We start from the raw sequence: 57,042 nt of genomic DNA on the forward strand, positions 1-57,042 counted from the left end.
CACTTGCCGTATCGCTCATGCATATCGCGCCACGGACAACCGACCCGCAGCACGTGAAGCATCCCGTTCAAAAAGCACCGATTATCATGCAACGGGCGCGACTTGCGCCCGCGTTCCCTCGGTAAAAGTGGCTCGATGATCCGCCACTCTGCATCGCTCAAATCGCCACGTGCCAAAACTGCCTCCTAAAAGGTAGTCTTGAATCAGACCAAAGCTGATTTGTGAACCCACTTTGTCAACATCGCCTAACTTCCGACAACCTTCCTGAGTTAGACTTTGCTATCCTATTGAAGCTTAAAGAATTTCAGCGCGTCTGCGCCGGACATTTGCGCTATTCGGTAGCAAATGCCACCAACGTCAAAGCAACTTGAGGGCGGTTTCGCACCCTCATCCTCGCGGTTGCCCGCCAAAGTGAGTTGTCCCGAGAGCGGCCATCTATACCAGATACGGCGTCAGCACCTCTTCGATCCATTTCATGAATGTGCGGACTCGGCGTGACAGATTGCTCCGATGTGCGACAACGAGAGACACGGCGATCGCCCGGCGACGAAAATCGGGAAGAACTTCCACCAGCGCGCCACTCTCCAAGTATTGGCCAATCCCCAAGACTGGTGCCTGAATCAGGCCGAGGCCGGCGAGGGCAGCGGCGTCGTAGGTCTGCGCGCTGTTGACATGTAGCGCACCCGGCAACTGAAGCGTCGCATAACCGTCGCCGTCAGGATATTCCCATCCATAGGATCTTGCTCCCAGCACCGTCGAAAAATGAATTGTCCGATGTTCTTGCCGTTGAAGATCTTCGAGCGATCGGGGGACGCCATGGCGCGCCAGATAGGCGGGACTGGCAGCATTGGCCATCCGCAACAGGCCCAGTGGGCGGGCAATCAGCGTCTCGTCCCCGATGGGACCAAGGCGTAATACACAGTCAAACCCCTCTTGAACCAGATCGACTTGGCGATCCGTACTCGATAGCTCCAGCTCCAACTCGGAGTGAGCCGCCATGAAATCCGGCAAGGCGGGCACGATCGTTGTGCGCGCCACCTCGGTCGGAAGGTCGACCCGCAAACGCCCGCGAAGTGCCACGCGGTCGTCCGCAAACATCGTGTGTAGGTCATCGACCTCAGCAAGCAGATCGCGGGCGCGGGCATGAAATGCACGTCCGTCCTCCGTCAACTGCACACTGCGCGTCGTCCGGTGCAGGAGCCTGACACCGACATCTTCTTCCAACTTCCGGACCGCCGTCGAAGCCCTGCCTTTTTGGATGCCGAGGCTATCGGCTGCGCGGGTGAAGCTCCCCATTTCCGCGACCGTTACGAATATGAGGATGGGTTCGAGATTATGCATTTTTGTGCCTCGGTATTGTTTCCCCCTGAGAGAACAGTGAGTTCCTTTCCTCGATATTTATCATACATAAACGGCACAGTAAGCTTCGGATATTGAGATCCACCATTGGAGAATGACAAGTGTCCGAAGCCATGAACCGGCACCAGGTGCCTGAAACCATGATCTTGAATCGCGCCCTGTGGCCCGGCCAAATAATGACTGCATTTGTCGTTATCGCCCTGGTGGCAGATGGGACCATTCAGCTTCTCGCGCCGGCACAGATTGCGAGCATGTTGCAGGAAACCGGGTTTGCGATGGATCTGACCCGTGTCCTCGGTCCGATCATACTCGCCTGCGCCATCCTTTACGCCATTCCGGCCACCGCCGTCCTCGGCGCGATCCTGGTGACGGGCTTTCTGGGAGGCGCGATCTGCGCCCATGTCCGCATCGGTGAGCTGGGATCGCCGCCGGAACTTATTTCTCTGCTTCTGGGCGCGATGACATGGGGCGGCCTCTATCTGCGCGATCCCCGTATCCGAGCCATTCTGCCGCTCACAAATTGAACCAACAGGGCAGTGCTCTGTTCCTAAAATCAGGAGAAAACGCATGTTTTTAGTCATGGGAATTACCGGAAAAGTCGGTGGTGCAACGGCTGAACATCTGTTGGCACAAGGCCAGAAAGTACGTGCGCTCGTCCGTAATCGCAAGAAGGCGTCAAGCTGGGCGAACAAGGGTGTGGAGTTGGTAGACGGCGATTGGAATGATGCGGCAGCCATCGACCGCGCGCTCAACGGCGTCGAAGGAGCGTTTGTCATGTTGCCGTCTGTCTGGGCCCCATCGCCTGATTATAAAGAAGCCAAGGCCGTGATCGCGAACTATGTCGAGGCGCTCACCAAGGCAGCGCCGCCGCGGGTGGTCGCGCTTTCGTCGATGGGTGCGAACAGGACCAGCGGGCTCGGGATGATCGCGGCCTTGTCGCTTCTGGAGCAAGGGTTTCGCGACCTGATATCGCCAGCCGCATTTGTGCGCGCAGGAGGTTTCTTCGAGAACTTCCTCTACGGCTTGCAGGTCGCCCAGGGCGGAACGCTACCGGTCTACTACAATCCGACAAACCGGAAATCGACCATGGTCGCGACGAACGACATCGGTGCGGAGGTCGCAACCCTTTTGACCGAGCCAGCCTGGTCAGGACAGCGCGTCATCGAGCTCGGTTCGATGGTCAGTGCGGATGAAGTCGCGGCGCAATTGGGTGAAGTCCTAGAACTCGACGTGAAAGCCTTTGCAGTTCCGCGTGCAGGTTGGGCGGAAGCGTTCGAGCAGTTCGGCATCCCGAAGGGTCGCACCGGGCCTGCCGAAGAGATGTTTGAGGCCGTGAACGCGGGATGGATGGACCTCGGAGCTGAGGGCACGGAGCACGTAGCGGGTACGACGTCCGCACGAGAAGTCTTCCAGGCTGCACAGAACGCCGCCAAGGCGTAAGTCCGGGATGGATCAGGCATGACGGAGATTACCCGCTTTTGCGTCGGACGTGTCGCGGGAAGCACTCAACAGTTCAAGGCAACACGAGGCGGCTCTACTACCGCCTAATCTTCTGAATCTCGGGATAGCGGACTTTTTGGCTTAGGAAAAGTCCGCTATCCGCGTCTTTTCATCTCATAGCGGCTCGCCTGTTCTCGGCCGAGAGCCGACTTGGTGGCATCTGCTACCGAACAGCGGTCATTTGGGCGCCCATCGCTTTCAAGACGGCATGCAATAAAGTAACCGCCAATATACTGAGAACTTCATGACTTCCGCCTCCCCAGGACAATGACCCACGCGCGCGGCGGCTCGACTACCTATTGACCTCCAATCGGCATTCGTGACTTCCTCTGGCGCGAGACACATCAGAGGCCTGCCATGTACCGCTTCTCCATTATCTTCGCCGCATGTGTATTTGCCACGTCGGTCGTCGCCGCGGACTTTAAACTCTACGAGAACGGCCGCTTCGGCTACGTGATCGACCTTCCATCGGACTTCAAAACGGTTCAGACGCCCGACAACGGCGACGGGATTGGTCTTAACAGCGCTGATGGGACGGCGAAGCTATCGGTCTGGGGTAACTATCTGACGGAAGGCGGCTTCAGCCAGGAGAGTGACCTTCGAAAGAAGTTCGAATCCGAGGAAGGCTGGAAGTTCACCTACGAGAAGCGCGGTGCATCTTGGGCGAGCCTTTCGGGAGCCAAGGGCGACCGGATCATCTACATGCGGCAGATTGCGCTCTGCGATAACGCAATGGGGAACTTCACACTCGAGTACCCCGCCGCGCAGCAAAAGCGGTTCGGGCCACTGGTGGACAGAATGGTGAAGACGCTTAAGGCACCGAAACACTGCGACTGACAGCCGCCGGCTAAGTTAACGCCGAGCGTGCGGCATTGCGCGCCAAAATGTCGGCCAGTTCGTTGCCTTCAGCCCCGGAATGTCCTTGGCACCATGCCACGACCACATGCGGATGCCGCACCAGAAGGTCGTCGAGCTGCTGCCAGATTTCCCTGTCAGGGATCGGGCGGCGTCGCGAATGCGCGTTCGGCGTGATCCGCTTCCAGCCGTTAGCGCGCCAGATGGCCCTCCACCGGCGGCAGCCTTCGACGACGTGAACGGCGTCGGTCCAGAGCGTGACCGACTGTGCCGAGGCCTCGGTGGTGATCCAGACCATTGCGTTCAGAACGGCGAGGACTTCGAACGTATTGTTCGATGTTCCGGCTCCCTTGCCGCAAGCGGCATATAACTGGCGGTCGCCTTCATAAACGACGAACGCCCATCCTCCGGAACTGTGGGCGGCGTCGAAGGAACCATCGGTGTAGGTGTGAAGGGCCGCCTCGGCGGCGTTGCGCTCCTCCTTGAGATCTGATGGAGAGGCAATGAGCGCCTTCAATGTGGCGGAGGCGAATACCATGTCGGCTCCTTGGATAGCCCTTGAATCCATGCCAGATGAATAAGGCGCCATCCAGAGGCCGAAGGATTCGCGGGCGTTTCCGCGCGGGTTTTCAACCGGTTTGTGGCCGGGTAGAACGACATCGTCTCCTCTCCTGCTACATTCGGGCTGATGCACTCGATGAAGGAGACTAGCCCGCCTCGCGCCGGATGCCGGTGCCCGCGCCGGTGCTGATGTCGTACTCGGCCCTGTCGAGACGGACGACGCGCCCCTCGAGCTCTATCTTCACGAAGTAGTCGACATGCTGGTTCGTCGTTAGGATTGAAGCAAAAAGGCACGCTTGAGCATTTGGATCGCTCCGTCGCATAGACGCTCGCCAGGACCGGCGAAACGAGCAAAGGGTTTCGGTTTCGCCTTGTCTTCGTACCTCTCCGTCCCAGTGAAGATCCTTATCGCCGCCAGCGCGGTGAGATGTTGACGACCAACGCAGCGGGCACCACGCTTCGGAGAACAGCACAAGCAGGGGGACGCATGAAGCTCTATCATTACACATCCGTGCACCATCTTTGAGGGGTCGCGAAACACGGTCCGACGGTAGGCGACGTTTCGACCGATATGGACTCTGTGGAGGGCTTCGTAGGCGTCTGGCTCACGACGTCGCCGACTCCAGAGGATCACGGGCTGAGCGGCAGCAGGGTCGATAAGAATGGCTTTCGACTGACCTTGGACGTTCCAGCGGATGGACCTGTACATAGATGGAAGGACTGGGCGCGCGAGAACTCGCTGGAGCTGACTATACATCTGCTAAACACGGCCGACGCGCGGACAAAGACCTCGAAGTAATACGTGCGGCGTGCCATGTGCCCATGAGATGAAGATCTCCACTCCTTAAGGAGTTTCAAAGGGCACTCACTTATAAGTCAGTTGTTTGCGTGCAAGTGGTGGGAATGGATGGCCTGGGCAATACCTGAGAAAACTCTGGTGGGGTTGATGACAACCGCGAGGCTGGACTTCGCGACGATGTATGAGGAGGACGGAGAGCTACCCCCGCTCTTCTTTCGAAACTTGTCAATGCTGTACACGTGGGCCATCAGCCGTGGTCTACTTGTCAAACGGTTGGCGGAGGTGGATTGCTGTGGCGCCTATCGCATAAGCGGACAGTATCGGGGGATCAATACTCCGGCATCTTGGGGCTATGATCAAATTTGGGTTCGGGTCGCCTGCAATCAGTACCGAACAGCACTCCAGACGCAGGCGTTATCTACTTTCAACCTTTCGGGTCGAGACCTCTCTGGAATACATGCGGACCACGTGATAAACCGGGCAAGGCTTAAAGAACATCTGGGTGGCTGGGTGTGCTTATTCCCGGTGCCGGCAAGAGCGAATACCCACTTTGGGAGCGTGGTGGAACGAAAAATGCCACCAGTTCCCGCACATGTGGACCGGATAGACTTGAGCCCACTGGTGGCATTCAAGCTCTTTTGTGGTGTATTCCCTCGATCACCAATCCAACTTGAAGCTGCGATGAAAGATATTCGCGGTCAATGGCACACGCCTTTTCCTCACGTCCACCGCTTTATCGACGCAATGCAGGCTGAAGCGATGCCGTACATGACGTATCGAAAAACCACCGTTCGCAAAAAGCCGAGAGGGTACGTCATGCCCCCGATCTCGCCAACATCTTAGAATAGGAATGGAGTGATGCACCACCTTTGACGCAAAAGGGCGTCTGCCGGTCGAGATACGCTTCAGACCTAAAATCAACCTGTTCTTATGAGCCTATCCATTCCTCGGGTGATTGTGCGTGGATGAACGCGGTACCTATTTGCGATTTCTCGAAGATTGCTCCCCGCAGCCAGCGCATCACGAATTTCTCTACACTGTTCCTCAGTAAGCGCCCGGCGCCTTCCCGGTTGCTTTCCGCGCGCTCTTGCGGACTCGATCCCAGCGATGGTTCGTTCGCGTAGCAAAGATTTCTCAAATTCGGCAATCGATGCAACAATGTGAAACAACAGCTTTCCGGTGGGAGAGGATGTGTCAATGCTTTCAGTAAGAGACTGAAACTCGACACCGCGACGTCGCAGCCGCTCGATGACTGTCACAAGATGGCCGAGGGACCGTCCCAAACGGTCCAATTTCCAGACTATTAGAATGTCCCCCCTCCGCAAAGCCCTAAGCATCTTGTCCAATCCATTGCGCTGCCATTCCGCACCAGAGACACCGCAATCCTCGAAAATTCGACTGCATCCCGCGGCGAGCAGGGCATCCTTTTGCAAATCGAGGTGCTGGTCGACCGTCGACACCCTTGCGTATCCGATCCTCGCCATCGTGCTGTCGAATCCTTCCATGCCAGCCCGCATCCCAAAACGCCTTGACAGAAACGAACGGTTTCGCGGTGCGGCCATTCCGAAATGACGTGAGTTCATTAGACCAACGCTGACAAAGGCTTCTGCATGGATCAAAGCGGTTTCACGCGTCGTGACAAAACCGTTCGTTTCTGTCCTCGGATTGCGGGTTTCTCACCCAACCGGCGTCGAGGCGATGAAGCAACTGGCATCATTCAAGCTGATTTCCCGGCTGATGACGGATGCATGGATCTACAATCCGGCAGGTCACCGGGACGCGACAAGAATCTATGCTCGAATCCTCGAAATGTTGCGGCCGAACATGATGCTGGCAGTTGTCGATACGCGTGCCGACGATCCTTCAGAGTTCATTTTGGACATCATCCACAGGTACAAGGTGCCGACGAAGTTTTTGACGATGCAGCATCTTCAGGAGACCCGGAAACTATCCGACTTTCCTGATCAGCGGCATCTTCGCAGGATCATGATCCCGGCCTACATCAGGGCAACGGCGCACCGCCGTCCTCAGGCTGACCGCATCGCCGCTACTGTCCTCGACATGAACATGGTGTATGACCGCCTGATCCTGCCGCAAAGGAATCCCGAGAGCCGGAGCGAGTGGTGTATCGTGCTGATGGAAGTAAAGTTTGTGCTGCCGACGGTTTCAAAGCCGGTCGCGGCTAACGTCGATCTTGGTATCCTGCAACTGCTCGCCGAAGGAGCGACCATCAGGGAAATCGCCGAGGCTTCGTATCGCTCCGAGCGGACCATCCATCATAGAATCGAGCGTCTGAAAACACGGTTTGGGGCAGAGAACCTTGCGCATCTCGTCGCCATCTCCATATCCGCAGGAACCGTCGACGAACTGCCCTCGGAAGGATAGCCCCAAGACAAGATCGTGAAATCTACAGATCGGTGCTCATGTCCACGTACGAGAGCACGCCGATCTTATGATCGCCCCGGCATCCCGTTTCGGAATGCTTCGCACAAGTGGCGATCTCGGTAGCGCAGCCACCTATCGAAGAATGACGCTTCGAAATAGGCAGAGCACAATGTGGTGAAGGTTTCTTCCTGGGCAGCCTTTTCAACGCGGGCGCCGCGAGCCTGTTCCTGTGCCAGCAGGTCGGCGTGGGTCGACCATGAATTCCAGATCATCGGCGATATGGAACTGAAGACGATGATCGCCGCGATCACCAGCGTAGCGAGAGAAGGGATGCCAACGAGAGCGCCGAGCAGGAGCACGATTCTACGTTTACGGACGTGGGCGTCGAAAATGGCCATCGTTGTCACATCGTCTTCAATTCGCGGCCGTCGAACTTCTGGCCGACGCGGGTCCGTTCTAGTTCCTTCTGGAGCGCGATCGAATCCTTGCGGACACGTTCAATGCTGGTCATGTTGTTGAGGACCAGCAAGGCAACGGGCGGGATAAGAGCCAACCATAGGGCATGACTCAGGCCGATCGTAAAACGAGCCGGTAAGGCGAACATGGCCAGTCCGAGAATGTAGGCGCCTGGTACGGCTTTCGCCATTGTCATCGCATGTGCGACTTTGCCCGCATTCGCAAACGCGAAGTTATTAACGCCGCGGCCAACGCTTTCGCTGGCGATGAGATGAAAGATAGACTGCTTCCACGACCATATCCGTCGAAAATAGAACGTACAGGTGTTGCCGACTTCGATTTCGGGATCGATCTTCTCGTTAGTGGTAACCCGCTCAAATTTCAGAAGCTCACCGCTCGTGTTTTCGACGACCACATAGGCGTAGTGCCAGATGTCGTCGATGACATCCAGGCCGTTGCGGCCCATGAAAGTTCTTCCGTTGATTTCCCGGATCGTGCCGGTGACCTTGATGACGTTCGGGTTGTTCCCGATGGACATGTGCATCTCCCTGTTGTTTCGGGAGACGCTGCCTTATTTCGATTAAAGGATTCGTCATTGAGCTAGGGCACGAGTGCCCGATTTTGGTCAGCGAAGAATGGCATCCAGCCAAGCTCGTTATGGGCCGTCACCAATGCGGCTTCCAATGGTGAGGTTAACTGCGCCTTGCCGCTGTCAAAAACCCTTTGACCTCATAGCGGAGTCGTCTAGGCCCTCGTCATGTCCAGAAAGGCCCCAAGCCTGAAGCTCATCGACCACGCAGCAATCACCACATGCGTCGGGGTGATCGCAAGCATGTCGAGGATAACCCCGTTGAAATGGTCGTCGCCGAAACCATAGCCGTAAATGAAAAGTACTGTGTTCGGCCTGCAGACAGAGGCGGCAAAGTCTCGGAACAGCTCGGCATATAGATAACAGGTCGTTTCGAAATCCTTGGCAGGATTCGGGTAAATCAACACTGTATCGACTGGTACGTTCGGTATGTTGGAATGGGTCCTCAGAGCAGTGGTAGGCCAATGCGGCGGATCGATTTGCGGTCGACGTCATACAGCCAGTCGAGCGACCCGTGCAGCTTCGTAAGCCTGACGACGCCTTCCATAAACCGGCGCGCCCCACGGAATGCAATGGTAGTCGACATCGACACCCGAAGCCCGAAAGACCGAAGTGAGCGCAGCGACGAACCTATCGATTTCTCCAATGCCGCGAAGATCGCACCCTGCCCAAGCAATCGGTCATAGTTCCTGATGGAAACATGAAGCCGCTCCCACGGGGCAGATCGTCAAAAATCAAACAAGCAGAGAATATATGCAGTTCATTTTCTTTATACGCATTAGTTGTTCTTGCAGAATCACTAATTCTATTCTCAATTGTCTCGCACTGACGATGCGAGGATCTTATGCCGCTGGACAATTTGACAATCAATCGCGTTTGCCTGCACGAGGTGTATCAGAGAGCTGATGGCGGAGCAGTTGTGCCTCCGACTTATGGAGCCGGTCTGCTCGTGTTGGATGATCGAGCCTTGCAGGCCTTTCGGAGCAGAGTGAGCGCAGCGTTTCAGAGCTCGTCGCAGTGCATGGAGATGTCAGTCCGGGTGCATGGGCAAGGAAGTGTGCTGGCGAACGGCGTTGACGCCCTTGCTACAAATAACGATCGCTTTGCGCAGCATTCGAGGTTGTTCGCAGATGCCCTCGCCAGCGCACAGACGTCTAGGCAGATGCCAGGCGGTCTGGTCGTCGTTTTCGACGGAACAGTTGGGAATCCGGCAGCGCCATTTTTCGCCGTTATGAAGGCGGAGTTGCATGAGGGATTCGTCAAGACTAACGACCTTCAAGCGCAATTCGTCTCGGATCTATTCCTCAGTCCCAAGACAAAGCTTTATAAGATTGGCATATTCGTCAGCGATGGCGCTCATCCTCGTCCAGCACTACCCGAAGGATGGAGCGCGATCGTTTACGACAGCGCGATGACTGCGTCCCAACGCGACAACGCTGCTACCTATTTCTATAGCGGCTTCTTGGGCCTAGACATACCCGTGAATGCGGCCCAGCAAGTGCGCAAGTTTTTCGAGGAAACCAAGGCTTTCATCCGCGCGGCAGAATTGGCCGAGGAGCGAAGGGTAGATCTTTATAATGGTCTCTACGTTTACTTGAAGCTCGATCAGGGTAATACAATTCAAACGTCCCGTTTCGCAGAAACATATATGGACGAGGACCTCGCGGAAGATTATCTCACACACATGCGACGAGTCAGGTTCCCCGTCGCCGCCGTGGCAAAGGATCTCTCAGAAGTAGCGGGAAGCCTCCGACTTCGAAAATTCAAATTCGCGCGTTCGATCACCCTGAGTGGGCCGCCGGATGCGGTTCGTGACCTGGTAACCGTGCAGGCCATCGAAGGCGAGCAAGGAGCGACTTGGACACAGGTAACGATACGCGGACGGATAGAGGCCCAAGAGTGACGCGGGAGCAAGAAATCCTCGATCGCTGGGAAGCCGAAAAGAAGATCTATCTCGCATGGGGGCGGCTAGTATCCCAGGAGATCCAGTCCCGCCTTACGGATATCGTTGCTCCTCAACCGCCGGAATATTTTCTTCGTATCCCGGCTGTGCCCAGAACCAAGGAAAGCCAGAAGCTGATCGAAAAGGCGTTCTATCGTAATAAAGATTATACCAATCCATATGACGATATAACCGACAAGGTTGGAACCCGATTCGTTGTCTTGCTCGGAAGCGAAATACGGAAGGTCGAGCAGGTCCTTACCTCTGTTGAGCATTGGCAGCATTCAAAAGATCGAGATTTTGAAGAAGAACAAAAAGGGAACCCTTTAAAATTCGATTATGCGGCTGTACATTATGTCGTGCGGCCTGCCGTTGATCTTGAATATGAGGACCTACTGATTCCAGCAGGCACGCCCTGCGAAGTGCAGATCAAGACCATTCTGCAACATGCTTATAGCGAGTTAACGCACGACACCATCTACAAACCCCAAATCGCGGCGACGCCGATCATGCAGCGAGACGCTGCTAAAGCAATGGCTTTACTCGAGGCAACGAACGATTACTTTGAGAAGGTTGCGAAAGATGTGGAAGTCGCGCTATCGAGCGTCCGTCACATGACAACTGATCTGTCATCCGTATATCGCGACGCCTTGGGTATCGATCCTAAGCCATCCGTGCTTGAGGGGCTCCTTCTAGCTGCCTACGAGAAGACGGTTGGGGCAGATTATCGCTCGGAACTGGACTCCCTGTTGGCTGAGAAACCATTCATAGCGGAGCGGATCAAGGACCATATCAAACGCCACAATCCAATATTCAGTCAACCAGCGGTTCTTCTAGTTTATCTTTCTGTGTGGAAATCTCCCAGAAAGGCAAAGACGGCTTGGCCACTGACCCAGGCTGAGATGGAACCGCTTTTGAACGATTTAGGTGAAAGCATCCATTAGCGCGTTCACGATGGCGGCATTAGCTCACTTCCGAACGATACGCCACGCTACCGGCACGACCTTGCCGATCAGCCCAAGGCGAACATTCGCAATGAATCGCCGTTACGGCGAACCTGATACATCATATGATACTACCTCGGACTCGACTTCGTACAATACACTCGCCTAGAGGACGCGACCAACTACATCTTCTCTCAGAGACATCCCAACAAAGTAGGTGCAGAAATGCTCGCTGACGATCGTCCTGTATTCTGGATGCCCTATCTTGTAGGGCGCGTCGTATCGGCTTGATCGAAGCTCTCGGAGCTTCGCCTGATCTCATCGCAGAGTTCAGTAGCTGTAAGTGATTTCACGCGTTCGCGAGAGAACCGGACATTCTGACGAGTTACCTCACTTGCGGACTGTAGGTTGGCATCCTCGACGATTGGGAGCGTTAAAGCGATTACCCTTTCACGGCAACGCAACTGCAAACCGATACAGGCCGCAACGATCGCTTTGACAATGGGATCTGACATCGCCTGCTCCATACTGCGAGAAGCACCGGCCCTGATTTTCAGGGCAATAGAAGCGAAAAAGGCTCCAGCAAGAAGCCCTTCCCATGGCGTTGCCGCCGAACGCGTGTGCCTTACCGTGGTGTACCCACCTCTGAAGGTGCACCGGCAACAGCGACCTTCCGGAAGCATCTTTGTCTGCCGCTGACGAAAAATATAAACCGGTGGGCGCCAATTTCAAACGAGGACATTTTTGCTTTGATCCCGTAGCGCATTGAACATCAGCGCAGGAATGTCGCGCGTTAGGCGGGCATCACAAAATCGAATCCGGCATTCGGCTCCTCGATCCGATTACGCAGCCTCCCAAACCTGGTTGAGTATGCGTGCTGCCAGGGCTGCCTTATCCTGCGGGAGGAAGCGACCATAATGTTTTGCCACCATATCCGCAGTGTCTTGGATGGCATAGCTCGCCTGCTCGTAGGAACCCGTCTGCTTAAGAATGTGAGTCGCCAGCACATCGCGGACATTGTGGGGGCCATGAGGTAGCAACCCCTTGATCGCGCCGCGGCCCGTGTATGGGTTATAGATGCCGTACCGCTGAATAATGAGCCGCCAGGCCTCATAGAAGCTGGTGATATCGTAAGCGGCTTCCGTGCTCGTCGTCTTCACCGTTTTGACAAAGAAGGTGCCTGGATCCGACGCCGTTCGCAACAACACCGCCCGATGGTTTTCGACATAGGCGTCAATGTATTTGTAAAGGTCGAGCAAATCGGGAAGAACCAACCGGAAGGGCTTGTCACCAAAAAACGAGGAATGTGCATTTTTGAATGCAATCGCTGGGATCAAGACTTCCCAGCCTCCATGGCGGTCGCTCCAACGGATTTCGCCGCGCTTCATCTTTTCAAGAATGCGCTCGGAGCGGGGCGCCTGACCACGTGGGCACAGCATCAGTTGACGCAGGTTCTTTTGCCGAAGACCGAGATGCAATCCGAGCCTCAGCATCAAAAAGGAGCGCACTGCTTCGGCGGCTGGGCGCGGGTAGCGCTCCTCATCCGGCATTAGACGAAGGATCTCCTCGGTAATCTTACGATACTCACCGACGGGGCTCGGCGCCTCCAAGACTGGCATGATCGGCTCGAACGGATCACGGTGCACGCGCGCTATGCGCTGGATCTCCTTCACCCGGTGTGACGCGTGCTTATGAAAATCATCACATGCACCCTGCCAGTCGTCCCTCGCATAATCGATTTCGCTTTGCGAGATGAGACCAGCGATCGGCTGGACCCTCTGGAGAAGTTCCGGATGCTGCCGAAGCCAACCGGTATCCTGCTTGGTGATAGCTAATGCAATGCGCAACATATCCACTTCCCAGGTGGTATAGAATCCGCGCCGGCTTTCCCGCCACTGCAGATACCAGTCCCAGATGCCGGGAAACAGAAGCAGGCCGAAGGTCAGTTGGCGAACAGGCACGCCGTACCCACCGACCTCGCCTTGCTTTGAAGCGGCCAGTGCGCCGAACATGAGTCCTAAATGTTCGATCTTCTGAGAAGCGGTATCCTCTGCCCAGATCCCGTTGCGCTGAAACCCAATAGATGTCAGGGCCGACGTCTTGAAACGCACAAGATCTGCCATTTCTATGGCAAGTGCCGGCGGCGCATCGATAACGCCGGATAGAAGATCGGGATCCTCAATCCACCCTTGCTCATCGTCGACCGGTATCGCAATCTTCCCGTCCTGCGGCGCCTGTCCTCCATACGAAACTCCAGGAAAGCGGATTGCGTAACGCTGCTTTACTGCGGCCGCCTGAAATTGCCGATAATCGGTCGATCCACTAATGACCACCCGGCGAACCCATTCGACAATTTCCTCTCGCTTCTGAAACGAGAGCGAATTGAAATCATCCGGCAGGTGCCATGCCATGCGCCGCCGCTCCGCAGGATCGATACCAGAGAGATTAAACCCTGATGCCGAGCGTGATGGATGCGGCAGTTTCGCTTTAAAGTACCCTTCCGGTAACCGATAACGCCGCTCAATGCGACCAAGCACCTCGAAGCTATCGGTGCTCCGGGGCACTCGGCGACCTTCTATCCAGCTTAGAAGGGTCCCTTTGGCCATCGGTTCATCTGGGCCGATGACAGCACGATAGAGCTTCCAATATGTCTCGTCGTGCCGCCGCAGATGTAGTTGAAGCGCTTCTGCGAAATCGGGAGGATCGATCCACTGATCGAACAATGGCGTTGGGAATTCCACGAATGGGCTGTCTGCCGGAGCGGCCCCTCCAAAAGGGGGCTCGACCGTCGGACCTCTCCATACTGCCTGCGTGCGTGCAGTTTGAGATTGGGCCACTCGGAGAGGTTTTCCTTGTGTTGCGGTCTTTCCCTTAGAGTTATGAGCTGGTTTTGTCGGCACTTTGCGCGACGCTACGGCGCTGCTGATCCATCGTGCGATCGCGTCCAAGCCGGGGTCGATGAGCCGCTCATTGGTAGCGAGGAGGCGCATTTCGACCCGGCAGTTATCGGAAATTGATGTCCAATCGGTCTTTTCATTGACGCGCGGTGGAAGCGTGCGGGTCTGGATCAGCATCCGCATATAACCGCGCAGGCGATCGAACTCATCCGCCGTCAAGAACGAGGACAAACGCAGTTGGCAGAACGCATCGATCTTGCGTTGAAGAGCTTTCGGAGAAAAATTATCAGACATTCAATTCACATAGTTATTGTTGCTCGATCCCGAAGTTCAGGGTGAGCGGGCTACACTAATCCGGGAGAGCTCAGCAACGACATGACCATCGGTGTCGATGTACACCGGGGTCATTGAATCCTGTTGAAGACGCTGAACAATGCTTCACCCTGCTCCTTGGAGACGTTCGACAGACCGGATGATAATCTCCTGTCCATCCGCCCCAAGCCGAGCCAGGGTTTCCGACGCGAAGACATCGGGCATTAGGACTGCTAACCCGCTGGCAAGGACATCACGGGCGGAATGACCACCAGCACTGCATCGACGGCTTCGAAACGTGCAGGAGATGCAATGCTCAATCTATCTACTAGACTGCTCTGGCACGACATCATCACTGCAACCGTGCATCTCGTTTGATCTCCATTCGCCGATCGACGACAAGCTCGGCCGCCATTCTCATCAATCTTGCCTTCTCATTGCTGAGCAACTCCTTGGCAGCTCTATATTCTTTGCTGAGGATGCCGCTGATCTCCGCATGAAATTCCATCGTGGGCATGAAGCCCGCTGCAATCCTCTGCTGGTCGGCATGGAATCTCAGGCTTTTGCCCATCCCATAAGAAAGAACCATTTTGCTCGCGATTTGCGTCGCCGTGTCGAGGTCGGACCCGGTTGCGCCCGCGCCTCCGATCGAACGAGAGCCTTGGACGACCTCCTCTGCAGCCATGCCGGCGAGCGCAATGCGGATTCGGGCGAGAAGCGTTGCTTCGGTGGGAAGAACGGTTTCCGTCATCTGATACTGCACCCTTCCGCCTTGCTGGAGGTCGACACGTTCTTCGAGAACGCTGTCCTCCAGCTCCACGACGAGTTCATCGACCAACCTGCTCGCCAGCGCGACGATAGCGTGACCGCATTCGTGCACGGCAATGCGAAGGACCGCAGCTTCCGGAAGCTTTCTCCTCGCGGGAAGACTCGTTCTCAGGTCCTCCAGCGTCACCGCGCTCCCCCTGCTTCGCGCGCTGCGCTTCGCCTTCCGTGCCAGCTTCTGAAGATCGGCTGGCGTCGCAGTGCGAAGGCCGTCAGTGACGCTTCGAACCTGCGAGACATCGACGACCTGTGAGACGTGATGACATAATATCGCGGCCCGTTCCTCGTCGTTGGGAAGATCAAAGTAGAAATGCTCTTCGAAGCGCCCAGATCGAAGTACGGCTGGATCTATGTCCTCCAAGCGGTTGGTCGCCCCTAGGAGAATGACCCCCTCGATATCGACCAGCCCGTCGGTCAGCTCCAGGAAGCAGTTGACGACATTGGACTCATAGTACGCGTTTCGCCCACGGGATCCCCGTCTCCCGATACCATCGATTTCGTCGATGAAAAGGATGGCGCACTTCTTCGAGCGGGCCTCTGTGAAAGACGCCCGCATCGCCTTGAGCATATCGCCCAAGTATCCGTCGCCGCTGGCCTGCCAAGCTGCGACGGACGTCGCGATCAATGGAATCTCGAGTTCGGCCGCGAGCGCCGCGGCGAAGAATGTCTTACCCGTCCCCGGAGCCCCCGAAAGGATTGCACCGTGGTCGACATCCTTCCAGCCCAACGTGCCGGCTTTCCAGTCCCGCAAGTCCCTTCTAAGCTCGGCGACCCAGGTTCGAGCTATAGTGAATCCTGGAAGCCCGCTGAGTCTAGGAATCTTGTTCACGCTTTGCCCCGCATCTACGAGTGGGAAATCGGTCTCCGACAACGATTGACGGCCTGCCAAGGATTCGATTGTGTTCATATCCTGCTGTGCAAGCTTTCGCAGGAGATCGCGCGGAAGCGGAGGAAGTCCCGCGAGCCTGCGCCCCGCTGCAATGTGTCGCGCCGTCGGCGACCGGACATCGATGATCACATCCGCCGCGCGGCGCACATTTGCCGGTACGATATCGAACGAAGTGGTGAGAACAATCAATTGATGATGCACGCCGAGCGTATCGATCCGTTCATCGTTCCGTTGCTTCGACGAAGGCTCGATGACATGAACAAGCCGGCGTGACACGTCCCTTTGGAAGAGAACCCTGCGCTCGCCTGTAATCAGGAGCTCGGCAGCTCGCTCATACCTTCGGATCCACCTCGCCGAGACTATCACGACAAAGATTCCCCGCGTGTCGTGCCTGAATTGGCAGAAGGGTCTCAAGGTCGCCCGGAGGGAGCAAGTGGAAAGAAAGAGGCCGAGATTCCGTTTTAGTTCCTTGAACGCCGCGGCGGTGATCCGATGTTTCATACCCGGCCTCCTCGATCTTCGATCGAATTCAACCTGTACCAGCGGTTCTTCGTTCGCCCGAAAAGCTGTCCATCGCATTCGAGGAAGGCGTATATCTGACTGGTGACAATCCTCTCTCCATCGGGGAGCTTCGGATGGCCAAACACGATGCCTTCCAAACATGATACCTGCCCGACTGAAAGGCTGTATCCTTCGAGCGTCGGCAGCGAGTCTCCCAGATCGCTCGCGCGGAGCGTGCCCATCTCAACGCGCCGAAGATCTCTAAGAAGACTCTCAAGCCGGTCGATTTCCACCGACAGCCGCGAACTCATGATTCGTGATTTCATTTCTTCACCGTGCCCAAAGGATTCGCTTGGCGTCAGATATGACGCCAATGGCGTCTTCTTTGACGCCCTGGGCTTCATTGGTCAAGATCTCTTTTCGCCGATTTGATCGACGTTCTGATCCATGCCAATGAATCCTTATGTTGGTAGTGCCCGCGATCATTCTTAAACTCGCCAGGGAATTCCTCGGGCTGTCCCAGGATGAGGTCGAGGCGCATACTCACGTTTCACGATCGACCATCCAGCGGGTCGAACGAGGACGCGGCGGAGTGCTGAATTCTGCGGTCGAATTGCAGAAATTCTATCAGAACAGCGGCATCGAATTTCTCCCACCGACCAATGCAGCCGGTTGGGGCCTTGTCAACAACAACGCGGTTGGTGACGACTTTCGACTCAACAAGCTCGAGAGCGTGATGGTGCGCAATCGGTCGGTCCGAAAACAGGGCGAGTAATGCGGCCCGCTTGGTTCTGAACACCGCCCGACCGTCTCTGGCCGGACTTTGCGCTCGCCCTTCGCCTCCAGAACTCGCAATTCGAAGTCGCGTTCTCTTGTTTGAAGTCGCGATTTGCTGGGATCAAGACATCACCTACTGCGATTTACGCGATCGATCCAAACGAGACCGATGTTGCTGAAATTCCTAGAAGCTCAGAGAATTATCGATTCGAAAGTCGCAATAAGCTCGAGATAAAGTCGCTTTCTCTAGGTTTCGGAGTTTCATTTGATTGGCGCGGACACCCTCTCCGCTCTCGAACGAAAGTCCGGCAAAGTGCGATCGTTCAATAATCCTAATGACAACTATAAGATCTATTCGTTTGATTGATGAGCAGGCCGGGTTCATACTGTCCTCAATGGTCGCGACCCTTTGAGTATCCAACGCTGAAAGGAACCAGAAAATGACAGCAATCACTTACAGACACACTGGCAGGGCGCGGGGATCGCTTCCGTCCGGTGGTAGCTTGACGTCCTTCTTCTCTCATGTTGCTCATCGCTGGCAGCAATGGCGCTCGCTGCGCGAGCTCGAGTCTCTGTCCGACGACGTACGCAAGGATCTGGGCTGGCCGGCCGCGGATGAAACCAAGAATCCGAAGGCCATTCGATGATCGAACAGGACCGTAAATATCTGAGGCGGCGCTCAACTCCCACGGGTGTCGCCTTTTGAACATTTGCGCATCTTTGCGCGCATTCCGGATTAATCTTGAGAATTAGCCACATATATATTTAGCTTTTCAGGCAAATTGCTTGCCTTTCTCCAGCCTCCCTTCCCCAGCGCCGTATTTTCCTTAGTAAACGCAAATATTCCTTTGCGGCCGCGATTATCTATGCCAATGTCGCTAACAGACCATCCAGCCGCCGTATTTGACGCAAGGAATACAGAATGGTCCTGGAGCATGGATTTTCACGATATGAGCAAGACTCCGATTAAGACGCGTTCCCTGGTTTTCTTCCTCGTTCCACACTTCACCATGCTGCCGTTTTCCGCTGCAGTGGAGACGCTGCGAATAGCCAACCGCATGCTGGGCTACCCCGCCTATACATGGCGGCTTGCCTCGACGGACGGCCAGAAGGTCTATTCTTCCAGCGGCATCGGGCTGGAGGTCAACTCGGCACTCGCCGACGAGCGGCGCTATCTTGGTGGGGAAAACCGGCCAAACATGGTGCTCGTCTGTTCCGGCATCTATGTCGAGGAGTTTAACAACAAATCGGTCAATGCGTGGCTGCGCGAAACCTACAATCGCGGCGTCGCCGTCGGCAGCCTCTGTACGGGCGCACATGTGCTTGCACAGGCAGGTCTGTTGAACGGCAAGCGCTGTGCGATCCACTGGGAAAACCTGCCAGGCTTCTCCGAGACCTTTCCGCAGGCCGAGGTCTATGCCGATCTCTATGAGGTCGACAGCAATCTCTATACCTGCGCAGGCGGTACGGCCTCGCTCGACATGATGCTGAACCTGATCGGCCAGGATTTCGGCGAGAACCTCGTCAATCGCGTCTGCGAGCAGCAGCTGACCGACCGCGTCCGCAGCCCGCACGACCGCCAGCGCCTGCCGCTGCGCGCCCGCCTGGGCGTCCAGAACGCCAAGGTGCTGTCGATCATCGAATTGATGGAAAGCAACCTCGCCGAACCGCTGTCGCTGCTGGAGATCGCCGATGACGCCGGCCTCTCGCGCCGGCAGATCGAACGGCTCTTCCGCCAGGAAATGGGGCGCTCGCCGGCGCGCTACTATCTCGAAATCCGGCTGGATCGCGCGCGGCACCTGCTCGTGCAATCCTCCATGCCGGTCGTGGAAGTGGCCGTTGCCTGCGGCTTCGTATCCGCCTCGCACTTTTCCAAGTGTTATCGCGAACTCTACAACCGCTCGCCGCAGCAGGAGCGCGCCGAGCGCAAGCTGACCATGTCGACTAACCGCACCGGCATCGTCGTCTGAGCAGATCTCAGACCGGAGCAGCCAATAATACGGGCGGCCTATTCGGCCGCCTGTTCGGACATTTTGAAATCGGAATAGACCTGGTTACGGCCGTTGTGCTTGGCCATGTAGAGAAACTGATCGGCAGCATTGAGATAATTATCGAAGGATTCGTAACCGGCGATCTCGGCGACGCCGATGGAAACGGTAACCGACAGCTCCTCGTCGTCGGCATGCACCTTTAGACTGGCCAGGCTGAGACGAACCTCGTCGCACAACGCCGTGGCTGCCCGCGAGTTCATCTCCGTGAAGAGAATGGCGAACTCTTCTCCACCGAGGCGGGATAGCAAGTTTTCGCTTCCTTCGAAGAGAGACTGAAGTCGGCCGGCAACCGCCTTCAACACCTGGTCGCCGATTTCGTGGCCGTAGGTGTCGTTCAAATTCTTGAAATGATCGATATCGAGGATGGCGACCGAACTGGGCCGCTGAGAGCGCAAGCATTCGTTCACGAGCTTCGGGCCGTGATCGTAGAAATAGCGCCGGTTATAGAGACCCGTCAGATAGTCGCTCGCCGCCGCCGCGCGCAGTTGCTTCAACTGGGTCAGCGTCTCGACATTCAGCGCGATGCGACATTGCAACTCTTCCGGGACGAAGGGGCGGTAGATGAAATCGCTAGCGCCAGCTTTCAGGAAGGTCGCGGACAGCAGACGATCGTTCGACGACGAAATGCCGATGATGCGCATCCGATCCGATCCATGGCTATGACGGATTCGGCGGGTCAGTTCATGACCGTTCATATCAGGCATGTTGTAGTCGGTAACGACGACTTCGATGTCATCGAATTGATCGATCATCGCCAGCGCCTCGACGCCCGTGCTGGCTTCGGCAACCTTGTACTGTTGGGCGAGCAGCAGATCCGTCAGCATTTTGCGCGCCGACGGCAGGTCGTCCACAACCAGTACGCGCGTCGCGCGATTGGCAATGGCGCGTTGCACAGCCGAAACGAGGTTGTCGAGCGCAAACTCGCTATCCTTAAGCACATAATCGACAACGCGGCGCACCATGATGCGATTACGCGTCGCTACGTCGAAGGACGCGGTGAAAACAATGGTCGGGATATTGTGGGCGACGGCAACATCCAGTGCCTCGCCATGGGCGGCATCCGGCAGGTTAAGATCGATCACCGCCATGGTGAAACCGCGGTCCTCATTCTCCAGCGCCTCGTTCAGCGCCTTCAATGACGAGCAATGGGTGACGGCAAGGCCGAGCTCGGTTTCAAACCGATGCGACAGCACGGCGGAAAACATGCGCGAATCCTCCACCAGAAGTATCTTCTGGCCGCCATTGCGATGGCCTGTGCCGTCGCCGAGGGATCCCACATGCAGTACCATTTCCCTTAAATTCCTCCCATGCCTTCCGGCACATGAATTTTCAGTCAATCGCAGGTCTGCCAAACCGTCTTCAATGTATCCTGAACAGGATTCGTGAAAAAATTGGAACCACTGATTGCATACATTCACATAAAAATGAATCTTCCTCACATTTTATAGGATTTTTATCGCCCGCTTCGCCTTGTTTCAGGCGGGTTCGGTGACTCGACGTGCCGATTGGATCTGCAGCAACGTATCCAGGTTTTGATTCACGCGGCAGTAGAATTCTTCATCGATGAACGGCCGCAGGATGAAGTCATTGCCGCCAGCCTTGAGGAAACGTGCCGAGAGAAGCCGGTTGTTGGATGACGAAACGCCGATGATGCGCAGCTCATGCGAGCCGGTCGTCGCCCTGATGCGGCGCGTCAGGTCGAAGCCATCCATATCGGGCATATTGTAGTCTGTGATCATGAGGCCGATATCCGAATTGGCCTTCAATAGTTCGAGAGCCTTGGAGCCGCTTTCCGCGACGCTGACCCGGAAATTGTAACGCTTCAGCCGGCTGGACAGCAGCGCACGCGCCGTCGCACTGTCATCGACGATGAGGACGTGATGGCGATGGTTGGTGAGAAAGCGGCAGATCGATTCTGCCAGCATATCGACGGCGAATACATTGTCCTTGAGAATGTAGTCCACCACATCCTTGGCGATCAGTTCGTCGCGCGTGCCTTCCAGGAAGGTTCCCGTGAAGGCGATCGTGGGAATGCTGAGATCGAGCAGATAGGTCAGAGCCTCGCCCTTTTCGGCACCGGGCAGATTCATGTTGGAAATCGCCAGCTTGATCGGTTCCGATGACTTGTCATAGGCGAGCTGCAATTCATCGAAATTGCGGCAGATTTCGACATCGATGTCCAGAAGCTCCCTCATCCGGGCACGGATCATCGAATTGAAGAGATTGGAATCTTCCACAAGAAGAATGCGCGACCCAGCAAGCGACGCACCGGAATACTGCATTCCCGAAACACCTAGAAATGACATAGTAAAAAACCCGTTTTGAAAATTGCCCCTCTATAGTTTTTCTAAAACAAAAGCCTTTGAATATTTGTTAAGTCGACTGGTTTCTCGAAAATGAACAAAAAGGGCATCCGAAGCGCGCCCGTTGCCAAGCACGCACGCCGCCGCCGAGCCCGGGGAACCAAGCCGGCATCGGCGGTCCTATGAAATCCTCAGACCGGATGCGAGGAGGCGCCATGCGGGGCTCACAGCGTCTCCCTCGCTGGTCCGCGTCACTCAGCTGCCGTTCTGCCGCGTCGGCGCCCTGTGCTCTTTGCGCCAGGCGCACTTTCCTCGGCCGGGGAAGCGAGGCTTTCGATCAGCTCGTCCTCGGTCTCGGGACCGTCAGCTGAATCCGTCAACCGTTTCCCGGCGACATCCGCCCGCTGACCGCGCGCGCCACCGCGAACGATATGCAATTCCTGATGCGGATAGGGAATGGAGATCCCCTCCTCGCGGAACCGCTTCAGGATCTCGATGCGGAGATTGTTGCGGATTTCCATGCCGTCGGAAAGATCCGAGAGATAGAAGCGCATTTCGAAATCGAGCGACGAAGGGCCGAAGCGCAGAAACTCCACATGCGGCTCCGGGTTTCTCAATATCTTCGGAACGCCGCGCACGAGTTCCAGCAGGATCTCCATCACCTTCCGCGGATCGGAATCGAAGCTGACAGAGACCGGAATTTCCGAACGCGCAAGCCTGTTGCGGTGGGTCCAGTTGCCGACCGAAGCATTGATGAGCTCCGAGTTCGGCACAATGATCGACTGCTTGCGGAAGGTCTCGATCTCGGTGGCGCGCACCGAGATGCGCTTGACGATACCTTCCGACGTGCCCGAAACGATCCAGTCGCCGACCTTGAAGGGCCGCTCGACCAGAAGGATCAGGCCGGACACGAAGTTCGACACGATGTTCTGCAGGCCGAAACCAATACCGACCGAAAGGGCGCTGGCGACGAGCGCCAGGCTCGACAAGTTGATACCAGCGGCGGAAATCGAGATGATCGCTGCAACGGCAATGCCAAGATAGCCGATACCCGTCTTCACCGAATTGCGGACGCCGAGATCCACCTGCCCGCGCGCCATAACATTGCTGTCGAGCCAGCGCTGGAACCAGCGCGTCAGCAAATAGCCGCCGGCAAACAACAGAATGCCGACGAAGATGCCGAGCAGCGAGATCGATATGTTGCCGATCCTGATCTCGGTAAACAGCCGGTAGGCGATGAGTTCAAGATCCTGAACGTGGAAGCCCCAGGATAGCAGGATCAGCGGAATGCCGGTCAGAAGAGCGACGGAGTAGGTCGCAAGCCCAGCGACGAGGCCGCATTGATCGAGCGCCACCTCGCCAAGCTTGAGACGGCTTTCCAGAAAGCGGCCGATGATCGTTTCGGCAAAGACACCCTGTTTGGAGACCACCTTGCCGAGCTGGAAGCCGAGATACATCGTCGCGATGACGGCACTCGTCATGATCATCTGCGTTGCCATGAAGCGGGCAAGGCCGACATAGCCGATGAACGAGGTGAAAATCACCAATATGCCGAGAACGCGAAGGATGATCGCCATGCCATGAGGCCAGCGGCGCCCCGGCGCATTGGGATCGCCGTTCTTGGCGAGCATCGGCGAACCGAACGAAGCCGCAATCAAGATCACGCCGATCAGCAAGGCGGCAAAGAAGCTCTTCACCACGGTGACCACGACGGGGGATCCCATCGACTCGCTGATGCGGTCGAAAACATAATCCAACCCGTTGACCACAGCCATCGCCCGCAGACACCAGGTCAGCGAGTACGCCCCCTTGTTCGACAATTTGACGAGGCGCCAATGCGGCCGGAAAGGCGCAAAGACGGCATTGCTCAGGCGCCCGACGAAATAGGCGAGGCCGATGAAGCCAAAGACTGCTGCCAATATTGGCGCGATATCCGGCCGCAACACATTGAAATTCGAAAGGAAGAAAAACGACGTAATGAGAAACGCCGCCAGCGAGATGGTGCGGATCAAGGTGGACCAGAAGGCAACGGAGAGCCGGCTGATATAGGCCGGGTTCTCGATGGCTTCGTCCTGGACGTAGTAGCGGCGAAACAAGCGGTAGCCGCCGGAAAGGAAGAGCAGGGCCGCGCCGGCCGACAGGAGGACAGCGGCCAAAAGCGAGCCAAGCTTGGCCTTCAGAACGAATCCGATCCAACTGGTTACCGCATCGCTGAAGCTGAGGCTCTCGGCAACAAGCGCCGACCCGGCATCCTGAAACGTATTGCCGGAAATTTCGGTGTGCTTCAGCAACGTCTCGGTGAACAGCTTTCGACGTTTATCCACCAACTGCATCGAGACTCGATTGGCCTCTGTGGTCAGATTATCGGCATCAAGCATCAGGGCGCTGATCTGCGCACGCTCGGCATTGAGGCGGTCGCGTTCCTGCGCGACGATGGCCGCTTCCGGCGGCTGGCCCTCCTTGGGCACCGGGCCGAGCTGTGTCAGGCGTGCATCGATCTCGGCATTACGGGGCTTCAACCGCGCCGATATAGCCGTGACGGAACGATTGAGTTCGTCCGCACGTCCGGAAAGCGCCACCAGCGTCTCATCATCGCCGCCCGGCTGCTTTGCGCTGTCGTGTAGGGACGCGTATTCCTTCTTTGCCTTGTTCAGGTCGGCCATGGCAGCATCGATCAGCCCGTTGGCGACCGGCTGAGACTGTTGGTCCGCCTGTTCCGCCGGCTGTGCCTGTGCCGGCTGCTGATCCTGCGCGAATGCATCCGCACCCACCAGCGGAACGGCGGTCGTGGCAACGCTCAGCCCCAACAGCAAAATGGACAGAAGAGGGAAACGGAATTTCAACAGGCGCAAGCAAAGCTCCTCGTCGCAGATTTAGGTCTTGGGCAACGGATGACCAGAATCGCCACAGAAAATGAGAACCGAGTCGTCCTATATTGTGACAGCGAGTTTCATAGTCCCTACGCGTACGGCTTGTAAGACAAAGAAAGGCGACACAAAGGCATTTTCGCCTTTATTAACCCCGGAAACCCCCGCGAAACCGCATATCGTCCATTCCTTTCCGCCAAACTGTGCATCAACCACATCTTCGCCTGGCGGAAATAGGCCGAGGAAGGTTCCTGACAATGGGGGATCTCGCTGCCTACCCTTCAACTATATCGGGATAAAGGCGACCTCGCCGACCGATCCGGTGACGACGCCGATCGGGCACATCTGCTCCTGCTGCGCAGATGCCAGCGGACGCTCAATTTGGAGAAGGTGAAATACACTCGATCCTTTCCCCTTGATGTTCGAGAGGAGGCTACACCGCCTTGCATTGCGGATGGAAGCGCTCCGCCATGCTTTCGGCCGCCGCATAGGCTTGCGTGACGATTTCCGGCACCAGGTCGATATCGGGAAGACTGCCGAGCCCCAGGGGACCGATGGCAAAGAGCGCTCCCGTCGTATGACCGTTCACTTCGAGCGCTCCCGTCGCCTCGACGGCAAGGCCGAGGCCCAGCTCATCCGGCACCGCGAGACCGGCATCGATCAGGCTGCGCAACAACGGTGCATTGAGATTGGGCGCCTGGCATCGACAGTCGATCACGTCGTCAGCGTAAAGCTGCTCTATGTCCTGCCGTCCGGCCGGCCTCAGCACCAGCCCGGTCGGCGTCCGCCGGATGAGATGGCCGCGCCGCAGCAAGGTATTGCCTTCGGCCAACTCCTGCATCAGGCGGACATGGAGCGCCTCGGGCAACCGATTGCGATGGCTGTCATAGAGCGCCCTCAGGTGACGATTGAACTGCTGCTTCTGACTGGCCGGCAAGGAGCGCCACAGGGAGCGAGCATGCCTGCGAAAGCCATTCATGATCGATTGCCAGTTCTGGCCATCGGCCTCTGCGGCTTGGCAGGCGCTTCGAATAAAACGGACGATCCCGCTGAGCTGATCGGGCATTTCGTCAGCCGGGAAGACGGGGTCGGCATTGTTGCGCGTATGGCTTTGCGGCAGGAAACCGCGCCTCGAGACAATCGTGATCTGGCCCATATAGCCATTGTCGCGCATCTGCAGCAGCCGGTCGACGACGCGCAGGCCGCTGCCGAGCAGGATCGTGTGTGGGCGCGAAACCAGCCGGCGTGCGCGCACCGTCGTCGGAATGCTCGCCAGATCGCTGGCCGGCTCATCCTGATCGGTCACACCATAGCCGGTCGCAAGCACCACCATGTCGAAGGGCGCATTGGCCGCGCCGTCACTCTCCACCATAAAGCGTTCGCCGCGAATGCGCCGGAGCCCGAAGACCATCTGGCTGCTGACCTGCACTGTGACGTCCCGTCGGGAAGCGAAGGCCTCCGAGAAGCGCTGGTAGACGTAGTCGCTGAAAATGCTCTTCGGGACGAAGATCTGCAGAAAGCCGGGTATCGCCGCCGGAACAGCGCTGCGAAAGGGCGCATTGCCGGAAAGCCATTGATTGAAATCATCGGGATCGCCGGCGGAGACGGAAAGATCGCGAACGCGGCTGTTCAGAATCTCGCTGCTACGTCCAGAGGCCAGCGCCTGGCCGCCACTGACAGTAGAGTTAGGGTCGAAAAGCTGCAGATAGAAGGGAAAGCGTACCGTCTTCATCAAGGCGATCGCCATCATCATGCCGGAAAAGCCGCGGCCGATTACGGCGATGCGAGGCATCGCATAGGCCCGGCTCGCCGTATTTGCCTTGGCGGAAAAAAATCCCTGAACCGTCATATCAACTCCTGGAGCGAGAGCTGGTCGATCATGCTTTCCCTGGGCTTGCCCAATTTACGGCCTGCAAAACACAGAATTCAGACATCCGGCCGCTGACAGGCAAGGAACTGCGGCACACAGAACGCACAAAACCGCATCGGTTCTCAAAATTCGGCGCATCCGCTTCAGCCAGGGTTTCTATCCCACCCTGAAAGCGATGCGACACGCAGGTCCAACTCCGATCCGAAACCAGATGCCTGCAATCGGCTGCACAGATAACCATAAATCGGAGCATCAGGAGGCAGCGGAATTATTGCTATTGTCTACTTATTTAGTCGTATATGAAAGCGCGAAAATGCGCCGCTAGCAAGTGCTTTCTTGTCAGCCTTGTAATCTGCGCCGGTCAAACAGATGCCGTCATCGCACAAAAGACACCCTGCGACTGCATGCCCCCTTGCGGTCGATGGCCTATTCTGCCGGCAAAGGCAGAGAACAGCTGATAGCCCTCGCGCCAGCGTCCAAAGCCGCTTTCGATGTTGATATGGCCCGCATGTCCGAGATCGTGCAGCTCGCTGCCCCAACAGGCTGCGTAACGCCGAAGCCTGGCAAAATCCATGTAGCGGTCGTCGCGACTGCCGACGACGAGGCTCCTGAATGGCAGCGGATTGGCCGGCATTGCGCCAAAATCGATGACGCCCGGATGCAACCGCTCCGTCCTCTCGAGATCGCAGGGCGCGACAAGGAAGGCACCCTTCACATGCCTTGCCGCGGGCCGATCGGCGAGATGAGCCGCAAGCAGGCATCCGAGACTATGCGCGACCAGCCAGGCGTCCCCCACCCGTTCCAGCTCGCTTTCGAGCGCCTGCAGCCACTCTCCCAGCACCGGTCTCGACCAGGAGGACTGCCGCACGATGGTCGCGGACGCATCGTCGCGCGCCCAATGGCGCTGCCAGTGGCCCTCTGCAGAGCCGTTCAAACCGGGAAGGATCAAGGTCGCGCCCATGGCAATCTCCTGGCTGCAACCGACCGCGCTGCCCGGCGGTGCGCTTACAATTTCTCCATTTGACGCCTATTATGCCGAACGGCGCCGGGCGAATAAGCAAAGAAAATCCATTGTATACTACATCTATAGAAATTAAGATCTTATTGACTTGCCGCGCCTGAAGAACCGACCTGGCATCAGCCGATGGAGTGATGAATGGGGACTGTTTCGCAGTTGCACGAACGCCTCAGACCGCCAGCGCATTCTATTCAAAGCGAAGAGGAAGCGCTCGATATCGCAAGGTCGCTCGCCGCCGGTTTCGCGCTGCAGGCAAGCGATCGCGATATCAATCGCGTGCTGCCCTATGACGAAATCGAAGCCCTCTCCCAATCCGGCCTGCTTGGAATTTCCGTGCCCTCGGAACATGGCGGCATCGACATTTCCAATTCCGTCCTGACCGAGGTCGTCGCCATCCTCGCGGAAGCCGACCCTTCCATCGCACAGATTCCGCAGACGCATTTTCATGTGCTGGAAGCCGTGCGGATCGGCGGCAGCGAGGAGCAGAAGGCCTCCCTCTTTGCCAGAGCCATCATCGGCGACCGCTTCGGTGGCGTCTTTACGAAAATCGGCGTCGGCACAGCCGGTCAAGACGCTCTGCAGGTGACTTTGGATGGGCTAGGCCATCGCCTCAACGGCAGAAGCTTCGATTCCCCTAGCGTGCTGTTTTCCGACTGGATCGCCATATTCGCCGCCACCGACGATAACGGAGCTTTTGTCGCGGTCATTCCTAGAAACACAGAGGGCATCCAGATCATCGACGACTGGGATGGCTTTGGCCAACGCACCTCCGGAAACGGTACGGCCATCCTGCATAACGTCTATCTCAATGCCGATGCGGTGCTCTCGCGGGGTGAAAAGCTGGGGCAACCCACCATCGTCGACGCCGTGGGCCAACTCACCCATGCCGGCATCAATCTCGGCATCGCCCGATCGGCCCTAATGGCGACCATCGACTTTGTCCGCGCAAATCCCCATCCATGGCCCGATGGCGATGGCAAGCGTGCCGCAGACGATCCATTGGTCGTCACCAGAATAGGCGAGATCGCCGTCCGTATCGAAGCGGCCACTGCAATGGTGGAACGCGCCGGCAGCAAGATCGATGCAGCCCAGATCAATCTCACCGAAGATCATGTGATCGATGCGGCACTGTCGGTCGCAGCGGCACAGACCATGACGGCCGAGATCGCCATGGAAACGGCCAATACGCTGTTTGATCTCGCCGGCACCTCGGCGGCACGCATTGGCCTCAATCTGGACCGCCACTGGCGTAACGCCCGCATTCATACGCTGCACGGCCCGGCTCGACAGAAATACAATATCGTCGGCAACTATCATCTCAATGGCATCAAGCCGTCGAGGCGTTGATCGCTCTGTTCTTGAGACGAAGTGTCGGAGGCGTCACGTCAGCCGATATGCGACGCGCGATAATCTTCCCGTTCCTGGATCTCGATCTCCGAGCCTCCGGCGACGAATTGCTCCAGCGTCATGTTGTCGAGAATTTCGGCAATGGCGTCGCGGACCTCCGTCATGGAGCGCCGCACCTGACAGCGCTCCGGATCGGAACAGTCATCGCAGGCCTCATAGGCCGTGCGGCTGGCGCAGCGGATCGGCGCAAGCGGACCGTCCAGCGTGCGGATGACATGGCCGATGCGGATATCCGCCGCCGGGCGAGACAGGGAATAGCCACCGCCCGGTCCCTTCTTGGAGCGAAGCACACCGGCATTGCGCAGTTCGAGCAGGATGGTATCGAGGAACTTTTTCGGAATGTTGTTGCGCTGGGCAATATCATTGATGAACGCTGTTTCGCCCGGCGCCAGACGCGCCAGATCCACCAGCGCCTTCAATCCGTATTTCCCTTTTTTCGTAAGCATCGCTGTCCGCTTCACTGCAAAGTCGATTGTCGGAAACCCGGTTTGCTTCGAGAGAGACTCAACCGGCCTGTCTTGTCATCATGGTTTGCGGAAGTAACCCCGCCACCCCGGACGAACAAGATAGTAACTCACAAATTGTATAGTTTATATGAGTAAATTTAGGCAGATGTATCGCTCAAGCAACGATTTTGCGGTTTTTCTTGGATTTAAGCGGCGCTACTGGCCAATTGTGCCTTGCGACGCTCGTTCACACATTCAGCAATAGCCCCTGCCGTCTGCTCGGCGACGAGAACCGCATGCTCGACCACCTCAGGCAGCCCCATCAGTTCGCCGAAGGTCCCACGCGCCAGCGGCCCGGAAATGAATAGCGATGGCACGACCGTTCCGTTCTCATTGAGCGCTCGCGATTGGATATCGCAGGCAAGCCCGAGCCGCATGGGATCCATGGCAAGGAACCCTGTCTTTGCCAGTGCCTCGATCCAGTCCTGCGATTGCAGAATGCCGCGATGGCCGGGACCTGTGGTAACGACGACGGCGTCGAATTGCCTGTCGATGCTCCGGTCGGACCGACTGAGCCTCAGCCTGCAATCGATAACGCCATCCGTCACCTCAACCGAGGCAACCGAGGCCGCGAGCACTTCGAGCCTGCCGGCATCGATTGCCCGTTCGCTGACCGCCTCGACCTGCGGCGCGACGCGGAAGCGATGCACATCCCAGAAAGGCCGCAGATGGCGAACGACACGGCGACGCTCCTCAAGCGGCAGGGCCAGCCACAAATGCCGCCCTTGCGCCCGCACTTGATCGACGACAGCGTGCCAGCTGCGCCCCGCGCCTTCCGCCTCCCGAATAACAGCGCGTACACGCCGCAACAGCGAGACCGCTGTCTTCGACGGGCTGTCGACGAAATCGCCGAACAACTCCTGCTTGACGCGCGCATGGCCGCGCGAGCGCAAGCCACGCCGGGATATGGCAGTGATCGGCCCCTGGTGCCCCCGCAACTCGAGGGAAGCTATGACGTCAGCCGAGGTCAGGCCATTGCCGACCACTAGCAGGCGATCATCGGCGCGGATGGCCGTCAGCGCATCCGATTTAGTGGGATCCGGAACGAAGCGCGGATGGCCGGCAAGGGTATCCCGCAGCAATTGCGGCGGCAGCGGCGACGGATGGCTGGTGGCGATGATGAGAATATCCGCATCCACGCTCTGCCCTGCCTCTCCCGTAACCGTCCAATAGCGATCCGTCCGCGAGATACGCTCGACGTTCTGCCGGACATGGGTCACGCGACCGTCGCCGACGAACGGACCTATCATGCTGTTGATGTAATTGCCGAAAGCGGCACGGCGCGGAAACAGACTGCCATTGGCGGCAACCGCCGTCTCATCCTCCTCAAGCGCCTGGTGTTCCTGCAGCCAGCGTTGAAAATGCTCGATGTCATCGGGCAGCAAGCTCATCTTGGCTGCCGGTACATTGATCCGATGAGCAGGATCCGACGTATCATAGGCAAGCCCTGCGCCCAGACGCTCGCGTGGCTCGAATATGAAAAGCTGGCCAGGCCGCAATGACTGTCGCTGCAGCAGATGGAAGGCAACAGCCGTTCCGGATACCCCGCCGCCAATAATGGCGATAACGGGCAGATCATGCGCCCGCTGGTCAGAGCCAATGGTCAATAGCCAACTCCTTCCGGACTGATCGGCGTGAAGAGCTTATCGCCCGCCGAGCAATCGCAATTGCCGTATCCGATAAGGATATACTCTATAAATTTTATTGACAATAACATCCGGCGGCGAAACTCAAGCGCCTCGGAATCCACGCCCCGAAACGGGGCCGATAAAGCTTAGGAAACAAGTATTTAATTGTGCCGCGCACAACATTGTTTTGCACCGCAGAATGTAAAAAACTTGGCATACAACGAATAAAAGAACACACTAATGATTGTTCTGATCCGTTTTCTCTCGGGAGGAGAAACATCATGGAACTGCTTCGCCTGCTCACCCCCTTCGACTATACGTTGATGCTGCTTCTGGCCGCCATCTTTGTATTTAGCGTGTTGGAAGGCGGGCATAAAAAGCACTAGGCGCGCCCGCCTGAAGGCGATGCAGCTTGCCGTCACGCGATCGCGTCCTGAATGGAAGCGCCTCGTGTCTTTGCATGAAAGGCTCAGGCGATCGAATTGCCGGCGTGAAGATTTGGAACGCGCCTAGGTCGATTGCAGCTGCGCCATTACCTGATGATGAAGGTAAGCCGCAGCTTCCTTCGCCTCCTGCTGGTGGCTCGTCCAGTCATCTCGTCTTTTCCCCAGATAGGCATCGCGCACATAGGCGAGAGTTTTCGCGGCGAACTCCCCGCGCTCGCCGCCAGCCGCATTTGAGCGAGACTAAGCAGCACATTTCGCTCATCGCCTGGCAAATTCGCAAGCAAGGACGCCCCCGCACTTCGCGCGGCGGACGTGATCGTTGGGAATTCGGGCATTGAAAATGTAGAGGCTGGCCCCAGCAGCGTTACGCTCTTGCCGCGCCTGAGCCAGCGGAAGGATGATTTCAAGGTCGAAAAGAGGTTCGGGAACAGCGCCGGCTTCGAAGCTTGCAGCCTTTCGCTATAGATGAATTCGCTTTGCTGCAAACGCCGGCGCGGAAAGATCGGATTCCCGCAATACCATAAGCTCGATGCAGCCCGGCTAACTGGGACTGACAGGGTGACGCCCGAAAACCCTCAGCAGGCGAGCGCGCAGCCTCTATCATGGAGCGTGCCCATCCAAGAGCCATTGCGAGGCATCGCGTCGCAAGTAGATTATCCAGCCTCTAATGAATTGGCTTTTACTGCCATGTATCATCGCATGAAATAACGCCCCTCTCTTCACGAATCCCACGTATTTCCTTCGCAAGCCTCGCGCAAACGATCCTTGAGAGAATTTTCCTTGTCGGCAAAACGCTGGACAAAAGGAGATATATTCATGGGATACGACTGGGACGGCAGCAAAACACGACGAATACGAAAACTGAAATACGGGATCTCTCTGCTCCTCTTCGCAATATTCCTGGCCGCGCCGACGATGTTCCTGCTGCATCTCCGTTGATGCCGAGGCGCCCTCGCCTGTGGGTCTTATTTGCCTGAGATCGATGCGGGGGACAGAGTACTCCAAACGCAATCCGACCGGAGAGACGGATCGAGACGCTACGCCTGGGCCGTAACGCAAGCGGCACCCGAGCCTTGCTCGCTCATCGCCTTCGGAAGAAGAAGATGATCCCTGCTAGGATTAAAATAGCCGGAATGCCGATAATGCTGAAAAAGAGCGCACATGACTTGGAAACCGCGCCCAAGCCGTCGGCGTCAATCAGCGTCAAATTTCAGCTAAGTGCTTGAAAAGATGGTGGGTGATGTAGGGCTCGAACCTACGACCCGCTGATTAAGAGTCAGCTGCTCTACCAACTGAGCTAATCACCCGTACCGCTTGCTGGCGGCGTGACCGGGCATATAAATAGGATCGGTTTGATTGTCCAGCGGCCAAACGAATTTTCTTTGATTATTTCTCAAAAAAATTTCGGAGGCCGCCGAAAAGCCTTTAAAATCAAAGCTCAAGAATTCCGGAGGCAACACGCACGGCTTGGCCGCCAATGCGGGCATTGGCGATCTGGCCGCCGTCGACATCGAGATGAAGATGAATCAGCGAGGGGCGTCCCATCTCGATTCCCTGCTCGATAATCACGGGATGATGTCCATCCGGCAGTCCGTCGAATTGATTGATCGCTCCGGAGAGCGCCGCCACCGCCGCACCCGTCGCTGGATCCTCGACAATACCCATCCCCACAGGGAACATGCGAGCATGGAACTTGGCGACATGATTGATGCCGCCGCGACAATAGATGAAGGCGGAGGCAAGCGCGCCGTCGACGAAGGGAACCGTCTTTTCCCAAAGCTGCAGATCGAATTCCAGCCGCTCGGCAGCGCCGACATCGTGCACAGGCACGAGAAGGAACGGCACACCGGCGCTCCAGATGGAGGGGACGTGATTCTCGAAACCGATCTCTGTGATCTTCAGGCTGAGCGCATTGGCAATATCGGCCCTGTCGAGCGGCAGCGGGATCTGTTGCGATTTTCTCGGCAGATCGAATTCGGCAAAGCTCGCCTTGCTCTGCCTAAGTTTGATCGCGCAGCGCACCGGCCCGACCCGCTCGTCCAGCACGCAAACGAGATCGAGATCGCCGCCATGGCTGGCATGGGTCTTCTCCGCAAGCGCGATCGCCGTGCCGACGGTTGGATGCCCGGCAAAGGGCAGTTCGCGGCCGGGCGTGAATATGCGCAGGCTGGCAGTGTGCGCCTGATTCTGCGGCGGCAGCACGAACACCGTCTCAGAGAGATTCATCTCCCTGGCGATCGCCTGCATCGCCTCGTCGCTCAAGCCCTCGGCATCGAAGATGATCGCGAGAGGATTGCCCGCCAGCTTGCTGTCGGTGAACACATCATAGACACTGTAGCTGCGCGCCAATCCCGCCTCCATTCACGCTTCCACATTTGATTATTCATAACGGCAAGCGACTCCAGCGCAAGCCCAAGCTATTTCCCTCTTCCGAAGAACCAGGCGAGGATAGGCAGCATCGCCACGCTGTAGTGATGCGCCGCCGGATCGGCCGAGCGAATGGCGACCGCTCCATCGACCTCGTCTTCTTCGGAAACCAGCATATGCTCTTCGATCCTGCGCAGCATATCCTCAGCTGTCCAGGGGAAGTGAAAAACGCGAAAAAGAGTGACCGAACGGTTCACATGCGTGCCGTAATAGCCAGGCTCGACGACCGCATCGTTGAGATCGAGGCCGGTCTCCTCCAAAACCTCGCGGCGCATATTGCCCTCGACATCGCAATACCCGTCCACGACGTCGCTTTCATCCATCGATCCGGCGGCGCAATAGACCTGGCCAGGATTGGCCGTATGCGGCGCCATGCGGATTGCGATCAGCGCTCCATCGGAGGAAATCGCCACAGCAAAGGCAAAGAGGTGAAAGCCACCCGCCGCTCTTTGCTTGCGCCACCAGAGAAAGGTGGAAAATGGCGCCAGATAGGCTTCTGCCCTCACCACGCCATCGCTGATCGACACTCGATGCTGGAACACCATACGACCATCATAAAGCGACGGATTGGCGGCAACTTCCTTTGCCCAATTCTCTCGCACCGCTTCCAACTCGTGCTGATGGAAAGGATGTTCGCCGGGCAACACGGCAAGATCCATCCGAGAAACGGGAAAGACACTGCCTTCCGGCGGCCAGCCGGCCAAGTCGTTCTGTTCTGAAATGGTCATATCAGGTCCAATGTCATGACGACGGGGCAATGGTCGGAGGCTTTTGGCCTGTCCCAGCCGACGCGCGGATAGCGCTCCACCTCCTGCCCCGGTGGAAATATTGTTCGAAAAGGCTGACCCGAACGGACAATGTCGGGCGCGCGCGTTGCATTGGCGCGCGCCAGAGCCGGTGACAGCCAGATATAGTCGAGCTGGCAGAGCCGCTGCTCCTGCGGTCCGCGGGCGTGATAGAGCGTCCAACGGTCGAGCTCTTCCCGGCGGCTCACGATATTTTCAGCAAAGCCATCATGGCTGAAAACATCGAGCGCGCTCTCCTTTTCTTCCATGCGCGGCTCGAAACGATAGCCGGTGCGGCGCGTGCCAATGACGTCGATCCACTCCTGATAGTCGTTCATGTCGCCGCAGATGGCAAAATTCTTCGTCGCCGTATGACCTGCGCCGAAACGATCTTCCATGATGCGGCGAACGGCCAAGGTCTCTGCGCGGCGGATCGGCATGGTCGCATGACGCCCATCCACGCCTTCGCGCGCCGGCCCCATCGATTTCAGATGAACCACATAGAGCGAGAACGGCACACCGCCAATATGAAGATGCAGTTCCAGGCAATCGCGCTTGAAGATTTTGTCTTCCGCATGAAGGCCGAGCTCAGCGAGTTCATCGTTGAAAAGGCCGAAATCGCCGTAGGTCACCATGGCGTGACTTTTGATGTCGTTGAGCACGATCGGCTGGCCATCGCGCGTTTCCTCGCGCATCATCACGGCGACATCGATGCCGCGGCTGTCATTACCCTCGATCAAATATTTCTGGCGATAGCCATTGCCGACCATGCGGTAGAGATAGCCATATTCGAAGGCCTGCAGCGCCGCCATGTTGTCGACTTCCTGCAAGCAGATGATGTCGGCATCCGCATCCGCAATCGCCAGCGCCGTCATCTGCCTGGTGTCATCGGTCGCGGCGACCACGCGCGCCGCTTCCAGTTGCTGATAGACCTCCTCGTTGCGAACATCGAAGAGCTGCAGCACGCGATCCTGACGCAGCTGATTGCGAAAACCGGTGTAATCGAAACGGGTCAGAAGGTTTTCGACATTGAATGTCGCAAGGCGCAGGGACATGAAGCATTCCAGTTTGCAAGAAGAGTGTGAGCCGGCTTACTATACTCGCATCAGCCGGCCTTGGCGGTAACGGTCGATTTGAACTTGCCCATCAGATACGGACCGGAAAGAACCGGAGCATATTTCGGCTCTTTACCCGGCGTCAGACATGAGGGCAGGCAGGCGATCTCGGCAAACCAGTTCGGCTGATGGAAGAAAGCAAGGGATTGCCGGCGCTGCATGCCACCCTCTTCCGGCGGCGGATTGACGACGCGGTGGACGGTCGAAACCCAGCGATCATTGGTCCACAGCGCCATCAGGTCGCCGATGTTGATGACGAAGGCCCCGTCGACCGGCGGCACCGGCGTCCAGTTCCCGTCCGGGGCAATGATTTCGAGCCCTTTCGAACCGGGCTGTGGCAACAGGATGGTCAGGCTGCCGTAATCGGTGTGCGCCCCGGCGCGAAGCTGGCCCGGCTGCGGCGGCACATGCTGCTCCGGATAATTCAGCGCCCTCAGTGCGCTGATCGGCGCATCGACATAGGAATCGAAGAAGTGCTCATCGAGACCAAGCGCCGTTGCAAACACGCGCATGATGCGCGCCGCCAGATCCTCCATCGCCCCGTAATAGGCCTTCCATGCCTCAACGAACCCTTCGGGTCCTTCCGGCCAGATGGTGGCGGCATAGCAGAAGCCGAGCGCTTCCGGATCGCCCATGCCTTCGGGAACGGAAAGCGGGCCGCCATTGAAGCTTTCCTTCAGATCCGGCGGCGTATCGACATTGCGCGATTTCGCCAGTGCTTCGGTTCCCGGCCCGAGATAGCCGTAGGGATAACCGGGATAGAGCGTTTTGGCTTGCTGCTTCACCTCGGCCGGCAGGTCGAAGAATGTCTGCGTCTTCTTCCAAACCTGGCCGATAACGGCATCGGCGACGCCGTGATTGGCAATTGCCAGAAAGCCGGTCGAGCGGCATATCCGATCCACCTCCGCGCCGAGCCGCTTTTTCTCGTCATGATCGGCCGCTTCGAAGGCACCGAGATCGAAAATCGGAAAGCTATGATCGGACATGCGCGACTCCCATTCGTGACGTCGAGCAAATCAAGCATAGGCGGCGGCGGGGAACAACCATCTTGTCCCCTTGCTCGATCAAAGCCGCCATGCCGAGCGGATGGCGACCGGATAATCGTCGCCCGCCGTGACTGGCTCGCGGCTATAGGCGCGCAGCACCTGTCCGTCCGGCATCGACAACCTCACCGCATAACGCTCGCCCTCATAGAGAACGGAATCGACCCGGCAGGAAATACCTTCCGCATCGGCAACCACGTCCTCCGGGCGCACGAGGATATCTGCACTCTCCGAGCCGCCCGCACGGTTGCCCCACAGGCCTCGGAAGGACCGCCAATCGATGCGGCGTGTTCCGCCATCAGGGAAGCCAAGCGACAGAATGGCACCCTGCCCGACAAGGCCACCGACCATCTTGCCTTCTGGGCGCGCATAGATTTCCGCCGGCGGCGCCACCTGCAACAGCCGCCCCTCGGACATGACGGCGACATCGGTGGCGAGCGCCATCGCCTCGCTCTGATCATGCGTCACGTAGATCATGGTGGCACCCGAGCGCTGATGGAACTCCCGGAAAGTTTCCTCCATCTCCTTCTTCAGATGACGGTCGAGGTTGGCGAGCGGCTCGTCGAGCAGCACGACATCGGGCGATGTCACCAGGCAGCGCGCTAGCGCCACGCGCTGGCGCTGGCCGCCGGAGAGGTCGGCGGGCCGACGCTCCGAATAGTCGGCCAAACGCACGGTCGCCAACGCCTCGCGCACCTTTTCGCGGTAGCGTTCGCCGGAAATGCCGCGCACCTTCAGCGGATAGCCGACATTGTCTGTCACGTTCATGTGCGGCCAGAGCGCGTAGGACTGGAACACCATCGCCATGTTGCGCCGCTCTGGCGGCAGCATGTTCCCCGCATCCGCCAACAATCGCTCGCCGAGATGGATGGAGCCATCGGTCGGCTGCTCGAAGCCGGCGATCATCCTGAGAACCGTCGTCTTGCCGCAGCCGGAGGGACCAAGCAGTGCCAGGAAGCCCCCCTCACGCACGTCGAGCGACAAGGCATTCACGGCAGCGCGTCCGCCTGTGCCGAAATCCTTGCTGATGTGATTGAGGATCAGCTTCGCCAAGGCACAACTCCCTTCGGCAGGCGCCTGGCTATGATTTCCAGAAGCACCATCATGACAACGACCATGGCGATGACGATGACCGACATGGCGGAGGCAAGATCGGCGCTGCCGCCATCGTCGAGATTGTAGATGATGACGCCGAGCGTCTGCGTGCCGGCCGACCAGAGCAAAGCCGAAACGGTCAACTCGTTGCAGGCGATGAGGAAGACGAGGATCACCGAGGCACCGGCCGCCGGCGCAATCAGCGGCACGATGATGTCTGTAAGACGACGGAAGAACCCGGCGCCCGAGAGACGCGCGGCCTCCTCCAGCGCCGGATCGAGCTGCAGGAAGGCGCTCATGACCGGCTTCAGGCTGACGGCGAAATAGGCGGAGAAATAGGCAAGCAGGATGATCCAGATCGTCCCGTAAAGCGTGACATTGAGGATCGGCAGAGGTGCAGCAAACACCAGAATGAAGCAGACGGCGATGATGATGCCCGGAAGCGCATAGGGGATCTCGATCATGCCGCTGACGATGCGGCTCAGCATGTCCTTGCGCCGCGTCAGCGCATAGGCCGCAAGCACTGTCACCAGCAGGAGACCGAGTGATGTCATGCCCGCCAGGAACAGCGAATTGGAAAAGGCGGTTCGTGTGACCGTTTGCCGAAACAGGATCTCCGTGAACGCGTTAAGCGATGCTGTCTTCAAAGTCAGCGGCACGCCATAGGTCGGCACCAGCGCGCCAGCGACCAGCGCCAGAAACGGCGCGACGAGCATGACGAACAGGATGGCGCAAAGCATCGGCATCGCAAGATAGCGCCATCGGCCAAGCGAAAAGGCAGCCGCTGCACCGGAAATGCCGATGACGCGATAGTCGCGCCCCTTCAAGGCCCTGCCCTGTACCGCAAGCCCTGCAACCGCAATAACGGCGATCATCGCCGACAACACGGCAATATCGCCGAATGTCCGCGGGCCGAAATTGGAGAATTTCGTGAAGATCAAGGTCGACAGCGTATAGATCGAGGCGGGGATGCCGAGGATCGCGGGAATGCCGAAATTGCCGATAGAGGAGACGAAGGCAATTGCAGCCCCGGCGATGATACCGGGCAGTGACAAGGGCAGGATGATATCGCGGAAGACACGCAGTCCGGATGCGCCCGAGAGCCTCGCGGCCTCGACGCCATCGCGCGGCAGCGCCATCAAACCGGCACGCAGAGCCAGATAGACCAGCGGCGCATGCTGGACGCCATAGAGAAGCGCAATACCGCCGACCGAATAGAGCGGCTGCGGCGAGCCGAGCGGCGGCGCGATATGCAGCGCTTTCAGCAACGGGCTCGATGGTCCGGACATCTGCACCCAGGCGAGTGCCGTCACCTGCGGCGGGATCATCATCGGCAGCACAAAGAGGAAGCCGAGGAGCCCCCTGCCCGAAAGATCGGTCAGAGTCAGCAGGAATGCAAAGAGGCAACCAAGAACAACAGAAACGATGGTGCCAAGCACGGCCGTCTCCATCGTATACCAGGCCGAGCGCCAGAGCGCAGGGTCGCTGATGAGTTCATAGGTGCCGCCCTTGAGCAGCGCCTCGATACCGACAAACGCCAGCCGCGCCAGCGGCAGGACGCTGAGCAGCAGCACGACGGCGACAACAAAAGGAAACAGCCAGGCCGGCTGGCTGTTTCCCCTACGCACATATCCGTACATCTAAAATCCGGCCCGGATTACTTCGACTTGAAGTAGGTGGAGAAGGTCTTCAGGTCCTGATCCGTATTCTTGAGAGCATCGGCGGCATTCAACGGCAAAAGCTTGATGCTGTCACGTGCCGGAAAACCTTCCGGCAGCGGCGTGCCGTTGCGGGCCGGGATATAGCCAAGCTTCAGGAAGCCTTCCTGGCCCTTTTCGGACAGGACGTAATCGACGAACTTCTTGGCGGCATAGGCGTGCTGCGTACTGGCGAGAATGCCGACCGGCTCGGTGACGGCCGAAACGCCTTCCTTCGGGAAGACGAATTCCAGCGGAGCGCCCTTGGCCTTTTCGCGGATCGGCATGTAGTCGACGATCATGCCATAGGCCTTCTCGCCGGATGCGACGGCCTTGAGCACGGCGCCATTGCCGCCCGAAGCGATCGCGCCGTTCTCGGCAAGGTTCTTGTAGTAGTCCCAGCCGAGGCTGCTGACGCCGGCGAGCGTCTGTGCGTGAATGAGAGCAGCGCCCGAAGCAAGCGGGCTCGGCATTGCGACGAGGCCCTGGGCTTCCGGCTTCACCAGATCCTGCCAGCTTGCCGGCTTCAGCGACGCGGCAGTATTATAGACGATGCCGGTGGTGATCAGCTTGGTGGAATAGTAATAGCCATCGGCGTCATAGAGCGACGCATCGTAATTCGCGGCTTCCGGCGACTTGTAGGCCAGGAGCTTGCCGGCTTCTTTCAGGCGCTCGAGGGTCACCGTATCGGCGATCAGCAGAACGTCGGCAGCAGGCGCGCCGGCCTGCATTTCCGCCTGCAGCTTGGCGATGATCTGCGGCGTGCCATCGCGAACCCAATCGACCTTGATGCCGGGATTGGCAGCCATGAAGCCATCGACGGTCGCCTGCGCATCGGCATTCGGCTGACTGGTGTAGAGGACGAGATCGGCGGCGTTGGCAGCACCGGAGAAAAGAGCGATGGCCAAGAGGCCGGCAAAAGCGGAAACAAAGGTCTTCATGAAACGTCCTCGGCTGGGTTGTAGAAGGTTGTCTAGACGCGCGGCTTAACATGATTGTGACAGTTGAATTTGAATAGATTGTCGTTCGTATGATGATTGAATCTTGACCATCGCCGCTTCGCGCTATTTTCTGACGCACGTATTTCAGATGGGATCGAGGAGGACAGATCTATGGAATATCGCCTGCTTGGCCGCTCCGGCCTCAAAGTTTCCACCATCACCATGGGCACCATGACCTTCGGCGGAGTCGGCTGGGCCAAGACCGTTGGCGATCTCGGCATCAAGGAAGCGAAGAAGCTGGTGGACATGTGCGTGGATGCCGGCGTCAACCTGCTCGATACCGCCGACGTCTATTCGCAAGGTGCCTCAGAGGAAATCCTCGGCGAGATCATCGGCGGCCCGCGCAAGAACGGCGTGCTCATCGCCACTAAGGCTCGCTTCTCGATGGGTCCCGGAGTGAACGATACCGGATCTTCCCGCCAGCATCTCATCCAGGCGTGCGAAGCCAGCCTGAAGCGCATGAAGACCGACGTGATCGACCTCTATCAGCTGCATGAGTGGGACGGGCAGACGCCGCTCGAAGAGACGATGGAAGCGCTCGACACCTTGGTTCGCCAGGGCAAGGTCCGCTACATCGGCTGCTCGAACTTTTCCGGCTGGCACATCATGAAGGCACTCGGCGTCAGCGAGCGCGACGGGCGCGAACGCTTCGTCAGCCAGCAGATTCACTACACGCTGGAAGCCCGCGACGCCGAGAACGAACTGGTGCCTGTTAGCATCGACCAGGGCCTCGGCATCCTCGTCTGGAGCCCGATTGCCGGCGGCCTGCTGTCTGGCAAGCATCGCCGCAATCAGGCAACGCCGGAAGGCACGCGCCAGTTCGCCGGCTGGACGGAACCGCCGATCCGCGACGAAAATCGGCTGTGGAATATCGTCGATACGCTGGTGGAGATCGCCGACGGCCGCGACGTCTCGGCAGCCCAAGTTGCGCTCGCCTGGCTTATCGGCCGTAAGGGCGTGACCTCGGTCATCATCGGCGGCCGCACCAAAGCCCAGTTCAAGGACAATCTCGCCAGTGCCGAACTGAAGCTGACGGACGAGGAGCGCAAGCGTCTTGACGATGTCAGCCTATCGCCGCTGATGTACCCCTATTGGCACCAGGGCAACACCGCCAGCGACCGGTTGAGCGAGGCCGACCTTTCGCTGATCGGCCCGCATCTGGCAAAGTAAGAAACTCCTTCTCCCCCTCGGGGAGAAGGTGCCCAAAGGGCGGATGAGGGGGTGGCGTGGCACTTTCAGTGTCCACCACAACGGTGCAACGCCCCCTCAACCAGCGCCCCTTCGACAAGCTCAGGAGCGCATCCTTCTCCCCGCCGGGGAGAAGGTAAATCAGGCCGCCAACGCCCCGATCTCTCTGGCAATCAACTTGCCGAGCCGTGAGATGCCCTCTTCGATCATCTCGTCATTGGCGCAGGAGAAGCTGACACGGAATGTGTTTGCGCCGGTGCCGTCGGCAAAGAAGGCCTGACCGGGAACGAAGGCAACCTTCGCCGTTTCCAGAGACCGTGCCAGCAGCTTCGCCCCATCCATGCCCTTCGGCAGGGTGATCCACACGAACATGCCACCCTGAGGTTTCGTCCAGCTTACGCCGTCCGGCATGTATTTGGCGAGCGCCGCCAGCATACAGTCGCGACGGTGGCTGTAGGTCTTGCGAACCTTGGCAACCTGCGCATCAAAACCGCGTTCGGCAACCTGATGGATGGCGATCTGGTTGATGGTCGAGGAATGGAGATCCGCCGCCTGCTTCATCAGCACCAGTTTGCGAATGACGGGCGCATTGGCAACGACGAAGCCGACACGAAGTCCCGGCGCCAAGGTCTTGGAAAAGCTGCCGCAATAGATCGTGCGCGTGTCGTTGATATTGCCCTTGCGCGCGATTTCCAGCGCTAGGATCGGCGCGACCGGCTCGCCGTCATAGCGCAGCGACTGATAGGCGGCATCTTCGATGACGGCGATATCCAGTTCCTCGGCAAGATCGAGCAGCTTTTCGCGGCCGGCCAGATCGACGGTCTCGCCCGTCGGGTTGGCGAAATCTGCCGAGAGATAGGCAAACTTCACCCGCCCGCCAGCCTTCGTGGCAGCGGCGCTATAAGAATCCGGCGTGCGGTTGCCATTCGGCGTCAGTTGATCATAGGTCGGCTCATAGGCGTTGAAAGCCTGCAGCGCGCCGAGATAGGTCGGCGCCGTAACCAGCGCGGTATCCTTCGGTGACAGAAAGAGCTTGCCGAGATAATCGAGACCCTGCTGCGAACCGGAAACGATGAAGACGTTTTCAAGCTCGCAGGGGATGCCGAGGGCCGCCATCTGTCCAACCAGCCATTCGCGCAGCGGCTTGTAGCCCTCGCTGACCGAATATTGCAGCGCTGCATTCACCGTCGGGCCTGAAAAGATATCGGCATAGGCCTGCTTGAACTCCGCATCCGGAAACAATGCAGGATCGGGAATGCCACCGGCAAACGAGATGATATCAGGCCGCTCCAGCAGCTTCAGCAATTCGCGGATTTCAGAGGCGCGCATACGGCTCGAGCGCGTCGCAAAGATATTTTCCCAATCCAACATGGGGCTTCCTCGTAATTTTTGGTCTTTCCAGCACAAAATCACGCAACAAAAGATAAGTCAACAATGCTGACCTAATTTGTTTGTGAGGGTGACAAGGAAAAGGGATTGCTCAGCAGAAGGACGTCGTTCAAGCAACATGCACGTCGATTTGAACCCCTCTCGAAAGACCTATACACCCAACTGCCGAAGTGTTATTCTTACATTCTGTCAATCGATAGGAAAAACGTAAGAATGGCGACCGCAACCCTCTCATCGAAATTTCAGATATCGATTCCAAAAGAAGTGCGCGATCAACAACACTGGAGCGCGGGCCAGGAATTCGTCTTCATTCCAAAAGGCAAAGGCGTGCTCCTTATGCCTGTTCCGACGTTGGAAGATCTCAGGGGGATGGCGCGTGGCGCAAATCCAGAGAACTACCGCGATCGGGACGACCGCTTTTAATGCGCGTCGTCGATAGTTCCGCGTGGATCGAGTGGATTCTTGATAGCACTGTCGGACGGCAACTGTGCGATCAAATTCCCGAACCCGAAAGCTGCATCGTTCCGACGATAGTTCAGCTTGAACTTTCCAAATGGCTTCTTCGAGAACAAGGCGAAGACGCCCTGAACAACTTCATTGCCTATACGACGCTATGCGACGTCATATCGTTGGACACAACAATCGCTCGCCGCGCCGCTGAGATCTCCGTGCAACACAAACTTGCCACTGCCGATGCGATCATCTATGCGACCGCCCTTCAGTACAAGGCTGACGTTCTGACCTGCGATGCACATTTCAACGGGCTGGAAAGCGTAATCTATCACCCGAAGGCAATAGATTGACATGACAAACAACGATCCCACCTCTTCCTTCTACGACGAAAACGCTACCATCTATGCGGCACGCGAACGCAACCTGCCGCAAAGCCGGCTTGATGAATTCCTGGCTGCTCTTCCAGCAGGTGCCTCCATTCTCGAACTTGGCTGCGGCGCAGGACAGGACGCGGTATATTTGATCTCGCGCGGCTTCGACGTGACCCCGACCGATGGCTCTACCGAGCTTGCCAAACAGGCGGAAGCTCTGATCGGTAGGCCCGTCCGGATCATGAGGTTCGAGACGCTGGACGCCGGCGCTGCTTTTGACGGCATATGGGCGGAGGCTAGCCTCCTTCATGTACCTCGCTCCAACCTCCCAAATGTCTTCGATCGGATTCGACGGGCGTTGAAGGACGGCGGCATCTTCCATGGCAGTTTCAAGGCCGGAGATGCGGAAGGGCACGATACCCTCGGCCGCTACTATAATTATCCCTCGGCCGAATGGCTGATGGCCCTTCTCAGCGAAGGCGGATGGAAAGACATCGCCATGACCGAAGCTGACGGCGGGGGCTTTGACGGCAAGCCGACGAAATGGCTCTACGTCTCAGCCAAAAAATAGAAAGGCCGGAGCTTTCGCCCCGGCCCTCTATTCCGGCAGTGCCGAAAGCTTAGTTGACGGCCTTGTCGACCAGCTTGTTCTTGCCGATCCAGGGCATCATGCCGCGCAGCTTGGCGCCAACTTCTTCGATCTGGTGGCTGTCGTTCAGGCGGCGGATGCCCTTGAAGCGGGCAGCGCCGGAACGGTATTCCTGCATCCAGTCCGAGGTGAACTTGCCGGTCTGGATGTCCTTGAGGACGCGCTTCATCTCAGCCTTGGTTTCTTCGGTGATGATGCGCGGACCGGTGACGTATTCGCCCCACTCTGCGGTGTTCGAGATCGAGTAGTTCATGTTGGCGATGCCGCCTTCATAGATCAGGTCGACGATCAGCTTCACTTCGTGCAGGCACTCGAAATAGGCCATTTCCGGAGCGTAACCGGCTTCGACCAGGGTTTCGAAACCAGCACGGATGAGCTCGACGAGACCGCCGCAAAGAACGACCTGTTCGCCGAAGAGGTCGGTTTCGCACTCTTCGCGGAAATTGGTTTCGATGATGCCCGAACGGCCGCCGCCAACGCCGCAGGCGTAGGAGAGAGCGAGTTCAAGCGCGTTGCCGGAAGCGTTCTGGTGAACGGCAACGAGGCAGGGAACGCCGCCGCCCTTCTGGTATTCGCCGCGAACCGTGTGGCCCGGGCCCTTCGGGGCGATCATGACAACGTCGACCGACGCCTTCGGCTCGATGAGGCCGAAGTGAACGTTGAGGCCGTGAGCAAAAGCGATGGCAGCGCCGTCGCGGATGTTCGGAGCGATGTCGGCCTTGTAGATGTCGGCCTGCAGTTCGTCCGGGGTCGCCATCATCATCAGGTCGGCCCAGGCGGCAGCTTCGGCAACCGTCATAACCTTGAAGCCATCGGCTTCTGCCTTCTTGACAGTCGGCGAGCCTGCCTTAAGCGCGATCGCAACGTTCTGTGCGCCGCTGTCCTTCAGGTTCAGCGCGTGAGCGCGGCCCTGGGAACCGTAGCCGATAACGGCGACCTTCTTCGACTTGATGAGATTGAGATCGGCATCACGATCGTAATAGACGCGCATTGTTTGTCCTTCCCTTTGCTTGTCTGGTGTAAACTTGGATTTGCTCAGACGGTCGCCGCTGCTTCCGCCAAAACCTTTTCCGTGCCGTAAAGCTTGAGGAAGGCGGTAACAGCCTTCTCCGCCTGACGGCTGGAATCCTTCAAACCGGGTTCACCGAGCAGCATGCGGACATGCAGATCGGAAACGATGAGCCCGTAAAACGTGTGATAAGCCTCGTCGGCATCCATGAAGCGGAGCAACCCTGCCCGCTTGCCGGCATCGATCAGGCCGCTGGCACGGCGGTCGATCTGTCGGCGGCCGCGCTCCAGCAAGAGCTTGCCGAGCTTGGAGCCGTCGCGGTTCGACTGGCCGATCGCCAGACGGTTCAGCGCGAGCGAGACGTCGCCCGCCAGAACTTCCAGCAGATCGCGCGCGAAGACGACGAGATGATCATGCAGGCTCGATACCGTCAGCCGTTCGCCGTTGCGCTCGAAGGTGCGCACCTTGCTCGCCTGATATGCGATCATCGCCGATAGCAGACCGTCGCGGTCGCCGAACCACTTGTAAAGGCTTTCCTTGGAGCAATTGGCAGCGCGCGCGACACCCGAAGTCGTCAGCGCCTTTTCGCCGCCGTCGACGAGCAGACGCAGCGCCTGTTCCAGAACGGCGTTCTGGCGCGGCGAAAACTCGCTCGACTGTCCTACTTCGCTCAGCACGATGCTACTCCCAGATGCGTACCGTACCGTACGGTTCGTGAGGCGTTATGCAGCACGCTGCAACGGGCGTCAAGCGGAATTCGTTGCTGCACTGCGCTAAAAAGATGGAGGGTGGTTGCCATGCGGAATGCGCGCCGGATAAGCCTTGCCGACGCATAGGTTTCTGTTCGAGATTCTTTGATGAAAGCCGCATTCGACCATAATCGCGAGGCATCGCTCGTCCAAACCCCGGCCCACAGCCAAACGGGCAAAGGTGAGCGCCGGACGCTTGAACGCATTGTCGGGATCTGCCTTGCGATCGGTCTGATCCCGCTGCCCGCGTCAGCTCACTTAACGGCAAAGCAGCTCAGTAAGCCCGCCGGACACTACTGCGGCAAGCTTCTTTCCAGCGGTGATCTGGTGGATATCGAAACGTCTCTGCAAGTCGACAGGCGAGGCCATATCTCCGGGACCTATCGCTTCGATGATGACGGCAACACCACAACCGGTACCTTGTCGGAAATCGGGGCGAGCCAAGGCGGCGTACGAACACTGCGTTGGTTCGACAGATATGGAATGGGGTTACTGACGATCCGATTCACGTCCGACTACCGTCATTTCGACGGCCTGTGGGGACCACAGGATGCCGATCCCAGCTATACCTGGAACGGCGATGACTGCGATGCTCCGATTAGCTGATCAGAACCTGGCGCCGCGAATAAAGACGGAAACCTATTCGGCTGCCGCGGCACTACGCATGGCCTCGACGTCCTTCAGCGGCGGCAGGCCGTAGAGGCGACTGTACTCCCGGCTGAATTGCGAGGGGCTCTGATACCCAACGCGATGACCGGCCGAACCGACATCGAGCTGCTCAACGATCATCAGTCGCCGCGCTTCATGCAGCCGAAGCTGCTTCTGATATTGCATCGGCGACAGAGCGGTAACGGTCTTGAAATGGTGATGCAACGAGGAAACGCTCATCCCAACGCGCTCGGCCAGTTCTTCGATGCGCAGCGGCTGCGTATAGTTGCCGCGAAGCCAGGCGACGGCACGCGCAACCCTATTGCTCTGGCTTTCCGCCATGGCGACCTGCAGCAGTCTAGGACCGTTCGGGCCTGTCAGCAGACGATAAAGGATCTCCTGCTCGATCAATGGAGCCATGGCCGGAATATCTTCTGGCCGATCAAGTAATCTGAGCAGCCGCAGCGAAGCATCGAGCAGTTCCGGCGACGCCGCATTGATCGCGATCCCACGCACGGGCTCGGCTGTCAGTGCCTGACGCGGAATGCTGACACGCGACAACAGCTCCTTCAGCCGCTCGCTATCGAGCGCCATGCCGAAGCAAAGATAAGGCGTGTCACTGCCGACATTGGTCACCTGCGTCGATACGGGCAGGTCGAGGGCGGTCAAAATATATTCGCCGACACCGTAATTGTAGGTTTCAGCACCGATCGTCAGGCTCTTGCGACCCTGAACCACGATTGCAAAGCAGGGCCGATAGGCCCCATGTTGCCACACCGTCGCGGCCGACTGCCGGTAAAGATGGAGATTGTCTATCGGCGTACGGTGTTCCCCGTCTCCCGTGGCGAAACGTGCAACGATGGATGCGAGTTCCTGATTGGGATTGAAAGGCAGTGTCATTCGCAACCAACTGTTTTCGAGTAGATATCGAAACCTATCTAGGTAACGTCGTTCGATCGCAAAAGACCCGCCGCGCATTTAGATTCGCAGGATCGTACATAAAGCTTGCAGGATCGCTCTAACGCTCCGGCCCGCTCCCATTGCATAGTCGGCCATCCCAATTCCACTCCCACCTCCTCCGAAGAACAAGGAAATCTCCCATGCCTATCGCAAAGGGTTATGCCGCGACCGACGCGTCCAAGCCGCTCACCCCCTTCACCTTCGAACGCCGCGAGCCGAATGAGGACGACGTCGTCATCGAGATCAAGTTCTCCGGCATCTGCCATTCCGACATTCACCAGGCCCGCAACGAATGGGGCAATGCAAAATATCCGATGGTACCGGGCCATGAGATCGCCGGCATCGTTAGCGCCGTCGGCTCGAAAGTGACCAAGTTCAAGGTCGGCGACCGCGTCGGCGTCGGCTGCTTCGTCAATTCGTGCACGACGTGTGCCACCCGCGACCTCGATCTGGAACACTACATGCCGGGCGTGGTCCAGACCTACAACGACTTCGAAGCCGATGGCACGACGCCGACTTATGGCGGCTATTCGGATTCGATCGTTGTCAAGGAAGGCTACGTCCTCTCGATCCCCGAAAATATTCCGCTTGACGCTGCGGCTCCGCTGCTCTGCGCCGGCATCACGCTTTACTCGCCGCTGCACCACTGGAAAGCCGGTCCCGGCAAGAAGGTCGCGATCGTCGGCATGGGCGGCCTCGGCCATATGGGCGTCAAGATCGCCCATGCGATGGGCGCTGATGTCACCGTTCTCAGCCAGTCGCTTTCCAAAAAGGAAGACGGTCTGCGTCTCGGCGCTGACCATTACTACGCGACCAGCGACGCCGAGACCTTCACGACACTCGCCGGCACCTTCGACCTCCTCATCATGACGGTTGGCATCGCTCTCGACTGGAATGCCTATCTCGGCCTGTTGAAGGTCGACGGCAGCATGGTCGTCGTCGGCGCGCCCGAGCATCCGGTCCCGGTCCATGCCTTCTCGCTGATCCCCGGCCGCCGCAGCCTCTCCGGCTCGATGATCGGCTCGATCAAGGAAACCCAGGAAATGCTCGATTTCTGCGGCAAGCACAACATTGCCTCGGAGATCGAGGTGATCAATATCGATCAGGTCAACGAAGCCTATGAGCGCGTGCTGAAGAGCGACGTCCGCTACCGCTTCGTCATCGATATCGCCTCGCTGGCCTAACCAGAAAAAGGGCGGCGTCCGCTACGGACGCCGCCCTCTCCTCTCCTTATTCCTCGCGCATGGTTTCCCTTTGCGTGATCAGCCGGGCGCTATGCTGGCGGCTGATATAGATCCACAGCCAGCTCCAGGCGACCGCGATGCGCCAGCGCACGCCGATCAGGAAGTAGATGTGGGCAAGACCCCACACCCACCAGGCGAGCCATCCTCTTAGCTTCAGCCAGCCGAAATCGATAATCGCGGCACTCTTGCCGATCGTCGCAAGGCTGCCTTGATGGCGATAATGGAAGGAACCGGGAGCCGGTTTGCCGTCAAGCTTCGCCTTGATCACCTTGGCGACGTAGGCTCCCTGCTGCTTGGCGGCCGGAGCGATCCCCGGCACCGGACTGCCGTCGTCACGCATGACGGCTGCGGTATCCCCGATCACGAAGACATCTCCCTTGCCCGGTGCCCGCAGATCCTTGTCGACCACGGCCCGGCCGGCACGGTCTGCCGGAATATCCAGCCACTTTGCGGCCGGCGAAGCTTCAACCCCGGCTGCCCAGACGATGGTGCGGCACGGCACGAAAACATCGCCGATCGTGACGCCCTGCGCCGTGCACGAAGTCACGGGCTTGCCGAAGCGCAGGTCGACACCATGCGATTCCAGCTCCCGGCGCGCATAGTCGGAAAGATCCTCCGCGAAAGCAGCCAACACCCGCGGGCCGGCTTCGACGAGAATGATCTTCGCGTTGCTTGTATCGATATTGCGGAATTCCTTCGGCAGTGTCGTCCTTGCCAATTCCGAGATGATCCCGGCCAGCTCGACGCCCGTCGGCCCTGCCCCGACGATGACGAAGGTCAGGAGCGCCTCACGGACAGCGGGGTCCGTTTCCATTTCCGCCTGCTCGAAGGCCAGCAGCACGCGGCGGCGAATGGTCGTCGCATCCTCGAGCGTCTTCAATCCCGGCGCTACCGGCTCCCATTCGTCATGGCCGAAATAGGCATGGGTGGCGCCGGTCGCCAGCACCAGCGTATCGTAAGGGATCCTTTGTCCGTTCTTCAGAAGCACTTGATGCGCCTCGCCGTCGACACCGACGACTTCGGCGAGCAACGTCGTCACCTCCGGCCTGTCCCGGAAGAAATTACGGATCGGCCACGCGATCTCCGACGTGGCGAGCAAGGTGGTCGCGACTTGATAGAGAAGCGGCTGAAACAGGTGGTGATTGCGCCGGTCGATCATCGTTATGCGGACGGGAGCGCCTTTCAGATCGTTGACGACCTGCACCCCGCCGAAACCGCCCCCGACAACGACAACACGATGATCCTGCATGGCAACACCTCATGGCTATGTTTCGCTGAAAACGTAGGGTTGAGACGAGTAGGCAGCAACTCTCTTTTATGCATGGCACCCCTGCGCCATCATCTTGCTCTTTGGATCAAAACGCCTTCGTCGATTGTGCCCTCTCGATGAGATCAAACACTTCACGCACATTCGTGATGCCAAGAAATCGAGGGGCTTTTGACAGTGCCGGGGTCCAGTTGCTCGTACTACCATGATGATCTTGGCCAGCTTCGGGATCGGTTCCGAAGTTGATCGTCCCCGTTCCATCCTCCTTCTGATCGAGATCCATAGCCGGCAATCGCTCAAGCGAAAGGGTCAGAAGTTTAGAGAACCAACCTTCGCGCAAAATCATAATACGTCGATTTGTGACCGCATATTGCGTCCTAGCACGAACGAACGCGTCGACTACAAAACGGCCAATGATGAGATACAAGCCTATCAATACGAATGGCACGCCCCACAATTTGAAAAAGAATGGGGCGTCAACTTGCGTTATTGCCGCATCCTCCCAAAAAATCGCAAAACCACCCCACATTAGCGAGAAGGGGACAAGCAGCAGATCACTCCTGCTAGACATGAATCCTTGCTTCGGTTGACCATGCCACAATAATTTCTCACCAGGCAGGAAGTAACTTTGAATGTCAGTCTTGCGATTGTTTGTGTTACGCATGACACATTGCCTCAAAAGCGATAGCCGCGGCGACGATTTTACAACTTAAAAGCTTGCGATCTCCTTGACGCTTTCACCAGCTAATCCAGCTTTTCAGCCTGCTGCAGAGGAAAGCTTAGTGTGCGTAGCCGACAGGAATGGCCGCGCCACCTTTAAGTTCCTCCATGGAGATCGAGGCTGAGACATCGAAAAGCTCGACCTTGCGCACGAGCTGCTTGTAGATGACGTCATAGTGCTCGACGCGCGGCAGCACGATCTTCAGAATATAATCGTAATTGCCTGTGAGCCGATGCGCCTCGACGATCTCCGGAACATCGCCGATCGCCTTGCGGAAGGCCTCGATCCACTCGTCGGCGTGATGCGCCGTCTTGATCATCGCATAGACGGTGGTCGGCACCCCCATCTTCTCGCGATCGAGCACGACGATGCGCCGGGCGATGTGGCCGCTTTCCTCCAGCCGCTGGATACGGCGCGAGCAGGCCGAGACCGATAGAGCCACGCGATCGGCAAGCTCCGTCACCGATATGCCGGCATCGGCCTGCAAAATTTCGAGAATCTTTCGGTCACGTTCGTCAAGCATGTGCGGCGGCCTTTCATTATCGCGCCGTCATTTTGCACAAAATACGATTTATGCGCAAATAATTGCAGATTTGGTTGCCGATCTCACAAAAATTGCAAACATAAAGCGCATGAATCGCGGCACTATTGCCCCACCTACGAACAAGAAGCGGAGAACAGCAGTATGCGCACCATAGGTCTCATCGGCGGCATGAGTTTCGAGAGCTCGGCGGTTTATTATCGCCAGATCAACGAGATGGTCCGCGACCGCCTGGGTGGCCTCTCCTCCGCCGAAGTGCTGATGTACTCGGTCAATTTCGAAGAAATCGTCGCCTTGCAGAAGGCCGGACGCTGGGACGACGCGGCTGCTCGCCTCGGCGGTGTAGCCCATCGCCTGCAGGCAGCAGGTGCCGAATGCGTGCTCATCTGCACCAACACGATGCATCTGATCGCGCCGGAAGTCGCTTCGCGTATTTCCGTGCCGCTTATCCATATCATCGACGAAACCGCCGCAGCGCTGAAGGCCGCAGGCCGGGTAAAGCCGCTGCTGCTTGCCACGCGCTACACGATGGAACATGGCTTCTATGCCGAGCGCATGGCCCAGAACGGCATCTCCATCATGGTTCCCGGCCCCGAAGACAGGACAGTGACGCACGACATTATCTTCAGCGAACTCTGCGCCGGTATCATCAAGGACGAGTCCCGCCGCAAGCTGCATGACATCATCGAGCGCGCCAAGGCCGAAGGCGCCGACAGCGTCATTCTCGGCTGCACCGAGATCTGCCTCATCCTCGATCCGAACGCCCTGATCCTGCCCGGATTCGACACGACGACGATCCATGCCGAAGCCGCTGTCGACTTCGCCCTTTCGGATGAAAAGGCTCGCGGCGCTCGCGCGGCATAGAGCTTATCTTACTTGACTCAGTCAAATAAATAATGGACATCGTCTCTTTAGCTGAGGAGGCGATGTCCATGACCCTTGATGCCGAATTCGCAACCATTGATGCCGTCCGCGACTTCAATCGCTTCTATACGAACTTTCTCGGCGTCCTGAACAAGGCCTATCTGGATAGCCCCTACACGCTGACGGAGGCGCGCGTTCTGTTCGAGGTCGGCGTGCGCGGCGATGTTGCTGCCTCGGCGCTGACGCGTGACCTGCATCTCGACCCCGCTTATCTCAGCCGCATCGTCAAACGCTTCCGCGAGGACGGTTTGCTCGAAACCAAGCCCGATCCCGACGACGCGCGCAGCCAGGCCATCAACCTCACCGACAAGGGACAGATCCAGCTCCAGGAATTCGTCCGCCGCTCCCGCGCCCAGATCACCGAATACTTCGACAGGCTTTCGATCGGCGAGCCCGAGCGTATCGTCGACGCCATGCGGACGATCCAGGACACGCTCGGTGCAAACCGCAGCTCGGCGCCACCCGCCATCATCCGTCATCACCGCCATGGCGACATCGGCTGGATCGTACAAAGTCAGGCGCGCTTCTACTGCGGGGAACTCGGCTGGGATCATCGTTTCGAGGCCCTTGCCGCCGAAGTCGCCGGGAAATTCTTGGCCAACTTCAACCCGGAAAAGGACCGATGCTGGATCGCCGAGCGGAGCGGCCTGAACATCGGCTCCGTCATGATCGCCGACGGCGGCAACGGCATCGCCAAGCTCCGGCTGCTCTATGTCGACAGGATGGCCCGCGGGCTCGGCCTCGGCAAACTGCTGGTCGACGAATGCATCCGCTTCTCCCGCAAGGCCGGCTATACAAAGCTCTCGCTCTGGACAAACGACATCCTCGATACCGCGCGGGCTATCTACATCAAGGCCGGCTTCAGGCTCGTGGCTGAGGAAAAACACCGCATGTTCGGCCCGGAATTGAACGGCCAGACATGGGAGCTTGATCTGTAAGGGCAGATCCGTGCGCACAGACCGGCGCGACAAGGACGCGATCCACGTTGCGATCAACGATCAATAGCGGCAACGAAACCGGCCACTAGACCGCCCGTCGCCGACAGCAGCGGGCAACGATTATGTTGCGGCGCAAAAATCGCTTGATTTGGAAACGATCATTTCCTAAAAGAGTCGCATGACGACGAACACCATCGACATCGCTTCCAAACTTCGCGGTCGTCCGCGGGAATTCGATATGGATGCGGCGCTCGACCAAGCGCTGCGGGTCTTTTCCGAGCGCGGCTATCATGCCGCCTCGATCAGCGAGTTGACCGAAGCGATGAGCCTGACCGCCGGCAGCGTCTACAAGGCCTTCGGCGATAAGCGCGGCGTATTTCTCGCCGCCTTCGATCGCTATCGCCGCGTACGGCAGCGACTGATCGACGAAGTTCTTGCCAAGGCCCCAAATGCGCATGAAAAACTGCGCATATTGGTGACCTTCTTTGCTGAGGCATCATGCGGCGAGATCGGCCGCAGAGGCTGTCTCGTGGTCGGTAGCGCGACCGAACTTGCACTTTTCGACGAGGAGGTCGCTAGCCGCGTCGGCGTGGCTTTCGATTTCGACGAGCGACGCATCCTGGAACTTATTCGCCTGGGTCAAACGGATGGATCCGTGGCGACGCATGTCGACCCCGAAAGCACGGCTTGCGCCTTGCTTGCCCTCACCAAGGGCATGCGCGTCATCGGAAAAACCGGCCGCAAAACTGAACACATGCTCGCCGCCGCGGAAGCGGCAATGAAACTGCTGAATTGATTTTTCACGGAATTTTCCGGGCAAACCTCCCTGCCCGCATCGAGGACAAGACATGTCTGCAAATGCCGCCGCCAGACGGGAGAGCACACCGCTCCCTGAAGAGACTATTTCGCCACTGCTGACCTTTATGTTTGCCGCCGCCTGCGGGTTGGTGGCTGCCAATCTCTACTATGGCCAGCCGCTGGCCGGCCCCATCAGCCAGTCGCTCGGCTTCACACCCGCCGCCACCGGCCTCATCGTCACGTTGACGCAGATCGGCTATGGCCTCGGCCTGTTGCTGATCGTCCCGCTCGGCGACCTTTTGGAAAACCGCAGGCTCATCCTGACGCTGGTGGCGCTCTCAGCCGTAGCACTGGTCGGTGCGGCCTTCGCCTCGTCGCCGTCGCTGTTCCTGCTCGCTTCGCTCTGTATCGGCCTCGCCTCCGTTGCGGTGCAGGTTCTCGTGCCCTTTGCCGCCCATATGGCACCTGACGCCAGCCGCGGCGCCGTCGTCGGCAATGTCATGAGCGGCCTGCTCTGCGGCATCATGCTCGCCCGCCCCGCTGCAAGCTTTCTGTCCGAGCTACTGTCCTGGCATGCGGTCTATATCATCTCGGCCGGCATCATGATCGCGCTGATCGTCATCCTGCGCGCAGCCCTGCCGACCCGCGTGCCACACACGAAGCTGCACTATGGACAGCTGCTGTCCTCCATGGGGCATCTCGCGCTTCATACCCCTGTCCTGCAGCGGCGCGCACTTTATCAGGCATGCATGTTCGGTGCCTTCAGCCTCTTCTGGACGACGACGCCGTTGCTGCTGGCAAGCCCTGCCTTCGGCCTGACGCAAAACGGTATTGCCCTTTTCGCACTCGCCGGTGCGGCAGGTGCCGTCGCTTCGCCGATTGCCGGACGGGTTGCGGACCGCGGCTGGACAAAGCTCGCCACCACCTTCGCCCTGGTGCTTGCGATCGTCGCTTTCCTGATCGGCCATTTTTCCGGTAGCGGCTCGTTGCTGGCACTGATCATGCTGACGCTGTCAGGCATCATGCTCGATTTCGGCGTCCAGACCAATCTCGTGCTTGGTCAACGCGCCATCTTCGCGCTCAGCGCCGAACACCGCAGCCGTCTCAACGGGCTCTATATGGCGACCTTCTTTGCCGGCGGCGCCCTCGGCTCGGCGCTTGGCGGCTGGGCCTATGCCACCGGCGGGTGGAACATGGCGTCCTGGATCGGCGTCGCCTTCCCGGTCATTGCTTTGCTCGCCTTCCTGACAGAGCGCAAGAACTGAACTGATCAGGACGGCTGCGGCACAGCCTGCCGCATACATAGTTGATCTTATTGTATTTTTTTACAATTATGCTCGCTGTCATAACCACTTTAAGATAGAAAAAGCCCGGCTGTTAAACCGGGCTCTTTTCATACCACTATATGGCCGTGGTGGGCATGGTAGGCTCGGATGGCCGCCTCCCGCACGGCCAGTTCCATAGGCTCGCCGATAGCCCACCACGCGGCCCTCCTGATTGAGTTCGGCAGCTTGCAAAGTGGCGCCGCGACCAAAAGTCCGTCGTCGGACTCAATCAGCCGTAAGCCGCTAAGGACGAGGCCAAAATCAGGGAAGCGAGCTGATAGGAACGCAATGGTATTGGTCTTCCTGCGTCCCACCATGTCGAATTTCGTCAGCTCGACTTTCATGCCGTCGCCCCTTGCTGCTGCCCGTTCTTGGCCGGATCGTGCGGGATGGCTGCGACGTTAAAAGGAGTCGTCAGCGCGTCGCCACCCGGCAGGGACGGCAGGTCGAACACCTCGCGGGCTTCATTTTTAGTGTAGATGCCGCTCGTGGTCAGTGATGCATAGGCCGCCGCCTGATCCTGTAGCGTGCCGCTTGTCATATCGCTATAATCGCTGGCCAGATAAAATGTCCGGCGCTCGCGGGGTGACAGCACGAAAGCGGTAATGCTCTGATTCAGCAGCTGCGACCACGGATTCAAGCAGTGTGACACGAGCTGGATATCCGACTGCTGGGCGCTGCCCCACGACGAATTAAACGGCAGGCCGACAGTTTCGGGAGGCGTGCCGTAGGCTTGGGCCACGAGGTAGGCGTTGAACTGCCGATTGGCGACCAACTCGGAATCCTTCGCGGAGAGCGCGAATTGCTGAAGCGTGATCCCATCACCCGCCACCATAACACGGCCAGCTTTGTCGGTGCCGCTGAAATTGTCCTGAACGGTTTTCTGAAGGCGCGCCGCCGTCTCGTCGCTGATTGCGCCCGGTGCCGACAGGATACCGCCTGCCGAGAAACCGCTCTGTGCGGCCGTGCTGGTAGCGTCTTCGACTGCGACGGCAATGCCCATGCTCAGTGCGGCAAG

Annotated in this window: 56 protein-coding genes and 1 tRNA gene (1 of these 57 only partly in view); 21 read left to right on the forward strand and 36 right to left on the reverse strand. The window is 58.1% G+C overall.

What is annotated here, in order from left to right; all coding sequences use genetic code 11:
- Both QD409_RS07725 and QD409_RS07730 read right to left on the reverse strand, forming a co-directional pair.
- Positions 1-176: transposase (locus QD409_RS07725; protein ID WP_430762497.1), on the reverse strand; the 176-nt coding region annotated here is incomplete at its 3' end.
- Between the two features lie 259 nt (positions 177-435).
- Positions 436-1,341, reverse strand: a complete 906-nt coding sequence (locus tag QD409_RS07730; RefSeq protein ID WP_430762325.1) for a LysR family transcriptional regulator — start codon at positions 1,339-1,341, stop codon at positions 436-438.
- Positions 1,342-1,460: 119 nt separating this feature from the next.
- On the opposite strand from QD409_RS07730, the gene QD409_RS07735 reads away from it, so the two are divergent.
- From QD409_RS07735 to QD409_RS07745, 3 genes are all read left to right on the forward strand, one after another.
- Complete coding sequence (locus QD409_RS07735; protein ID WP_430762326.1) at positions 1,461-1,883, forward strand: DoxX family protein; 423 nt, start codon at positions 1,461-1,463, stop codon at positions 1,881-1,883.
- A gap of 43 nt (positions 1,884-1,926) precedes the next feature.
- Entirely contained in the window at positions 1,927-2,799 is an 873-nt protein-coding gene (locus QD409_RS07740) for an NmrA family NAD(P)-binding protein (protein WP_430762327.1), read from the forward strand.
- Positions 2,800-3,216: 417 nt separating this feature from the next.
- A complete protein-coding gene (locus tag QD409_RS07745; RefSeq protein ID WP_430762328.1) occupies positions 3,217-3,696 on the forward strand; it encodes a hypothetical protein in 480 nt (159 codons plus the stop codon).
- A 10-nt stretch (positions 3,697-3,706) separates the two neighbouring features.
- Here the strand turns inward: QD409_RS07745 and QD409_RS07750 are convergent, their stop codons facing one another.
- Positions 3,707-4,252 (reverse strand): ribonuclease H family protein, encoded by a 546-nt coding sequence (locus tag QD409_RS07750; protein ID WP_430762329.1) that lies wholly within the window; start codon positions 4,250-4,252, stop codon positions 3,707-3,709.
- Between the two features lie 169 nt (positions 4,253-4,421).
- Positions 4,422-4,598, reverse strand: coding sequence for a hypothetical protein (locus QD409_RS07755; protein ID WP_430762330.1), 177 nt, complete (start codon positions 4,596-4,598; stop codon positions 4,422-4,424).
- Between the two features lie 584 nt (positions 4,599-5,182).
- Between QD409_RS07755 and QD409_RS07760 the strand changes: the two genes are divergently transcribed.
- On the forward strand, positions 5,183-5,917 hold the full coding sequence (locus QD409_RS07760; RefSeq protein WP_430762331.1) for a hypothetical protein: 735 nt from the start codon (positions 5,183-5,185) through the stop codon (positions 5,915-5,917).
- Positions 5,918-5,991: 74 nt separating this feature from the next.
- On the opposite strand, the gene QD409_RS07765 is transcribed toward QD409_RS07760, so the two are convergent.
- On the reverse strand, positions 5,992-6,579 hold the full coding sequence (locus QD409_RS07765; protein WP_430762332.1) for a recombinase family protein: 588 nt from the start codon (positions 6,577-6,579) through the stop codon (positions 5,992-5,994).
- Positions 6,580-6,898: 319 nt separating this feature from the next.
- Between QD409_RS07765 and QD409_RS07770 the strand changes: the two genes are divergently transcribed.
- Positions 6,899-7,459 (forward strand): LuxR C-terminal-related transcriptional regulator, encoded by a 561-nt coding sequence (locus QD409_RS07770; RefSeq protein WP_430762333.1) that lies wholly within the window; start codon positions 6,899-6,901, stop codon positions 7,457-7,459.
- A 65-nt stretch (positions 7,460-7,524) separates the two neighbouring features.
- On the opposite strand, the gene QD409_RS07775 is transcribed toward QD409_RS07770, so the two are convergent.
- The 4 genes from QD409_RS07775 to QD409_RS07790 form a co-directional block, all read right to left on the reverse strand.
- Complete coding sequence (locus tag QD409_RS07775) at positions 7,525-7,857, reverse strand: hypothetical protein (protein WP_430762334.1); 333 nt, start codon at positions 7,855-7,857, stop codon at positions 7,525-7,527.
- Positions 7,858-7,862: 5 nt separating this feature from the next.
- The gene (locus QD409_RS07780) at positions 7,863-8,453 is read right to left on the reverse strand and encodes a hypothetical protein (RefSeq protein ID WP_430762335.1); all 591 of its coding nucleotides are present in this window, start codon (positions 8,451-8,453) and stop codon (positions 7,863-7,865) included.
- 206 nt (positions 8,454-8,659) lie between these two features.
- Positions 8,660-8,908: an SIR2 family protein gene (locus QD409_RS07785; protein WP_430762336.1), complete on the reverse strand. Its 249-nt coding sequence runs from the start codon at positions 8,906-8,908 to the stop codon at positions 8,660-8,662.
- Positions 8,909-8,949: 41 nt separating this feature from the next.
- Positions 8,950-9,090: a hypothetical protein gene (locus QD409_RS07790; protein ID WP_430762337.1), complete on the reverse strand. Its 141-nt coding sequence runs from the start codon at positions 9,088-9,090 to the stop codon at positions 8,950-8,952.
- A gap of 258 nt (positions 9,091-9,348) precedes the next feature.
- Here QD409_RS07790 and QD409_RS07795 point away from each other — a divergent pair, with 258 nt between their 5' ends.
- Together QD409_RS07795 and QD409_RS07800 are read left to right on the forward strand one after the other, a co-directional pair.
- A complete protein-coding gene (locus QD409_RS07795) occupies positions 9,349-10,407 on the forward strand; it encodes a nucleoid-associated protein (RefSeq protein ID WP_430762338.1) in 1,059 nt (352 codons plus the stop codon).
- A complete protein-coding gene (locus QD409_RS07800) occupies positions 10,404-11,390 on the forward strand; it encodes a GTP pyrophosphokinase (protein ID WP_430762339.1) in 987 nt (328 codons plus the stop codon). Before QD409_RS07795 ends, QD409_RS07800 begins: the two co-directional genes overlap by 4 nt.
- 842 nt (positions 11,391-12,232) lie before the next feature.
- Here the strand turns inward: QD409_RS07800 and QD409_RS07805 are convergent.
- The 3 genes from QD409_RS07805 to QD409_RS07815 all read right to left on the reverse strand — a co-directional run bounded on the left by QD409_RS07805 (position 12,233) and on the right by QD409_RS07815 (position 17,188).
- Complete coding sequence (locus tag QD409_RS07805) at positions 12,233-14,581, reverse strand: hypothetical protein (protein WP_430762340.1); 2,349 nt, start codon at positions 14,579-14,581, stop codon at positions 12,233-12,235.
- Positions 14,582-14,951: 370 nt separating this feature from the next.
- Complete coding sequence (locus QD409_RS07810; RefSeq protein WP_430762341.1) at positions 14,952-16,814, reverse strand: AAA family ATPase; 1,863 nt, start codon at positions 16,812-16,814, stop codon at positions 14,952-14,954.
- Positions 16,811-17,188: a hypothetical protein gene (locus tag QD409_RS07815; RefSeq protein ID WP_430762342.1), complete on the reverse strand. Its 378-nt coding sequence runs from the start codon at positions 17,186-17,188 to the stop codon at positions 16,811-16,813. Before QD409_RS07815 ends, QD409_RS07810 begins: the two co-directional genes overlap by 4 nt.
- Positions 17,189-17,277: 89 nt before the next feature.
- On the opposite strand from QD409_RS07815, the gene QD409_RS07820 reads away from it, so the two are divergent.
- The 3 genes from QD409_RS07820 (at position 17,278) to QD409_RS07830 (ending at position 19,561) form a co-directional block, all read left to right on the forward strand.
- Positions 17,278-17,589 carry a helix-turn-helix domain-containing protein gene (locus QD409_RS07820; protein WP_430762343.1) on the forward strand — a complete coding sequence of 104 codons (312 nt, stop codon included), beginning with the start codon at positions 17,278-17,280 and terminating at the stop codon, positions 17,587-17,589.
- Between the two features lie 442 nt (positions 17,590-18,031).
- Positions 18,032-18,238 carry a hypothetical protein gene (locus QD409_RS07825; RefSeq protein WP_092856268.1) on the forward strand — a complete coding sequence of 69 codons (207 nt, stop codon included), beginning with the start codon at positions 18,032-18,034 and terminating at the stop codon, positions 18,236-18,238.
- Positions 18,239-18,541: 303 nt separating this feature from the next.
- Positions 18,542-19,561: a GlxA family transcriptional regulator gene (locus QD409_RS07830; protein ID WP_348641761.1), complete on the forward strand. Its 1,020-nt coding sequence runs from the start codon at positions 18,542-18,544 to the stop codon at positions 19,559-19,561.
- Between the two features lie 38 nt (positions 19,562-19,599).
- Here QD409_RS07830 and QD409_RS07835 read toward each other — a convergent pair whose 3' ends face one another.
- The 5 genes from QD409_RS07835 to QD409_RS07855 all read right to left on the reverse strand — a co-directional run bounded on the left by QD409_RS07835 (position 19,600) and on the right by QD409_RS07855 (position 27,643).
- Positions 19,600-20,931, reverse strand: a complete 1,332-nt coding sequence (locus QD409_RS07835) for a diguanylate cyclase (protein ID WP_430762344.1) — start codon at positions 20,929-20,931, stop codon at positions 19,600-19,602.
- A 186-nt stretch (positions 20,932-21,117) separates the two neighbouring features.
- Complete coding sequence (locus QD409_RS07840) at positions 21,118-21,948, reverse strand: response regulator (protein WP_092856264.1); 831 nt, start codon at positions 21,946-21,948, stop codon at positions 21,118-21,120.
- A 248-nt stretch (positions 21,949-22,196) separates the two neighbouring features.
- A complete protein-coding gene (locus QD409_RS07845; RefSeq protein ID WP_430762345.1) occupies positions 22,197-24,797 on the reverse strand; it encodes a mechanosensitive ion channel domain-containing protein in 2,601 nt (866 codons plus the stop codon).
- A gap of 448 nt (positions 24,798-25,245) precedes the next feature.
- Entirely contained in the window at positions 25,246-26,661 is a 1,416-nt protein-coding gene (locus tag QD409_RS07850) for an FAD/NAD(P)-binding protein (RefSeq protein ID WP_092856260.1), read from the reverse strand.
- Between the two features lie 382 nt (positions 26,662-27,043).
- Positions 27,044-27,643 carry an RBBP9/YdeN family alpha/beta hydrolase gene (locus QD409_RS07855; protein WP_430762346.1) on the reverse strand — a complete coding sequence of 200 codons (600 nt, stop codon included), beginning with the start codon at positions 27,641-27,643 and terminating at the stop codon, positions 27,044-27,046.
- 195 nt (positions 27,644-27,838) lie between these two features.
- On the opposite strand from QD409_RS07855, the gene QD409_RS07860 reads away from it, so the two are divergent.
- Positions 27,839-29,047: an SfnB family sulfur acquisition oxidoreductase gene (locus tag QD409_RS07860; RefSeq protein ID WP_092856257.1), complete on the forward strand. Its 1,209-nt coding sequence runs from the start codon at positions 27,839-27,841 to the stop codon at positions 29,045-29,047.
- Between the two features lie 38 nt (positions 29,048-29,085).
- Here the strand turns inward: QD409_RS07860 and QD409_RS07865 are convergent, their stop codons facing one another.
- The 10 genes from QD409_RS07865 to QD409_RS07910 all read right to left on the reverse strand — a co-directional run bounded on the left by QD409_RS07865 (position 29,086) and on the right by QD409_RS07910 (position 40,790).
- Entirely contained in the window at positions 29,086-29,553 is a 468-nt protein-coding gene (locus QD409_RS07865) for an RrF2 family transcriptional regulator (protein ID WP_092856255.1), read from the reverse strand.
- A 206-nt stretch (positions 29,554-29,759) separates the two neighbouring features.
- Complete coding sequence (locus QD409_RS07870) at positions 29,760-31,220, reverse strand: FAD/NAD(P)-binding protein (protein ID WP_092856253.1); 1,461 nt, start codon at positions 31,218-31,220, stop codon at positions 29,760-29,762.
- Positions 31,221-32,918: 1,698 nt separating this feature from the next.
- Positions 32,919-32,994: transfer RNA gene (locus QD409_RS07875), tRNA-Lys, on the reverse strand.
- 124 nt (positions 32,995-33,118) lie between these two features.
- Entirely contained in the window at positions 33,119-34,036 is a 918-nt protein-coding gene (locus tag QD409_RS07880; RefSeq protein ID WP_167668080.1) for a PhzF family phenazine biosynthesis protein, read from the reverse strand.
- Between the two features lie 68 nt (positions 34,037-34,104).
- A complete protein-coding gene (locus tag QD409_RS07885; RefSeq protein ID WP_092855462.1) occupies positions 34,105-34,842 on the reverse strand; it encodes a DNA mismatch repair protein MutT in 738 nt (245 codons plus the stop codon).
- On the reverse strand, positions 34,839-35,954 hold the full coding sequence (locus QD409_RS07890; protein ID WP_092855460.1) for an endonuclease/exonuclease/phosphatase family protein: 1,116 nt from the start codon (positions 35,952-35,954) through the stop codon (positions 34,839-34,841). Before QD409_RS07890 ends, QD409_RS07885 begins: the two co-directional genes overlap by 4 nt.
- A 50-nt stretch (positions 35,955-36,004) precedes the next feature.
- Positions 36,005-37,000, reverse strand: coding sequence for an isopenicillin N synthase family dioxygenase (locus QD409_RS07895; RefSeq protein WP_430762347.1), 996 nt, complete (start codon positions 36,998-37,000; stop codon positions 36,005-36,007).
- Between the two features lie 78 nt (positions 37,001-37,078).
- Positions 37,079-38,110 carry an ABC transporter ATP-binding protein gene (locus QD409_RS07900; protein ID WP_092855456.1) on the reverse strand — a complete coding sequence of 344 codons (1,032 nt, stop codon included), beginning with the start codon at positions 38,108-38,110 and terminating at the stop codon, positions 37,079-37,081.
- Positions 38,098-39,792: an ABC transporter permease gene (locus tag QD409_RS07905; RefSeq protein WP_092855454.1), complete on the reverse strand. Its 1,695-nt coding sequence runs from the start codon at positions 39,790-39,792 to the stop codon at positions 38,098-38,100. Before QD409_RS07905 ends, QD409_RS07900 begins: the two co-directional genes overlap by 13 nt.
- Before the next feature lie 17 nt (positions 39,793-39,809).
- Positions 39,810-40,790 (reverse strand): ABC transporter substrate-binding protein, encoded by a 981-nt coding sequence (locus QD409_RS07910; protein WP_430762348.1) that lies wholly within the window; start codon positions 40,788-40,790, stop codon positions 39,810-39,812.
- 171 nt (positions 40,791-40,961) lie between these two features.
- On the opposite strand from QD409_RS07910, the gene QD409_RS07915 reads away from it, so the two are divergent.
- On the forward strand, positions 40,962-42,020 hold the full coding sequence (locus QD409_RS07915; protein ID WP_430762349.1) for an aldo/keto reductase: 1,059 nt from the start codon (positions 40,962-40,964) through the stop codon (positions 42,018-42,020).
- 159 nt (positions 42,021-42,179) lie between these two features.
- Here QD409_RS07915 and QD409_RS07920 read toward each other — a convergent pair whose 3' ends face one another.
- Positions 42,180-43,409 carry a PLP-dependent aminotransferase family protein gene (locus tag QD409_RS07920; RefSeq protein ID WP_430762350.1) on the reverse strand — a complete coding sequence of 410 codons (1,230 nt, stop codon included), beginning with the start codon at positions 43,407-43,409 and terminating at the stop codon, positions 42,180-42,182.
- Positions 43,410-43,640: 231 nt separating this feature from the next.
- On the opposite strand from QD409_RS07920, the gene QD409_RS07925 reads away from it, so the two are divergent.
- From QD409_RS07925 to QD409_RS07935, 3 genes are read left to right on the forward strand one after another with little or no spacing between them, the layout of a single operon-like run.
- Positions 43,641-43,850 (forward strand): AbrB/MazE/SpoVT family DNA-binding domain-containing protein, encoded by a 210-nt coding sequence (locus QD409_RS07925; RefSeq protein ID WP_004115803.1) that lies wholly within the window; start codon positions 43,641-43,643, stop codon positions 43,848-43,850.
- Entirely contained in the window at positions 43,850-44,230 is a 381-nt protein-coding gene (locus QD409_RS07930) for a type II toxin-antitoxin system VapC family toxin (RefSeq protein WP_430762351.1), read from the forward strand. Before QD409_RS07925 ends, QD409_RS07930 begins: the two co-directional genes overlap by 1 nt.
- A gap of 1 nt (position 44,231) precedes the next feature.
- On the forward strand, positions 44,232-44,822 hold the full coding sequence (locus QD409_RS07935) for a class I SAM-dependent methyltransferase (RefSeq protein ID WP_430762352.1): 591 nt from the start codon (positions 44,232-44,234) through the stop codon (positions 44,820-44,822).
- Positions 44,823-44,871: 49 nt separating this feature from the next.
- On the opposite strand, the gene ilvC is transcribed toward QD409_RS07935, so the two are convergent.
- On the reverse strand, positions 44,872-45,891 hold the full coding sequence (ilvC, locus tag QD409_RS07940) for a ketol-acid reductoisomerase (protein WP_092855442.1): 1,020 nt from the start codon (positions 45,889-45,891) through the stop codon (positions 44,872-44,874).
- A gap of 44 nt (positions 45,892-45,935) precedes the next feature.
- Positions 45,936-46,586: a TetR/AcrR family transcriptional regulator C-terminal domain-containing protein gene (locus QD409_RS07945; protein WP_092855439.1), complete on the reverse strand. Its 651-nt coding sequence runs from the start codon at positions 46,584-46,586 to the stop codon at positions 45,936-45,938.
- Positions 46,587-46,766: 180 nt separating this feature from the next.
- On the opposite strand from QD409_RS07945, the gene QD409_RS07950 reads away from it, so the two are divergent.
- The gene (locus QD409_RS07950; RefSeq protein WP_430762353.1) at positions 46,767-47,264 is read left to right on the forward strand and encodes a hypothetical protein; all 498 of its coding nucleotides are present in this window, start codon (positions 46,767-46,769) and stop codon (positions 47,262-47,264) included.
- A 33-nt stretch (positions 47,265-47,297) separates the two neighbouring features.
- Here QD409_RS07950 and QD409_RS07955 read toward each other — a convergent pair whose 3' ends face one another.
- On the reverse strand, positions 47,298-48,206 hold the full coding sequence (locus QD409_RS07955) for an AraC family transcriptional regulator N-terminal domain-containing protein (protein ID WP_430762354.1): 909 nt from the start codon (positions 48,204-48,206) through the stop codon (positions 47,298-47,300).
- Between the two features lie 200 nt (positions 48,207-48,406).
- On the opposite strand from QD409_RS07955, the gene QD409_RS07960 reads away from it, so the two are divergent.
- Positions 48,407-49,450, forward strand: a complete 1,044-nt coding sequence (locus QD409_RS07960; protein ID WP_430762355.1) for an NAD(P)-dependent alcohol dehydrogenase — start codon at positions 48,407-48,409, stop codon at positions 49,448-49,450.
- A gap of 46 nt (positions 49,451-49,496) precedes the next feature.
- Here QD409_RS07960 and QD409_RS07965 read toward each other — a convergent pair whose 3' ends face one another.
- The 3 genes from QD409_RS07965 to QD409_RS07975 form a co-directional block, all read right to left on the reverse strand.
- Positions 49,497-50,759 carry an NAD(P)/FAD-dependent oxidoreductase gene (locus tag QD409_RS07965; protein ID WP_430762356.1) on the reverse strand — a complete coding sequence of 421 codons (1,263 nt, stop codon included), beginning with the start codon at positions 50,757-50,759 and terminating at the stop codon, positions 49,497-49,499.
- Between the two features lie 106 nt (positions 50,760-50,865).
- Positions 50,866-51,441, reverse strand: coding sequence for a PH domain-containing protein (locus QD409_RS07970; RefSeq protein WP_430762357.1), 576 nt, complete (start codon positions 51,439-51,441; stop codon positions 50,866-50,868).
- 115 nt (positions 51,442-51,556) lie between these two features.
- Positions 51,557-52,021 (reverse strand): Lrp/AsnC family transcriptional regulator, encoded by a 465-nt coding sequence (locus tag QD409_RS07975; protein WP_430762358.1) that lies wholly within the window; start codon positions 52,019-52,021, stop codon positions 51,557-51,559.
- Positions 52,022-52,183: 162 nt separating this feature from the next.
- On the opposite strand from QD409_RS07975, the gene QD409_RS07980 reads away from it, so the two are divergent.
- From QD409_RS07980 to QD409_RS07995, 4 genes are all read left to right on the forward strand, one after another.
- Positions 52,184-52,903: an aspartate/glutamate racemase family protein gene (locus QD409_RS07980; RefSeq protein ID WP_430762359.1), complete on the forward strand. Its 720-nt coding sequence runs from the start codon at positions 52,184-52,186 to the stop codon at positions 52,901-52,903.
- A 68-nt stretch (positions 52,904-52,971) separates the two neighbouring features.
- On the forward strand, positions 52,972-53,901 hold the full coding sequence (locus tag QD409_RS07985) for a bifunctional helix-turn-helix transcriptional regulator/GNAT family N-acetyltransferase (protein WP_430762360.1): 930 nt from the start codon (positions 52,972-52,974) through the stop codon (positions 53,899-53,901).
- A 178-nt stretch (positions 53,902-54,079) separates the two neighbouring features.
- Positions 54,080-54,697, forward strand: a complete 618-nt coding sequence (locus tag QD409_RS07990) for a TetR/AcrR family transcriptional regulator (RefSeq protein ID WP_430762361.1) — start codon at positions 54,080-54,082, stop codon at positions 54,695-54,697.
- Between the two features lie 52 nt (positions 54,698-54,749).
- A complete protein-coding gene (locus QD409_RS07995) occupies positions 54,750-55,964 on the forward strand; it encodes an MFS transporter (protein WP_430762362.1) in 1,215 nt (404 codons plus the stop codon).
- Positions 55,965-56,092: 128 nt separating this feature from the next.
- Here the strand turns inward: QD409_RS07995 and QD409_RS08000 are convergent, their stop codons facing one another.
- The gene (locus tag QD409_RS08000) at positions 56,093-56,368 is read right to left on the reverse strand and encodes a hypothetical protein (protein WP_430762363.1); all 276 of its coding nucleotides are present in this window, start codon (positions 56,366-56,368) and stop codon (positions 56,093-56,095) included.
- Positions 56,365-57,042 carry the 3' portion of a phage portal protein gene (locus QD409_RS08005; RefSeq protein WP_430762364.1) on the reverse strand. It continues 549 nt past the right edge of the window, so 678 of the gene's 1,227 nt are visible here — the last part of the coding sequence; its start codon lies off the right edge, out of view; the stop codon is at positions 56,365-56,367. The genes QD409_RS08000 and QD409_RS08005 overlap by 4 nt, the downstream gene beginning before the upstream one ends.

The organism is Rhizobium sp. BR 315, from assembly GCF_050577975.1.
GTDB classification, from domain to species: domain Bacteria; phylum Pseudomonadota; class Alphaproteobacteria; order Rhizobiales; family Rhizobiaceae; genus Rhizobium; species Rhizobium miluonense.

Coding starts and splice junctions, on each gene's coding strand:
- QD409_RS07730 (WP_430762325.1), bottom strand. CDS start 1,341: ATGCATAATCTCGAACCCATCCTCATATTCGTAACGGTCGCGGAAATG.
- QD409_RS07740 (WP_430762327.1), top strand. CDS start 1,927: ATGTTTTTAGTCATGGGAATTACCGGAAAAGTCGGTGGTGCAACGGCT.
- QD409_RS07745 (WP_430762328.1), top strand. CDS start 3,217: ATGTACCGCTTCTCCATTATCTTCGCCGCATGTGTATTTGCCACGTCG.
- QD409_RS07750 (WP_430762329.1), bottom strand. CDS start 4,252: ATGGTATTCGCCTCCGCCACATTGAAGGCGCTCATTGCCTCTCCATCA.
- QD409_RS07755 (WP_430762330.1), bottom strand. CDS start 4,598: ATGCGACGGAGCGATCCAAATGCTCAAGCGTGCCTTTTTGCTTCAATC.
- QD409_RS07760 (WP_430762331.1), top strand. CDS start 5,183: ATGGCCTGGGCAATACCTGAGAAAACTCTGGTGGGGTTGATGACAACC.
- QD409_RS07765 (WP_430762332.1), bottom strand. CDS start 6,579: ATGGAAGGATTCGACAGCACGATGGCGAGGATCGGATACGCAAGGGTG.
- QD409_RS07770 (WP_430762333.1), top strand. CDS start 6,899: ATGATGCTGGCAGTTGTCGATACGCGTGCCGACGATCCTTCAGAGTTC.
- QD409_RS07775 (WP_430762334.1), bottom strand. CDS start 7,857: ATGGCCATTTTCGACGCCCACGTCCGTAAACGTAGAATCGTGCTCCTG.
- QD409_RS07780 (WP_430762335.1), bottom strand. CDS start 8,453: ATGTCCATCGGGAACAACCCGAACGTCATCAAGGTCACCGGCACGATC.
- QD409_RS07790 (WP_430762337.1), bottom strand. CDS start 9,090: ATGTCGACTACCATTGCATTCCGTGGGGCGCGCCGGTTTATGGAAGGC.
- QD409_RS07795 (WP_430762338.1), top strand. CDS start 9,349: ATGCCGCTGGACAATTTGACAATCAATCGCGTTTGCCTGCACGAGGTG.
- QD409_RS07805 (WP_430762340.1), bottom strand. CDS start 14,581: ATGTCTGATAATTTTTCTCCGAAAGCTCTTCAACGCAAGATCGATGCG.
- QD409_RS07810 (WP_430762341.1), bottom strand. CDS start 16,814: ATGAAACATCGGATCACCGCCGCGGCGTTCAAGGAACTAAAACGGAAT.
- QD409_RS07820 (WP_430762343.1), top strand. CDS start 17,278: ATGTTGGTAGTGCCCGCGATCATTCTTAAACTCGCCAGGGAATTCCTC.
- QD409_RS07825 (WP_092856268.1), top strand. CDS start 18,032: ATGACAGCAATCACTTACAGACACACTGGCAGGGCGCGGGGATCGCTT.
- QD409_RS07830 (WP_348641761.1), top strand. CDS start 18,542: ATGAGCAAGACTCCGATTAAGACGCGTTCCCTGGTTTTCTTCCTCGTT.
- QD409_RS07835 (WP_430762344.1), bottom strand. CDS start 20,931: ATGGTACTGCATGTGGGATCCCTCGGCGACGGCACAGGCCATCGCAAT.
- QD409_RS07840 (WP_092856264.1), bottom strand. CDS start 21,948: ATGTCATTTCTAGGTGTTTCGGGAATGCAGTATTCCGGTGCGTCGCTT.
- QD409_RS07850 (WP_092856260.1), bottom strand. CDS start 26,661: ATGACGGTTCAGGGATTTTTTTCCGCCAAGGCAAATACGGCGAGCCGG.
- QD409_RS07855 (WP_430762346.1), bottom strand. CDS start 27,643: ATGGGCGCGACCTTGATCCTTCCCGGTTTGAACGGCTCTGCAGAGGGC.
- QD409_RS07860 (WP_092856257.1), top strand. CDS start 27,839: ATGGGGACTGTTTCGCAGTTGCACGAACGCCTCAGACCGCCAGCGCAT.
- QD409_RS07865 (WP_092856255.1), bottom strand. CDS start 29,553: ATGCTTACGAAAAAAGGGAAATACGGATTGAAGGCGCTGGTGGATCTG.
- QD409_RS07885 (WP_092855462.1), bottom strand. CDS start 34,842: ATGACCATTTCAGAACAGAACGACTTGGCCGGCTGGCCGCCGGAAGGC.
- QD409_RS07890 (WP_092855460.1), bottom strand. CDS start 35,954: ATGTCCCTGCGCCTTGCGACATTCAATGTCGAAAACCTTCTGACCCGT.
- QD409_RS07895 (WP_430762347.1), bottom strand. CDS start 37,000: ATGTCCGATCATAGCTTTCCGATTTTCGATCTCGGTGCCTTCGAAGCG.
- QD409_RS07905 (WP_092855454.1), bottom strand. CDS start 39,792: ATGTACGGATATGTGCGTAGGGGAAACAGCCAGCCGGCCTGGCTGTTT.
- QD409_RS07910 (WP_430762348.1), bottom strand. CDS start 40,790: ATGAAGACCTTTGTTTCCGCTTTTGCCGGCCTCTTGGCCATCGCTCTT.
- QD409_RS07915 (WP_430762349.1), top strand. CDS start 40,962: ATGGAATATCGCCTGCTTGGCCGCTCCGGCCTCAAAGTTTCCACCATC.
- QD409_RS07920 (WP_430762350.1), bottom strand. CDS start 43,409: ATGTTGGATTGGGAAAATATCTTTGCGACGCGCTCGAGCCGTATGCGC.
- QD409_RS07925 (WP_004115803.1), top strand. CDS start 43,641: ATGGCGACCGCAACCCTCTCATCGAAATTTCAGATATCGATTCCAAAA.
- QD409_RS07930 (WP_430762351.1), top strand. CDS start 43,850: ATGCGCGTCGTCGATAGTTCCGCGTGGATCGAGTGGATTCTTGATAGC.
- QD409_RS07935 (WP_430762352.1), top strand. CDS start 44,232: ATGACAAACAACGATCCCACCTCTTCCTTCTACGACGAAAACGCTACC.
- ilvC (WP_092855442.1), bottom strand. CDS start 45,891: ATGCGCGTCTATTACGATCGTGATGCCGATCTCAATCTCATCAAGTCG.
- QD409_RS07950 (WP_430762353.1), top strand. CDS start 46,767: ATGAAAGCCGCATTCGACCATAATCGCGAGGCATCGCTCGTCCAAACC.
- QD409_RS07955 (WP_430762354.1), bottom strand. CDS start 48,206: ATGACACTGCCTTTCAATCCCAATCAGGAACTCGCATCCATCGTTGCA.
- QD409_RS07960 (WP_430762355.1), top strand. CDS start 48,407: ATGCCTATCGCAAAGGGTTATGCCGCGACCGACGCGTCCAAGCCGCTC.
- QD409_RS07965 (WP_430762356.1), bottom strand. CDS start 50,759: ATGCAGGATCATCGTGTTGTCGTTGTCGGGGGCGGTTTCGGCGGGGTG.
- QD409_RS07970 (WP_430762357.1), bottom strand. CDS start 51,441: ATGCGTAACACAAACAATCGCAAGACTGACATTCAAAGTTACTTCCTG.
- QD409_RS07975 (WP_430762358.1), bottom strand. CDS start 52,021: ATGCTTGACGAACGTGACCGAAAGATTCTCGAAATTTTGCAGGCCGAT.
- QD409_RS07980 (WP_430762359.1), top strand. CDS start 52,184: ATGCGCACCATAGGTCTCATCGGCGGCATGAGTTTCGAGAGCTCGGCG.
- QD409_RS07985 (WP_430762360.1), top strand. CDS start 52,972: ATGACCCTTGATGCCGAATTCGCAACCATTGATGCCGTCCGCGACTTC.
- QD409_RS07990 (WP_430762361.1), top strand. CDS start 54,080: ATGACGACGAACACCATCGACATCGCTTCCAAACTTCGCGGTCGTCCG.
- QD409_RS07995 (WP_430762362.1), top strand. CDS start 54,750: ATGTCTGCAAATGCCGCCGCCAGACGGGAGAGCACACCGCTCCCTGAA.
- QD409_RS08000 (WP_430762363.1), bottom strand. CDS start 56,368: ATGAAAGTCGAGCTGACGAAATTCGACATGGTGGGACGCAGGAAGACC.